The 57671-nt window shown below is 37.5% G+C and carries 52 protein-coding genes, 2 rRNA genes, 2 pseudogenes and 1 riboswitch (2 of these 57 running past the window's edge); of the genes and pseudogenes, 8 read left to right on the top strand and 48 right to left on the bottom strand.

Translation table 11 applies throughout. The features are described from left to right. Window positions 1-97 carry the start of a collagen-like domain-containing protein gene (locus HUW50_RS27070; RefSeq protein ID WP_185653909.1) on the bottom strand. 1154 nt of this gene lie to the left of the window's left edge, so 97 of the gene's 1251 nt are visible here — the first part of the coding sequence; the start codon lies at window positions 95-97; its stop codon lies beyond the left edge, outside the window. 334 nt (window positions 98-431) lie between these two features. On the opposite strand from HUW50_RS27070, the pseudogene HUW50_RS27530 reads away from it, so the two are divergent. Continuing rightward, window positions 432-845, top strand: a pseudogene (locus HUW50_RS27530) (DDE-type integrase/transposase/recombinase); the annotation flags it as partial. Between the two features lie 140 nt (window positions 846-985). On the opposite strand, the gene HUW50_RS27065 reads toward HUW50_RS27530, so the two are convergent. The 12 genes and pseudogenes from HUW50_RS27065 to HUW50_RS11150 form a co-directional block, all read right to left on the bottom strand. Continuing rightward, window positions 986-1297 (bottom strand): DUF5661 family protein, encoded by a 312-nt coding sequence (locus HUW50_RS27065; RefSeq protein WP_232329044.1) that lies wholly within the window; start codon window positions 1295-1297, stop codon window positions 986-988. A 15-nt stretch (window positions 1298-1312) separates the two neighbouring features. Further along, window positions 1313-1873 (bottom strand): annotated as a pseudogene (locus HUW50_RS27060) (cupin domain-containing protein); the annotation flags it as partial. A 104-nt stretch (window positions 1874-1977) separates the two neighbouring features. Then, window positions 1978-2433: a hydrogenase maturation protease gene (locus HUW50_RS11195; RefSeq protein ID WP_066333605.1), complete on the bottom strand. Its 456-nt coding sequence runs from the start codon at window positions 2431-2433 to the stop codon at window positions 1978-1980. Then, window positions 2433-3839, bottom strand: coding sequence for a nickel-dependent hydrogenase large subunit (locus HUW50_RS11190; protein WP_066333609.1), 1407 nt, complete (start codon window positions 3837-3839; stop codon window positions 2433-2435). Before HUW50_RS11190 ends, HUW50_RS11195 begins: the two co-directional genes overlap by 1 nt. Then, on the bottom strand, window positions 3832-4722 hold the full coding sequence (locus tag HUW50_RS11185; protein WP_066333803.1) for a hydrogenase small subunit: 891 nt from the start codon (window positions 4720-4722) through the stop codon (window positions 3832-3834). Before HUW50_RS11185 ends, HUW50_RS11190 begins: the two co-directional genes overlap by 8 nt. A gap of 14 nt (window positions 4723-4736) precedes the next feature. Next, window positions 4737-5264, bottom strand: a complete 528-nt coding sequence (locus HUW50_RS11180) for a cytochrome b5 domain-containing protein (RefSeq protein WP_066333619.1) — start codon at window positions 5262-5264, stop codon at window positions 4737-4739. 56 nt (window positions 5265-5320) lie between these two features. Continuing rightward, on the bottom strand, window positions 5321-6328 hold the full coding sequence (gene hypE, locus HUW50_RS11175; protein ID WP_066333805.1) for a hydrogenase expression/formation protein HypE: 1008 nt from the start codon (window positions 6326-6328) through the stop codon (window positions 5321-5323). 5 nt (window positions 6329-6333) lie between these two features. Next, a complete protein-coding gene (hypD, locus tag HUW50_RS11170) occupies window positions 6334-7440 on the bottom strand; it encodes a hydrogenase formation protein HypD (protein WP_066333620.1) in 1107 nt (368 codons plus the stop codon). Beyond that, window positions 7397-7648, bottom strand: coding sequence for a HypC/HybG/HupF family hydrogenase formation chaperone (locus tag HUW50_RS11165; RefSeq protein ID WP_066333622.1), 252 nt, complete (start codon window positions 7646-7648; stop codon window positions 7397-7399). The genes hypD and HUW50_RS11165 overlap by 44 nt, the downstream gene beginning before the upstream one ends. Window positions 7649-7681: 33 nt before the next feature. Beyond that, window positions 7682-9967: a carbamoyltransferase HypF gene (hypF, locus tag HUW50_RS11160; protein WP_066333624.1), complete on the bottom strand. Its 2286-nt coding sequence runs from the start codon at window positions 9965-9967 to the stop codon at window positions 7682-7684. Next, window positions 9952-10611, bottom strand: a complete 660-nt coding sequence (gene hypB / locus HUW50_RS11155) for a hydrogenase nickel incorporation protein HypB (protein WP_185653907.1) — start codon at window positions 10609-10611, stop codon at window positions 9952-9954. The genes hypF and hypB overlap by 16 nt, the downstream gene beginning before the upstream one ends. Then, entirely contained in the window at window positions 10611-10967 is a 357-nt protein-coding gene (locus HUW50_RS11150) for a hydrogenase maturation nickel metallochaperone HypA/HybF (protein WP_066333634.1), read from the bottom strand. The genes hypB and HUW50_RS11150 overlap by 1 nt, the downstream gene beginning before the upstream one ends. Before the next feature lie 137 nt (window positions 10968-11104). Here HUW50_RS11150 and HUW50_RS11145 point away from each other — a divergent pair, with 137 nt between their 5' ends. Further along, window positions 11105-11437 carry a DUF4363 family protein gene (locus HUW50_RS11145; protein ID WP_066333637.1) on the top strand — a complete coding sequence of 111 codons (333 nt, stop codon included), beginning with the start codon at window positions 11105-11107 and terminating at the stop codon, window positions 11435-11437. Window positions 11438-11601: 164 nt separating this feature from the next. On the opposite strand, the gene rlmD is transcribed toward HUW50_RS11145, so the two are convergent. Together rlmD and HUW50_RS11135 are read right to left on the bottom strand one after the other, a co-directional pair. Beyond that, the gene (rlmD, locus tag HUW50_RS11140) at window positions 11602-12987 is read right to left on the bottom strand and encodes a 23S rRNA (uracil(1939)-C(5))-methyltransferase RlmD (protein WP_066333640.1); all 1386 of its coding nucleotides are present in this window, start codon (window positions 12985-12987) and stop codon (window positions 11602-11604) included. 93 nt (window positions 12988-13080) lie between these two features. Beyond that, entirely contained in the window at window positions 13081-13992 is a 912-nt protein-coding gene (locus tag HUW50_RS11135; RefSeq protein ID WP_066333648.1) for a diacylglycerol kinase, read from the bottom strand. Window positions 13993-14579: 587 nt separating this feature from the next. On the opposite strand from HUW50_RS11135, the gene HUW50_RS11130 reads away from it, so the two are divergent. Continuing rightward, a complete protein-coding gene (locus HUW50_RS11130; protein WP_066333655.1) occupies window positions 14580-15338 on the top strand; it encodes an AAA family ATPase in 759 nt (252 codons plus the stop codon). A 152-nt stretch (window positions 15339-15490) separates the two neighbouring features. On the opposite strand, the gene HUW50_RS11125 is transcribed toward HUW50_RS11130, so the two are convergent. The 3 genes from HUW50_RS11125 to HUW50_RS11115 all read right to left on the bottom strand — a co-directional run bounded on the left by HUW50_RS11125 (window position 15491) and on the right by HUW50_RS11115 (window position 18485). Continuing rightward, entirely contained in the window at window positions 15491-16489 is a 999-nt protein-coding gene (locus HUW50_RS11125) for an inorganic phosphate transporter (protein ID WP_066333660.1), read from the bottom strand. Between the two features lie 19 nt (window positions 16490-16508). After that, window positions 16509-17129 carry a DUF47 domain-containing protein gene (locus HUW50_RS11120; RefSeq protein WP_066333663.1) on the bottom strand — a complete coding sequence of 207 codons (621 nt, stop codon included), beginning with the start codon at window positions 17127-17129 and terminating at the stop codon, window positions 16509-16511. Between the two features lie 219 nt (window positions 17130-17348). Beyond that, window positions 17349-18485 (bottom strand): AI-2E family transporter, encoded by a 1137-nt coding sequence (locus HUW50_RS11115; protein ID WP_066333666.1) that lies wholly within the window; start codon window positions 18483-18485, stop codon window positions 17349-17351. A 247-nt stretch (window positions 18486-18732) separates the two neighbouring features. On the opposite strand from HUW50_RS11115, the gene HUW50_RS11110 reads away from it, so the two are divergent. Both HUW50_RS11110 and HUW50_RS11105 read left to right on the top strand, forming a co-directional pair. After that, window positions 18733-19290, top strand: a complete 558-nt coding sequence (locus HUW50_RS11110; RefSeq protein ID WP_066333670.1) for a tyrosine-type recombinase/integrase — start codon at window positions 18733-18735, stop codon at window positions 19288-19290. A 17-nt stretch (window positions 19291-19307) separates the two neighbouring features. Next, entirely contained in the window at window positions 19308-20822 is a 1515-nt protein-coding gene (locus tag HUW50_RS11105) for a potassium/proton antiporter (RefSeq protein WP_066333672.1), read from the top strand. A 60-nt stretch (window positions 20823-20882) separates the two neighbouring features. On the opposite strand, the gene HUW50_RS11100 is transcribed toward HUW50_RS11105, so the two are convergent. From HUW50_RS11100 to putP, 6 genes are all read right to left on the bottom strand, one after another. Then, window positions 20883-22178: a hemolysin family protein gene (locus tag HUW50_RS11100; protein ID WP_066333681.1), complete on the bottom strand. Its 1296-nt coding sequence runs from the start codon at window positions 22176-22178 to the stop codon at window positions 20883-20885. A gap of 53 nt (window positions 22179-22231) precedes the next feature. Beyond that, window positions 22232-22612 (bottom strand): MerR family transcriptional regulator, encoded by a 381-nt coding sequence (locus HUW50_RS11095; protein ID WP_083964648.1) that lies wholly within the window; start codon window positions 22610-22612, stop codon window positions 22232-22234. A gap of 368 nt (window positions 22613-22980) precedes the next feature. After that, window positions 22981-24411 (bottom strand): Asp-tRNA(Asn)/Glu-tRNA(Gln) amidotransferase subunit GatB, encoded by a 1431-nt coding sequence (gene gatB, locus HUW50_RS11090; protein ID WP_066333690.1) that lies wholly within the window; start codon window positions 24409-24411, stop codon window positions 22981-22983. A 14-nt stretch (window positions 24412-24425) separates the two neighbouring features. After that, a complete protein-coding gene (gene gatA / locus HUW50_RS11085; RefSeq protein WP_066333700.1) occupies window positions 24426-25883 on the bottom strand; it encodes an Asp-tRNA(Asn)/Glu-tRNA(Gln) amidotransferase subunit GatA in 1458 nt (485 codons plus the stop codon). 13 nt (window positions 25884-25896) lie between these two features. Beyond that, the gene (gene gatC, locus HUW50_RS11080; protein WP_066333703.1) at window positions 25897-26187 is read right to left on the bottom strand and encodes an Asp-tRNA(Asn)/Glu-tRNA(Gln) amidotransferase subunit GatC; all 291 of its coding nucleotides are present in this window, start codon (window positions 26185-26187) and stop codon (window positions 25897-25899) included. 214 nt (window positions 26188-26401) lie between these two features. Then, window positions 26402-27874, bottom strand: coding sequence for a sodium/proline symporter PutP (gene putP / locus HUW50_RS11075; RefSeq protein WP_311774046.1), 1473 nt, complete (start codon window positions 27872-27874; stop codon window positions 26402-26404). A gap of 574 nt (window positions 27875-28448) precedes the next feature. On the opposite strand from putP, the gene HUW50_RS11070 reads away from it, so the two are divergent. After that, entirely contained in the window at window positions 28449-28880 is a 432-nt protein-coding gene (locus HUW50_RS11070) for a hypothetical protein (RefSeq protein WP_185653906.1), read from the top strand. Window positions 28881-29094: 214 nt separating this feature from the next. Here the strand turns inward: HUW50_RS11070 and pruA are convergent, their stop codons facing one another. The 8 genes from pruA to HUW50_RS11030 all read right to left on the bottom strand — a co-directional run bounded on the left by pruA (window position 29095) and on the right by HUW50_RS11030 (window position 40545). Continuing rightward, window positions 29095-30642, bottom strand: coding sequence for an L-glutamate gamma-semialdehyde dehydrogenase (pruA, locus tag HUW50_RS11065; RefSeq protein WP_185653905.1), 1548 nt, complete (start codon window positions 30640-30642; stop codon window positions 29095-29097). A gap of 302 nt (window positions 30643-30944) precedes the next feature. Then, the gene (locus tag HUW50_RS11060; protein ID WP_066333719.1) at window positions 30945-32129 is read right to left on the bottom strand and encodes a CamS family sex pheromone protein; all 1185 of its coding nucleotides are present in this window, start codon (window positions 32127-32129) and stop codon (window positions 30945-30947) included. Between the two features lie 15 nt (window positions 32130-32144). Next, window positions 32145-34151, bottom strand: coding sequence for an NAD-dependent DNA ligase LigA (gene ligA, locus HUW50_RS11055; protein ID WP_066333722.1), 2007 nt, complete (start codon window positions 34149-34151; stop codon window positions 32145-32147). A 37-nt stretch (window positions 34152-34188) separates the two neighbouring features. After that, window positions 34189-36417: a DNA helicase PcrA gene (gene pcrA, locus HUW50_RS11050; RefSeq protein ID WP_066333726.1), complete on the bottom strand. Its 2229-nt coding sequence runs from the start codon at window positions 36415-36417 to the stop codon at window positions 34189-34191. A 67-nt stretch (window positions 36418-36484) separates the two neighbouring features. After that, window positions 36485-37168 carry a heptaprenylglyceryl phosphate synthase gene (locus tag HUW50_RS11045; protein ID WP_066333729.1) on the bottom strand — a complete coding sequence of 228 codons (684 nt, stop codon included), beginning with the start codon at window positions 37166-37168 and terminating at the stop codon, window positions 36485-36487. 225 nt (window positions 37169-37393) lie between these two features. After that, a complete protein-coding gene (locus tag HUW50_RS11040; RefSeq protein ID WP_066333733.1) occupies window positions 37394-37702 on the bottom strand; it encodes a YerC/YecD family TrpR-related protein in 309 nt (102 codons plus the stop codon). A 19-nt stretch (window positions 37703-37721) separates the two neighbouring features. Next, the gene (locus tag HUW50_RS11035; protein ID WP_232329043.1) at window positions 37722-38765 is read right to left on the bottom strand and encodes a DUF3048 domain-containing protein; all 1044 of its coding nucleotides are present in this window, start codon (window positions 38763-38765) and stop codon (window positions 37722-37724) included. A gap of 37 nt (window positions 38766-38802) precedes the next feature. Further along, on the bottom strand, window positions 38803-40545 hold the full coding sequence (locus tag HUW50_RS11030; protein WP_066333736.1) for an adenine deaminase C-terminal domain-containing protein: 1743 nt from the start codon (window positions 40543-40545) through the stop codon (window positions 38803-38805). A 111-nt stretch (window positions 40546-40656) separates the two neighbouring features. Here HUW50_RS11030 and HUW50_RS11025 point away from each other — a divergent pair, with 111 nt between their 5' ends. Next, complete coding sequence (locus tag HUW50_RS11025; RefSeq protein ID WP_066333739.1) at window positions 40657-40923, top strand: YgaP family membrane protein; 267 nt, start codon at window positions 40657-40659, stop codon at window positions 40921-40923. 66 nt (window positions 40924-40989) lie between these two features. Next, window positions 40990-41091 (top strand): EYxxD motif small membrane protein, encoded by a 102-nt coding sequence (locus HUW50_RS27525; RefSeq protein WP_332310343.1) that lies wholly within the window; start codon window positions 40990-40992, stop codon window positions 41089-41091. Here HUW50_RS27525 and purD read toward each other — a convergent pair. From purD to HUW50_RS10945, 16 genes are all read right to left on the bottom strand, one after another. Continuing rightward, on the bottom strand, window positions 41072-42340 hold the full coding sequence (gene purD, locus HUW50_RS11020) for a phosphoribosylamine--glycine ligase (protein WP_066333743.1): 1269 nt from the start codon (window positions 42338-42340) through the stop codon (window positions 41072-41074). The two genes, HUW50_RS27525 and purD, sit on opposite strands and share 20 nt — an antisense overlap. 210 nt (window positions 42341-42550) lie before the next feature. Beyond that, window positions 42551-44089, bottom strand: coding sequence for a bifunctional phosphoribosylaminoimidazolecarboxamide formyltransferase/IMP cyclohydrolase (gene purH, locus HUW50_RS11015; protein ID WP_066333747.1), 1539 nt, complete (start codon window positions 44087-44089; stop codon window positions 42551-42553). 18 nt (window positions 44090-44107) lie between these two features. After that, a complete protein-coding gene (gene purN / locus HUW50_RS11010) occupies window positions 44108-44674 on the bottom strand; it encodes a phosphoribosylglycinamide formyltransferase (protein ID WP_066333749.1) in 567 nt (188 codons plus the stop codon). Continuing rightward, the gene (gene purM, locus HUW50_RS11005; protein ID WP_185653904.1) at window positions 44671-45711 is read right to left on the bottom strand and encodes a phosphoribosylformylglycinamidine cyclo-ligase; all 1041 of its coding nucleotides are present in this window, start codon (window positions 45709-45711) and stop codon (window positions 44671-44673) included. Before purM ends, purN begins: the two co-directional genes overlap by 4 nt. A gap of 169 nt (window positions 45712-45880) precedes the next feature. Next, complete coding sequence (gene purF, locus HUW50_RS11000; RefSeq protein ID WP_066333759.1) at window positions 45881-47293, bottom strand: amidophosphoribosyltransferase; 1413 nt, start codon at window positions 47291-47293, stop codon at window positions 45881-45883. Then, complete coding sequence (gene purL, locus HUW50_RS10995) at window positions 47269-49497, bottom strand: phosphoribosylformylglycinamidine synthase subunit PurL (RefSeq protein WP_066333763.1); 2229 nt, start codon at window positions 49495-49497, stop codon at window positions 47269-47271. Before purL ends, purF begins: the two co-directional genes overlap by 25 nt. After that, window positions 49481-50164, bottom strand: coding sequence for a phosphoribosylformylglycinamidine synthase subunit PurQ (gene purQ / locus HUW50_RS10990; RefSeq protein WP_066333766.1), 684 nt, complete (start codon window positions 50162-50164; stop codon window positions 49481-49483). The genes purL and purQ overlap by 17 nt, the downstream gene beginning before the upstream one ends. After that, on the bottom strand, window positions 50161-50415 hold the full coding sequence (gene purS / locus HUW50_RS10985) for a phosphoribosylformylglycinamidine synthase subunit PurS (RefSeq protein ID WP_066333767.1): 255 nt from the start codon (window positions 50413-50415) through the stop codon (window positions 50161-50163). The genes purQ and purS overlap by 4 nt, the downstream gene beginning before the upstream one ends. After that, a complete protein-coding gene (purC, locus tag HUW50_RS10980) occupies window positions 50415-51134 on the bottom strand; it encodes a phosphoribosylaminoimidazolesuccinocarboxamide synthase (protein WP_066333777.1) in 720 nt (239 codons plus the stop codon). The genes purS and purC overlap by 1 nt, the downstream gene beginning before the upstream one ends. A gap of 133 nt (window positions 51135-51267) precedes the next feature. Beyond that, entirely contained in the window at window positions 51268-52560 is a 1293-nt protein-coding gene (purB, locus tag HUW50_RS10975; RefSeq protein WP_066333783.1) for an adenylosuccinate lyase, read from the bottom strand. Window positions 52561-52575: 15 nt separating this feature from the next. Beyond that, on the bottom strand, window positions 52576-53706 hold the full coding sequence (purK, locus tag HUW50_RS10970; protein WP_066333786.1) for a 5-(carboxyamino)imidazole ribonucleotide synthase: 1131 nt from the start codon (window positions 53704-53706) through the stop codon (window positions 52576-52578). Continuing rightward, the gene (purE, locus tag HUW50_RS10965) at window positions 53693-54181 is read right to left on the bottom strand and encodes a 5-(carboxyamino)imidazole ribonucleotide mutase (RefSeq protein WP_066333794.1); all 489 of its coding nucleotides are present in this window, start codon (window positions 54179-54181) and stop codon (window positions 53693-53695) included. Before purE ends, purK begins: the two co-directional genes overlap by 14 nt. 143 nt (window positions 54182-54324) lie before the next feature. Then, window positions 54325-54426, bottom strand: a riboswitch (purine riboswitch). An 85-nt stretch (window positions 54427-54511) separates the two neighbouring features. After that, on the bottom strand, window positions 54512-54712 hold the full coding sequence (locus HUW50_RS10960; protein WP_066333796.1) for an NETI motif-containing protein: 201 nt from the start codon (window positions 54710-54712) through the stop codon (window positions 54512-54514). Then, entirely contained in the window at window positions 54709-55251 is a 543-nt protein-coding gene (locus HUW50_RS10955) for a DUF2179 domain-containing protein (protein WP_066333798.1), read from the bottom strand. Before HUW50_RS10955 ends, HUW50_RS10960 begins: the two co-directional genes overlap by 4 nt. Before the next feature lie 421 nt (window positions 55252-55672). After that, window positions 55673-55788 (bottom strand): 5S ribosomal RNA (gene rrf, locus HUW50_RS10950). A gap of 80 nt (window positions 55789-55868) precedes the next feature. Further along, window positions 55869-57671, bottom strand: a 23S ribosomal RNA gene (locus HUW50_RS10945); it runs 1128 nt beyond the window's last position.

The following is a 57671-nucleotide window of genomic DNA, read 5'->3' as shown; positions in this document are numbered from 1 at the left end:
TTTTTAGGGCTCTAGACTGATAATTAAAAGGCTGGTTATAGTTTGATGAACATCTACATAACTCATCGTTAAAACCACAATTCGTACAAAATTCCAATAAATATCCCTCCTAATTCAGAATCTACATTCATTCTATTAATATATTGGACATGTTGCCTGTGCTAATTATCTAGAACTATAGATATTTCTACACCTTTCTTATTAGCATCAATTATCAGATTATAAAAACCCCTCAGATTCTAGTTAGAGTGACCCAGTAAAATGAGACAAGGAAAAAACACCCCTTGAGTCGTATTAGTTATCTAAACGATTTTGGAGGTGTTTTTCTTTATGGGCACAAGAGTTCACTACCCCGAGGAAGTAAAGTGGCAAGCTGTAGAATTAAAGTTACAAGGAATGAGTAATAAAGCGATAATGAAACAGACCTTTATAATAACGAGATTGTAACCTACAAAGTGAGTGAGAGTCAGGATGTAGATCTGGTTAAAGATACACTTAGTGAAGCTGTAGAGAAAAGAAAACCAAAAGAAGGGATACTGATTCATACTGATCAAGGTTCTGTTTATACATCTTATGCTTTTCAAAATTTAGCTAAAGAAAAAGGCATCATCACAAGCATGTCCCGAAAAGGAAACTGCCATGATAATGCCGTCATAGAATCCTTTCACTCCTCGCTAAAGTCGGAAGGATTCAATACTCAAAGAAGAGCATCTATATCTAATTCTAAAGTAGTGCAAATAGTAAATCAATACATGTATTATTATAACCAAATACGTATTCAGGCAAAATTATACTACCTGTCTCAATTGAGTTTGGAGAACAGGCAGCTTAAGTGTTTTTTCTAAGTCTCATTTAGATGGGTCAGTCCATTTTCCTTCTTATTGGTTTTTGTTTTTTTAATCAATTAAGGTGGAAATAATAAATTGCAATCTTTCTTAAACTAAAGGTCAACCAGATTTCTGCTTGACCTTTTTTATCTGGTATATTATTTGTTCCAATACGCTTTTGCTTCTTCCTCAAGCACTTTTAACCTTTTATAATAATCAGGAAATTCGTTGAGATGAGCTAGTGCAATTTTCCCAGTAGTGATAGGTTCATCCGCAGTAACATTAGTCTGATTGTATTTTCTTCCATGTTCAAGTTCGGTATTTACTCCCATCCAAAACTCATTTAAATCAAATTTACTTTTGGTAAAATCAATACCTAAAAGTAAAGCTATTGCTGATGCTTCCTCTTTAGAAAAGCTAGTTTTAGAGGTGTTTGAATTTGTTGTATCAATATTTTTGGGTCTAAACATATTTGAATTTTTTATAATTGTATTTTTGTCATTACGATGACCATAAGCTTCTTCCGTAGCTACTGCATCTGATTTGGTAACATGAATAGTACCAAATGGATGGTTAGGAGGAGCATATATCGAGTAAAGTTTTAACGGAATATTTCCTGTATTGGTTAGATTATGCCATGTTCCAGCAGGTATCATTATTGCAAAATCATCATAGACATTTCTTTCAAAGTCAAAATTATCTTTACTCTTGCCCATGTGAACAATTCCCTGTCCTTGTTCAATACGTAAGAACTGATCAACGTCAGGATGCATTTCCAAACCGATATCTTCGCCAACATTGAGACTCATTAAAGTAACTTGCAAACGATTCCCTGTCCATAAAGCGGTACGATAGGTTTTGTTTCGCTTCGTAGCCTCATTGATATTAACTACAAATGGTTCTGGTCCATAATCTTTAAAACCATATTGGTTAGTACCATTAGGAATATTCCTGTAAACAGACTGTCTTTCATAGTTATGCATTGGTGCATTAACATAATAATGATATTGATTTTGATATGGATACATACTAGGGACATTGTACATTTTTTTCATTCCCTTCACAGATATACAAAAACATCATATGCCTATGCTTAGGGAATGTTCTTCTATTTATTTTAACTTATAATCTGAAGATCTATATAACACACTCAATTCTTAGCAATCAAGCTATCAATAGTCTGTGATACATCTTGTAAAATCGTTTTCCATTTTTCTCTTAAAGTTTTGCTTAATCCAATATGGAACCTGATCTCATAAGGTTCCACTCCTATGAGATACCCCTTTATTGATTCTTTCTGTTGATACAATGATTGAAACAAGTGAAAGTTATGCGCTGAGATGTCTAAAGTTTGATATTCATGTAAATTGGCAAGTGGATAAACGGTAAGCTCCCCTGGTTCGTTTCCTGAAAATACAGCATCCACAATGATTACAAATGTAGCGTTCATTATTTGATCCATGCAGTAATCAATATCTGATTCTCCAATCAAAAAAGATACATGAGGTGTACGATTCAGCTTGGATAGTTGCTCAATTAGATCAATTCCAATTCCATCATCCATCATTAATATATTGCCAATACCTAAAACGATTATGTTTTCCATTAAAACACCTTTATCGTTTTTACTTGTTTTCCTGGACTATATACATGAGTCGCACATGACATACACGGATCAAAGGAACGAAGAATTCTGCCAATTTCTGCAGGTTTATCTGGATTCTGAATATGTGTACCGACCAAGGCTTCTTCAGCCGTACCTCTAAAACCATTATCATCCCTCGTTGAAAAATCCCATGTGGAAGGAGTGATGATTTGATAGAAGGAGATTTTCTTATCTTGAATCTTTAACCAATGGCCTAGTGCTCCTCTCGTTGTATCTACTAACCCCCTTCCAGATGCCAATTCTGGAAGTTCATATTTTTTTTGCACATCTACTCCTGGAATGATTTGCTGAAGTAATATTTTCATAATTTCTGAGATTTTCTTTGCTTCTAGTGCTCTGGCAATCGTTCGGTCCATAGCGGAGATTCCGTTGCTATACGATCCACTTAATATCAACCTGGCCAACGGCCCGACCTCAAAAGGGAGACCCTTATATCTTGGTGCCTTCACCCAGGAATAGGCTTTTTCTTTGTCCATATCCGGCTCTGTCACTGCCTCATTTGGTTGATTGCTGTTATTTATTGAGTTGAAATAGGAGTAATCTATTTTTTCTTGAATTTTACTTTCATCAAATGCTTCAACAGATTCCATTGTGGATACAAGCGAATCCACATATAGTGTGCCTAACTCCTTATAATGGTTAAAAGCCCCGTAGGTTAAAAGGTTGCCATACCCTCCGCCCATGCGAAAATAGTCTGCATAGAAGCGCGCAATGTCATATACATCCGGGATCATTTTTTCATCAATAAATTTGGATATTTTATCCAAAATAGAATCGATATGAACGACTTTCTCTGCTGTTGCCTGTGTGGTTATCCCTCCAATAAAAACCCCATGATTATGGGGAGCTTTCCCGCCTAAAACAGCTAACATCTCGTGAGCTAAACGACTGAACTTGAGGGAATCAAAATAATGCTGTGTGATCCGGTCATTAATGTTTTTGGGTAATCGAAAGTCGTCATGGTCGGACTGGAAAAGAGAGTTTTGTTCAATCTTTACAAAGTCAGGAACAGTATATTGATAAAAATGGCGGATATGATTTTGTAAAAACTCACAACAATGGATGATATCTCGTAAATATTTTCCTTGTTCCATTGGTTCAATGTTTAAAGCATCTTCTAAAGCACGGGATGAAGCCATGGAGTGGGCTGCAGAGCAAATGCCGCATATTCGCTGAGTAAAATAAACGGCATCGAACGGACTTCTGCCTACTAACATTTGCTCAAAGCCGCGAAATAAATTTCCTTTTGTTTTGACATCAACGACTTGATTCTGATCGATCATCACATCAATTTCCATAAAACCGCTAATTCGTGTCAACGGATTAATCACGATTCTCTTACTCATTCTTCACCACCCTTGTCGTGTCATAGCTAATGAACGGCGCCATGGCATCTGGAAAACCAAACTGAGCACAGCCAATGCATGGCGTATTATCTCCTATCGGCCAATTCACATGACCATTCCATTGCCTTGTTGGACAATCTACTCTCGTCACGGGTCCTCGACATCCAAGCTTGAATAGACATGTTTTTTCTCCTAACTTTTCAGCAAAAATCCCACGGTCAAAAAACGGCCTTCTTGGACAACGATCATGGATAAGCGTGCTATAGAACATTAAAGGCCGGTCTAGGTTATCTGTTTCCGGCTCCCCATATAATAAAAGATGCGCTAATGTCCCTAAAAACCAGTCTGGATGAACAGGACATCCGGGAAGTTTAATCATCTTTTTGTTTGGCAGGACCTGTTGCAGCCCAACAGATTGGGATGGATTGGGTTTTGCTGCTGATACCCCTCCATGTGTGGCACAAGCCCCCACTGCAAAAATATGTGAAGCCTTTTCTCCGAGCATCTGTGCTGCTTGAAGGCCTGTAAGAGGCTTTCCTTGCCAGTTGCCGATAATATTGTATAAACCATTATTTTTTAACGCCACAGCTCCTTCAACTGCTAAAATATACTCTTCGTCCATCGCCTTTATTAGTTTCTCGATGGCCCGCTCTCCTTCAGCAGCCATTAAACTATTGCAAAACTTAAGATCAACCATCGAATTTAACGTGTACTCAAAGTCGGGATTCTGCCCGTTTAACAAGGAAATGATATTACCGGAACAACCATTTAATTCTAAATAAATCAGGTTTTTTTTCTTAATAGTCCCCTTTTTAAGGCTCTTTAGTGCCGTACTTGTTAACCTTTCCGCAATGGCTTCATTTGTTAAAGATTCTGGCGGCAAAATTTGTCCTTCCATTAAACCAACCTCCCTACAACGGGTAGTGCAGCTAAGATTGATTGTTGCCCAGCATGACAAGAAGCAAATTCCTGCGTATAATCTTTGCCTGCAATTAAGCCAAAGTGGGTAGCAGCAGCCCAGGCCCGGTTGTTAGTCACATCATAGACAATGCCATTGACCGCAACATAAGCAGGCCTCCCATTTTTCCCAGTAAATGTGGCCAATTCTCCAATAGTAAACGTACGTTGATTAGACTGTGATATAGGTGGAGTGGGTAAAGGAGTAATGGGAGGAATTTGTGACTGATATAATGCCCCTGAAAGACCTGGAATAGATGGTTGAGAAGATAAATTATGAGAACTAGTCTTAGCTTGATTTGCCAGCCAATCACTCAGAAAATGGATAGTAGATAGTGCATCCCATAACCGTTGAAGAATTTGCGGCTTCATGGAAGTGTCACTCAATGTAGATAACGTATAGATATCATGACGGGCTTGTGTAACAAGATAATTTATTTGCATTCTAATCATTTCGATGTTATTCATGATGTTCTCCCCTTTAGGCGGTTTCCTCCTATCCTATGCTTACATATCAAAATGATTTAACAAATTCTAGGCAAAAGCTGGCCAGACAGGCGATTAAGTCTTCTTGTTGTGCCAACAGCTGTTTTTAAAAGTAATTTCCCTGATTGAATATGACAGGAAGTAATTTGACCAATCACACTTGCATCCTTTCCCATCTCATGATTCTTCAAGATATCAAGCGCCTTTTGTTTATCATTTGAATCCACGATGATCACTACTTTCCCTTCATTTGCTAGATAAAGAGGATCATAACCCAAAATATCACAGGCACCTTGAACATCCTTACGTACTGGAACTGAAGCTTCATCTACTTCAACTGTAATACGAAAGTCTTCACATAGTTCTACTAGTGCTGTGGCTAAGCCACCCCTTGTCGGATCCCGCATGATCCGAATCCCTTTGATTTCCTCCAAGAGTTCATGTATCAGGTGGTTTAATGATGCACAATCACTCTTAACATCTGTTAGCAACCCAAGCTCGTTACGTGCACTCAAAATTGCGACCCCATGATCCCCGATTGTTCCACTAATGATTACGGAATCTCCTTCTCGAATCGCTTCAGGTTTCAATCGATGTTGTTTTTGCATTACACCGATCCCTGTCGTATTAATAAATAGGCCATCCACACTCCCCTTTTCGACTACTTTTGTATCACCGGCGATGATGTTTACCCCGGCTCTTTCTGCTTCCCATGCCATCGTGTTGACAATCTCTTTTAGACTTTTTATTGGAAACCCTTCTTCGATAATAAATCCGGAAGTTATCACGTGAGGAATAGCACCACTTACAGCTAAATCGTTCACTGTTCCTGTGATCGCCAGTTTCCCTATATTTCCACCTGGAAAGAAAATAGGTTTTACCACGTAACTATCTGTTGTTACAGCGATTGTTTGTGAAGGAATGGCAAGAATGGCAGAATCAAACTGTGTTTGCTCTGAATGTCCAAATGATTGAATAAAGATGTCTTGAATGAGTTGGTGTGTTAATTCTCCACCTTCTCCATGAGCAAGACTAATTCGCTGCACCAAGGTTACACCTCCCTCATGAAATGATAATGTGCCGCACAGGTTCCTTCTGTTGATACCATACAAGGACCAATAGGGTGGGTGGGAGTACAACCTTTATTAAACAGCACACACTCTTCTGGTGTAATTAATCCTCGAACGATTTCACCACAGCGGCATTTTGTTACTCTCGGTTCCCCTATCGAAATTTTAAACTTCTTTTTCGCATCGTATAGCGCGTATTGTTCTTTAAGCACTAATCCACTTTTTGGGATGGTACCTATCCCCCTCCATGCCTCGTCATGAGTTTCTAAATATTCTTCTATTAAGTTTTGAGCAACTACGTTTCCTTCATCACTTACAACATATGTATAATCATTAAGGATCTTAACCCTTTTTTCCAGCAGAAGATGTAGCAGCTTATAAATCCCACTGAGCAATTGAACGGGTTCAAAACCAGTAATGACCCCCGAAATATCAAATTCTTCCGCTAAATAACGGTAGCTCTGTTTTCCTATAACAATGGAAACCTGACCAGGTAAAAGAAATCCATCAAGTTTTACATCTCCTGAACTAAGAAGGACTCTTAAAACAGGTTCCACCAATTTTGTTGTCATCCATATCGAATAATTCTTTAACTCCTTTCTTGTTGCCTCTCTAACAGCAAGAGCGAGAATTGGAATCGTTGTTTCAAATCCAATTCCTAAAAAAATGACTTCCTTATCTGGATTTTCTTCTGCTATTTTCACACTATCTAACGGAGAGTAAACGACTCTGATATCCTTTCCATCTGTTTTCGCTTTCATTAGGGTAAATTTAGAACCAGGAACACGCATCATATCGCCAAATGTACAAAGAATCGTGTTAGACTCTTCTGATAATTGAATCATCGCATCGATCGACTTTTGATCTGTGACACATACAGGACATCCCGGCCCAGCAATAAGGTGTACATAATCTTTCAATCTAGTTTTTATTCCTGTTTTGGCTAAGGCCATCGTATGTGAACCACATACCTCCATAAATACCGGGATTCTACCTTTTTCTTTTTTAAATTTCTTCGCTAAATCGATAACAGCCTCTACTGACTCACGAGTTAAGGTCGGTTCCGAAAAAAGTTCCATGTTTACCATCTAACACATTCCTCCATTCTTCTATACTTTCCTTGGCAAATTCCTCATCCACTATGGTCATGGCCTGCCCAGCATGGAGTAAAACATAATCATCTATCCTAACCTCTGGAACAAAAAAGATCCCTACATACATCCTCGAACCCATCACATCTACTAGAGCTCTTTGCTCTTCTATTTCAATGACTTTAGCGGGTACTCCTAAGCACAATTGAATTCACCACCTTCATTTTCTTTTGTCATCTTACAACTGATGAGCAGCAATGATGATTTGTCCTAATGATAAGCCTCCATCGTGGCATGGGACATGTTTATGTGTATAGACGTTAAATCCTTCTTTCTCAAGACCTTTTTGAATCTCTCTGGCAAGAAAAACATTTTGGAAGGATCCTCCTGACAGTACGACCGTTCTATTTAGATCAGGTCTGTTTTTCACAACTTTTAAAACCATTTGTACACAGCAAGACACCAATGTGTTATGAAATTTCTGTATGATTGTAGTAATGGATTGTTGTTGAAATTTGTCTTGAATGATTTGATAAATCATAGGAGATAAGTCAAGTTGAATTTGGTTTGGAGTGTGTGTTATTAAATGATATGAATACATCTCCCCTGTACTTTCAAGTTCGGTTCTATTCATATAATCAGATAATTTGATCGCTGCCTCTCCTTCATACGTTGAAATCGAACAAATACCGAGAATGGCACTAATGGCATCAAATAAGCGGCCACATGTTCCAGCCATAGGCGTATTCATCTGATGGACTATCATTTGTTCCATAATGTTTATTTCTTTTAATCTCTCAGGAAAAAGTTTCATACATAATTCTTTTCCCTCTTGCGGCCAGTAATAAAGCAGCATCCCAACTGCATTTCTCCACGGTTCTTTCACGGCTTTTTCTCCACCTGGAAGAGGAGTGGATTTCAAGTGAGCCAGTCGTTCAAAAGATTTTGCATCTCCATATAGAAATTCAAATCCCCAAATATTTCCGTCTTCTCCGTATCCTGTACCATCTAATATAATCCCTAAACAAGGTTTGTTAAGACCGTTATCTTCCATACAAGATACATGGTGTGCATGGTGGTGTTGAATGGATATGATTTTACGGTTAAGTTTTGTTGCAATAGAAGTGGATGCGTATAATGGGTGCTTGTCGATAGCCATATATTTTTCTTTAACCCCTAGAAATTCTTTATAATGATGGAGTTGTTCTTCAAAAGAGTCAATCATTTCTTCGTTTTCTAAATTACCTACATGAGGACTCATGACAATGTTATTCTGTTTTCCAACAGAAAATGTATTCTTTTGGTTTCCACCTAATGCAATAATATGATCTACATTGGATGTTGTTTTAAGCGGCTCTGGAACAAATCCTCTAGCACGCCGTACAAATATCGCATTTTCTGCATCACATTGAACAACGGAATCATCAATGGGAAAATCAATTTTACGGTTATGAGTTAAGATGTTATCACATATGTTTTGTAGGTGTTCTAAATGATCATCACTATATAACATGGGCAGACCAGAAGGATTAGCACTCGTCATCACGATACATTCTAATTTATGATTTTCAAATAAAAGATGATGTAAAGGCGTATAAGGCAGCATCACCCCAATAGTCGATAAACCGGGAGAAATATTTGGTGGTACTACTCCCTCTCTTTTTCTTTTTAAAATAACAATCGGCATTTCAGGGCTCGTTAGGAGGTTTTCTTCTTGGCTGGAAATAAAACAAAGATTTCTTGCCACCTCTATAGATTTAACCATGATCGCCAACGGTTTCTGTGGTCGTTTCTTTCTAAGTCTTAATTGGTCAACTACCTTCTCTTGATAAGCATCACAAGCTAAATGGAAGCCACCTATTCCTTTAATGGCCACAATCTTTCCTTTTTTGATTAGATCAACCGTTTGCGTAATGGCTGATTGATTTTCAGCCAATGTTTTCCCACCTTGGTTATAAAGCGTAAGTGTTGGTCCACAATCTGAACAACAAATAGGCTGAGCATGGTGCCGCCGATTCCATGGATCTTCATACTCCACTTCACAATCAAGGCACATAGGAAATTCCTTCATTGTCGTATTTGAACGATCATATGGAAGACGACTGATAATCGTATAGCGCGGTCCGCATTGAGTGCAATTAATAAATGGATAGTGAAAACGTCGATTATATGGGTCGTTCATTTCCTCCAAACATTTTTCACAAATCGCCGCATCCGCAGGTATCCAGGGAATAGACCTTCCGTTTTTCACGCTGGGAATAATCGTAAATTCTTTATAATGAGCGAGTGGAATTTGATGAATGTTGATCTCATTAATTTTTGCCAATTTAGGCGGAGACTTTTTGATTTCGTCCACCATTTTCTTTACCAGCCTTTCTTCTCCTTCTGCAATGATGACGACCCTATCGAAATTATTTTGGACTGATCCATTGAGATGATATTTTTTTGAAAGATTGTAGATAAATGGGCGAAAACCAACTCCCTGCACCTTTCCTTTCACGATTACTTTTATCGCTTTGTACATTGACGATAAGCATCCTTTATCCAATTGATCCATTCTTCCATCCCTTCACCCGTTTTGGCGGATAATGCTTTCAATTGCGCTTGTGGATTAATTTCTTGTAAATTTCTTATCGCTTCTTCTAAATTGAAAGATACATAAGGTAGGAGGTCGATTTTATTAATGATGGTTACATCTGTACGTCTAAACATGACAGGATATTTCGGGATTTTATCATTTCCTTCAGGAACACTTAAAACCACCACTTTATAATCTTGTCCTAAATCGTAACCAGATGGGCAAACTAAATTCCCAATATTCTCGATAAAAAGAATATCGACCGATTCTAGGTCAAATTCTGGTAATGTTTTTGCAATCATCCTTGCATCAAGGTGACAGCCTCCTACCGTATTGATTTGAACCGTTTTGATTCCTAGAAGACGTAATCTTTCTGCATCCCTATCCGTTGCTAAATCACCTTCAATCACAGCCATATGAAACTCATCCCTTAACACTTTCATTGTTTCTTCAAGTAAAGTCGTTTTACCCGCTCCTGGAGAGCTCATTAAGTTAATGACAAGAGTATGGGTTTTTTTAAAGGTTTCTCTATTGAATGCAGCAGCCAAGTTTTGATCTTTTAACACATCTTCTTGCAGCTTAATTTTCACTATTCATCACTTCCTTCGTATGATTCAACCCTAAAGGTTTCACCGGAAACGAGTATACAATTTGCTAGTCCACACTTGGGACATAGTGCTATTCTATAGTCGGGGGTAAACTCTAACAGACACCTTTGACATTTTGCTTTCGCCACTTCACGTATAAAATGTAATTTCGTATTTTCATCTAGAATGCCTAATCCTTGTTTCCGAAAATGCAAAAATGCTAACTCTAGAGCATCAGGCAGTACATTTGATAAATCACCAACAATCACATCTATTTTATCCACTTTGTTAAAACCATGTAGTCTAGCATCTTCTGAAACTATGTTAATAATTTCCGACATAAGCGACATCTCATGCATCCTTAACACCCTTCTATTATTATCTCTCCTAAATGTTTATGCTTAGCTTTATTAAAAAGACCACTTTATTTCATACCGAGTTTTTGGTAAAAGAAGGCTTGGGGTACGTTAAAAGAGGAATGACTTAGGAGGCTGATATGAAAATGTATCCGATTTTATTAATAGCCATTATCTTATTAGTAAGTACAAATCAATTTGGCAAAGATGAATTCAATGAAAAAATTGCTAACTTGGAACACTCCTTAAATAAAGAGGATTGGGTTCTTGCAAAAAAACAAATGGATGATTTGAGTAGTTATTATGATAAAAATCTTTGGAAAGTACAATTAGTAGGTGGGGAAGCTGAATATAAGGATCTTTATGAGACTATTAGCAGATTAAGGATACTAATTGAGGAAGAAGATCGTACAGATTCAAGGATGGAATTGGAAACTGTAAAAACGCTAATTGAACATATTTATTCATTTTAAGAAATATGCTAAGACTTACTGAGTCTCAGGCTTAGAAAAGTCTTTTTTTATTAGGGAACAAGCAGGTGATTACTCTAAAGGTCAGGCTATTTGTCTCCGTAGTTCATGACAATTAATTAAGAGCCTCCCAACTCAGGGAAGGCTCTCTACTCACTATTACATCTTTAATTATCTTTTCTTACAAGTAGTGAACAGCACTCCACATGTGTCGTATGCGGAAACATATCCACCGGCTGCACCTCAATCGTCTCATACCCACCTTGCTCAAGTACATTCAGATCCCTCGCAAGTGTCCCAGGATTACAGGAAACATACACTACCCGATGAGGCTTCATGTCCAGTATTGTCTTAAGTAAGGTTTCATCACAGCCTTTTCGTGGCGGATCCACTACAATTACATCTGCTTTATTCCCTTGCTTATTCCACTCAGGAATAACAGCCTCAGCTTCTCCAACTGCAAACTCAGCATTTGTAATTCCATTTAGCTCTGCATTTCGCTTTGCATCTTCTATTGCTTCTGGGACAACCTCAACACCAAATACTTTTTTAGCTTTTTGGGCAAGGAATAGTGATATGGTTCCAATCCCACAGTATGCATCAATAACTGATTCTTCACCTGTAAGCCCTGCATATTCTAAAGCCTTATCGTAAAGCACTTTTGTTTGCTCAGGATTTACTTGATAAAAGGAACGAGCTGAAATGGCAAACTTCACATCACCAATTTTGTCATAGATATATTCTTCTCCCCAGAGTACCTTTGTTTCATCGCCGAAAATAACGTTCGTGCGTTTGTTGTTTATATTTTGTACAATAGATTTTACTTGAGGAAATAGTTCGGTAATTTGTGAAATGATTTCATGCTTATGCTGAAAGTCATTGGTTTTCGTTACGAATACGACCATCATTTCTTTTGTAACGAGGCCATAGCGCACCATTATGTGACGTAACCATCCTTTATGCTTTTCTTCGTTATAAGCGCGAATCCCGTACTGTTCACATATTTTCTTTACAGCCTGAACTACATTATCATTTTCAGCTTGTTGAATTAGGCATCGTTCCATGTCAATAATATCGTGGCTTCGTTTTTGATAAAAGCCTGCTACAAGTCCACCTTCCCGCTCTCCTATAGGGACTTGTGCCTTATTTCGATAATTCCATGGATCATTCATTCCGAGTGTTGGATGAACCTTTACGTTGTTAAGATCTAGCTTCCCAATTCGTACAAGCACTTGTTCTACTTGCTTTTTCTTAAAGTTAAGTTGACCTTCATAACTAAAATGCTGAAGCTGACACCCTCCACATTGAGAGTAGATTGGGCAAGGTGCTTCAATACGATTTTTGCTTGTTTCATATAGTTCAATTAAACGACCAAAAGCAAATCCCTTTTTCACCTTAATCACTTTAATTTTCCCACGTTCATCTGGGAGTGCATTTTCTACAAAAATAGGGAATCCCTCTACTTTGGCAACACCTGCACCTTCGTGAGTTAAGTCTTCAAAGGTTACTTCGTAATATTCATTTTTCATAACGGGTGCTTGTAATTTTGGCATTTTGTTCTTCCTTTTCATGCAAACTAATTTTCTTATTTAATCGTAGTATAATGCGCAATCAAGAAAAAAACCTGGCCTCATTCTGCCAAGTTTCTATTCCTCCATTTGTCTAGCTTTGTCAGATGACATCATCACATCAATATGCTGATAGAGGTTAACAAATTCTCCTGGAAGCAGGCCACCGTATTCACCATCTAAGTTCAACTGCATTTTATCATTATTTGTAACCTTTACCCGATTCGCTTTTGTATAAATAATGTGCTCATCATTTATATGTTCGCCTCTTAAAGCCAAACTAGCGACACGGATAAATTCTGCCAAGTTCGCTTTTTTCAAGATTAATAAATCAAACATTCCATCATTTAACTTGGAATCTGGAGCTAGCTTTTCAAAGCCGCCAACTGAATTCGTTAGTGACACTAGGAATAGCATAATTTCACCCTGAAAAAGCTTACCATCATATTCAATTTCCACTTCAGAAGGACGGATAGACGGTAGCATTTCCATTCCTTTTAAATAATAAGCAAGCTGCCCGACCATTGTTTTTAGCTTACTAGGCACTTCATATGTAAGCTCAGTTAAACGACCTCCACCTGCAATATTTATAAAATAATGATCGTTTACACGACCGATATCAATTTTTTGAGGCTCACCATTTAATATCACCTCAACTGCCTGAATAACATTGTTTAATGGAATCCCAATCGCTCTTGCAAAGTCATTAGTTGTTCCAACTGGAATGACTGCAAGTTGTGGCCTTTCTACAAGCTCAGCTATTCCATTAACTACCTCATTAATTGTCCCATCTCCACCTGCTGCTACGATCAAATCGAAGCCCCGCTCACCAGCAACCTTAGCAGCTTGAATTGCATCTCCTTCACAAGTTGTTGCATGGCATGACGTTTCATACCCAGCTTGTTCAAATTTTTGCAATACCTCTGGTAAATGCTTTTTAAAAAGCTCCCTACCTGAAGTTGGATTATAGATAATTCTTGCCTTTTTCATCCCCATCATCCTATTATCTAAAGAATGTATTTTGCATATTTACACTACCGAGATAGTATAAGAAAAGCGCAAGGCGCCCGCCTATCGGCGACAAGCATAAGGCGAGTAGGAATAGAAGGTGCACTATACCTTCAATTCCTACTTGACTTATGACCTCGAGCCGATGGCGCCTGGAGCTAGACACCAAAACTAAGTACAAAATTTTATACTTTCTTAACCGATAAAAAATATAAACTAATGCACTCACCATATAGACTCTGCAATAAGCCAAAATTTTATGGTGGTTAAGCAATAACTTTATTCAATATGTACAAGAATCGCAAATATTAGTTATATCAATAATGTGCCCAATTTAAGAGACAACAAAACTTCTTTTCCGTTAAATGCCCAACTATTATTATCACCATGTTTTTAAAGAAAAGTAAAGTTTTTAATTATCAATTTCACCAATTGTTCTTTTTATAATGTTTCTTATCCCCACAGAACGAAAGATTACTTTTTAATTGTTATGAATGGAGAAAAGCACAGAAGTAATCTGAAAACTTTGCTAAAATAGGAGAAAAGGTAATTTTGAGCGGAGGCTTATTATGAGTATGTTTAATCAGCAATATATTAGAGGTATAAAACTCAAAAAAGACGAGGTTCCTTCATTCAATATCTATCCTTTTACTTTACCTAGCATTAAGTCCTTAAATGAACTATCCCTTCACCCTAACGTAACCTTTATTATTGGTGAAAACGGTATGGGTAAATCTACATTATTAGAGGCTATCGCGATTTCAATTGGGTTTAATCCAGAGGGAGGATCTTTGAACTTCAATTTCACAACATATGATTCTCATTCAAACCTCGAAAATTACCTCAGTATAACGAAAGGGGTAACGAAGCCAAAAGATGGCTTTTTCCTTCGTGCGGAAAGCTTTTACAATGTTGCTTCAAATATTGAAGAATTAGACAATGACCCAGAATCGGACGGACCGCGTATTATTGACTCCTTCGGTGGAGTATCACTTCACGAGCAATCACATGGGGAAGCCTTCTTCGCAACTTTTACAAACCGTTTTCGGGGTAACGGTATCTATATTTTAGATGAACCAGAGGCAGCCCTTTCGCCATTAAGACAATTATCCATGTTAACAAGGATTAATGATTTGGTGAATGAAAACTCACAATTTATAATTGCTACACACTCGCCAATTATTATGTCCTATCCTAAAGCGAAAATTTTAGAACTAACAGAATCAGGTATCAATGAATCAAGGCTCGAGGATACAAATCATTATTCGATTATGAAGCAATTTTTTGATGATAGAGAGCGATTAATCCATCATTTACTAAAGGAATAATTATTAAAGGGTTCGTCTTCGACCAATGCTACTAGCCACTAGACTGAGCTAAGCACTTATCAAGAAAAAAAAGAACCCTACTTAAAAGAAGTAGAGTCCTTTATCATTTATATAGTAAAAATCAATGCTATAAGTACGGATTGTATTTCATCTTAAAAAAATAAATTTAATATTTGATAAGTTATTCCTGCTAAAATAGCTGAAATTGGTAAAGTGATTACCCATGTTATAACAATTTTTCGAGCTACTCCCCATTTTACGCCTTTTACACGTTGAGCAGAACCAACCCCCATAATAGCAGAAGAGATAACATGAGTTGTACTAACTGGGAGGTGAATAGTAGTTGCCCCGAAAATAATTAGTGCTGAAGCTAGATCAGCGGCCGCTCCATTTACCGGACGGATTTTCATAATTTTACCGCCAACTGTCTTAATGATTTTCCATCCACCGATGGACGTACCAATTCCCATTGCAGTCGCAGCTGAAAGACGAACCCACATCGGAATATCTGAAGATGTTTGGTAATTAGCAGCAATAAGCGCCATTGTAATAATCCCCATTGCCTTTTGAGCATCATTTGTTCCGTGTGTAAATGATTGTAGAGCAGCTGTCCCAATTTGAAATAACCTAAAACCTTTATTAGATTTGTATAAATTCGTTCTTCTGAATAGAACAGCAAACAGACTCATCATGACAAATCCAAAAGCTAGAGCTAAAAATGGTGAAATAAGTAGCGCCTGAAGGATTTTGATAAATCCATTCCAATTCAGGATACCAAAACCTGCTGCTGAAATAGCTGCACCTGCTATAGAACCAATTAACGCATGGGAGGAGCTACTCGGTATACCATAATACCATGTGATAAGATTCCAAGCGATCGCGGCAATAAGAGCCGCTAAAATGACAACTGAACCATTATCAAGTGCAAAAGGATCCACAATATCCTTTGTTATCGTTTTAGCTACACCGGTAAAAGTTAAAGCACCGACAAAGTTCATTACAGCAGCCAAAATAATCGCTTTTCTTGGTGACAGAGCACGTGTAGACACAGAAGTTGCAATAGCATTTGCTGTATCGTGAAACCCATTGATAAAATCAAATGCTAACGCACAAATAACAACTAAGATTGTTAGTAATAGAAGTGTATCCATAATTATTATTAACGCTCCCTTATGCGTTACGCATGATAATAGTTTCGATTGTATTCGCTACATCTTGGCAGCTATCTGTAACTTTCTCAAGCATTTCATATATTTCCTTATGTTGCATGATTTTAATAGGATCTTTTTGTGTAGCAAATAAGTTTTTAATTGATACCCTTAAAAGCTCATCACTTTTTGATTCGATATCCTTAATTTTGATTGCATGTGCTCTCATATCAAGCAATTTCTTGTTTGATAATAATTCCATCGCTTTAGTAACTTCGATAGTACTATCATAAATATAAGCTACAAATTTATCGATGTGCTCATCAAATTCTGTAAAAGAGAACATTTCATAATAGGCTACACATTGCTCTAAGCCATCTAATATATCGTCCATTTTCATTGCTAACTGTAAAATATCTTCGCGTTCAATTGGTGTAATAAAGGTCTTATTTAAATCAACAATCAACTCATGTATGTAAGTATCGCCTTTACTCTCATAGTTTTTCATTACTGATGCTATTTCTTTTAGATCACTAACATTTTTTACTTTTAGATCAATTAAATATTTTGCAGATTCTTCTACATTTTTAGCAACCGTTAAAATCTTCTCAAAAAACACATCTTTTTTTGATCCAAACACCATTAGAAAACCCTCCATAGATTCTATCTATTTTTTTCTTCATCCAATGTCTTATTTTATTGCATTTTGTCGAATTTACAATATATTTATATAAAATTTACAAAACCTTTACATTAGGGTTTTTGGTTTTGATTATTTTCCCAAAAATACGGTTACTCATACATGCGTTTTATAGGCAAAAAAACAGAGGCTTTTACACCTCTGCTAAAATTATCGATTCGATTAATCATTATATAATTCACTTCTAGTTTTTAACTCCTCAAACAAATGGGTAATAATAACCTTTAAAACGGCATATCCTGGGACCGCCAAAATAATCCCGATTACCCCAAATAGATTTCCTGCTGTTAGGATAACAAAGATAATCGTAATTGGATGGATATGAAGATTTCTCCCCATAATTTGTGGAGAAATAAATTTCCCCTCTATTAGTTGGACAACTGTCCAAACAATAATTAGTTTTAGTAGCATGATCGGTGAAGTAACAATCGCGATAATTAATGCTGGAGTAATCGCAATTGCAGGTCCTAAATAAGGGACAATACTTGTAAAAGCTGCTATGAGAGCTAACAAGGAAGCATACTCAAGACCTATAATTAAAAAACCGATAAATAATAAAAACCCGATACAAAAACTGACGATAATTTGTCCCCTAATATAAAGGCTAATACTATTATTGATTTCCTTCATAACATCAAATGTCTGGCTACGAAATGACACTGGCAATAAACTTAAAATATATTTAGGCAGTTTTTTTCCGTCTTTTAATAAATAAAACAAAATGAATGGCATGATAATTAATGCTAAGATGAAGTCCTTGACTGCTCCTACAAAAACTCCAATTCCCATCCATGTATTGTTTACAATTTTTGAAACCTGATTAGAAATATTATTTGCTAGATCAGGTACATTAATATTTAATGTTTTTTGGGCCTCATTAACAAACTGACTTCCAACAATCTGTTCTATCAATTCCTCTACATCTTTCGTATATTGTGGAAAGCTATGAACTAAACTCATAATTTGCTCTCGTAAAAAAGGGATAACAGATACAATTAAAATGCTGATTAAGCCAATAATAATGAGATATAACAAAAGGATTGAATAGACCCTTTTAACTTTTAATTTTTCAAGATAGTTAACAATTGGATTTAACAAATAATAAAGCACTGTTGCCATCATAATAGGTAAAAGCACTGTTTTAAACAGAACTTCTAATGGTGTAAAGATAAACGAGACCTCTCTAAAGATTAATATATTTATTCCAATTAATAATAAAATCATTAAAAAAAGCACAAAACGATTATTTAATATTAGCTTTTTAAATATCTCAGCTTTTGGATGACGTGAATTTTCCATCAACTTTCCCCTCTCAAATACTCCAAAACAATAAGAACTCCATATCGAAACATGAGCCTTCGTATTTTAAGTTACATATTAATAGTACCTTTAATTTCGCAATGTTGTAAATCACTTTGGGCACCTTAAACAATAAATACTTTATTAATTTACTTGAAATTTTCCAGACAACTCTGAGGCTTATTCATATCATGTAACATAATCCTATGTTATAATCATATTATGTAACATAAAGGGGTAATTTTGAATGAAAACTGTAGAAGCAATTAAAGATGAACAACAAATTCTTTCTATTAAGTCATATTTAGAGTGTCGCTCACCCCGTGATTACTGTTTGTTTATGCTCGGCATAAATACAGGTATTCGAATCCATGATTTATTACATTTGCACGTAAAAGATTTTATGACCGAAACTGGTGAATACTATCATTACCTCCAATCGTCGGTACACACAAATCCTCCGGTATACCTTAACTTACAAGTTCGTAACGCATTAAAATCCTGTATTTTAGATGGGTCACTAGATTTTAACGATTACCTTTTTAAATCTAGAAAATCCAACGATCCAATTACCCGCCAGCAAGCCTATCGAATTATTAATGAGGCCGCTAAACAAGCAAGAATTAACGAATCAATTGGGACACACACGCTTCGCAAAACATTCGGATACCATGCCTATCGAAAGGGAATTGCAATCTCTCTCATTCAAAAAAGACTCCAGCACTCCACCCCATCGGAAACACGACAATATATAGGAGTGACAACCCAATCCGCAGTACAAATCAAGCTTGACGTAAATCTATAGAAAGTGAGTTGATGTATATGTTTGCTGATATTTTACACACAGACACATTTATTTTACTAACAGCCATTCTATTAATAGCAGGAGTGTTAACAACAAAATTTTCCGCAAGGCTAGGCGTACCTGCCCTTGTCTTATTTATGATGGTTGGTATGGTAATGGGAAGCGACGTATTAGGTATTATTTATTTTGATAATGCAAGTACTGCCCAAATGATTGGTGTCTTTGCACTTGTTGTTATTCTATTTGAAGGTGGACTTCAAACAAAATGGAAAACTCTTCGCCCTGTCATAATTCCCTCCCTTTCCCTTGCAACAGTTGGTGTTCTTTTAACATCTGGTATTGTTGCCGTCGCAGCAAAGCTTATTCTTGATCTAGGCTGGCTTGAAGCAATTTTGTTTGGAGCCATTGTTGGTTCGACAGATGCTGCAGCGGTATTTGCTGTGTTAAAAGGACAAAATATTAATGAACGAATTGGTACGACATTAGAGGCTGAATCAGGGTCAAACGATCCTATGGCCGTATTTTTAACAGTTGCTATGATTGAAATGATTACTATTCCTGAAACTAGCATCATAACGATGATCGGTTCGTTCTTTGTCCAAATGGGTCTTGGTGTATTATTTGGTTTTATCGCAGGTAAATTAGCAGTTAAAGCATTAAATAAGATAAACCTTGATTCTAGTGGTCTTTATCCCATTTTCGCCATCGCCTTTGCCTTACTCACATACGGAATTACAGCTTTCATGAACGGAAGCGGACTTCTTGCAGTGTATGTATTAGCTATCATTATTGGAAATGCAGAAATTGCTTATAGACATTCAATTTTCCGCTTTTCAGAGGGCTTTGCATGGATGATGCAAATTTCAATGTTTGTTATATTGGGACTTCTCGTCTTCCCATCTGACCTATTCACTTGGGATATTATCTTTAAGGGCATCTTAATTTCAGCGATTCTTATGCTTATAGCTAGACCAGTCGCCGTCTATGTGTCAACGATAAAGATGAAGTTTACAAATAAAGAATTAGTCTTTCTTTCATGGGCAGGTTTAAAAGGAGCAGTACCAATTGTACTTGCGACTTTCCCATTATTAGCAGATATTGAAGGTAGCCAACTCATTTTTAATGTTGTATTTTTCGTCGTTCTTACTAGCTGTTTAATACAAGGAGCAACCGTTACGAACTTAGCTGACAAACTAGGATTAACTGGTCCTAAAAAGGCTACGCCCATGCATTCACTTGAGCTTGTATCTCTTGGAAAAGTAAATACAGAAATGATTGAATATGAAATTGATTCAGACTCAAACTTAGTAGGTAAAACACTTCTTGATATTCCATTCCCAGATGGTACGTTAGTTAACGCAATCATTCGAAATGATCAACTCATTACCCCAACCGGAAACACAAGGATTAAATTAGGAGATTTTCTCTATATCCTTGCATCCAAGAGCAGTAAACCAAAGTTAAAACAAATTCTTCAAGAGAAACAAGATCAAATAGATGAGGAAACTAGTAATTCCTATCAATCTGTATAAAGATTAAAACAATATCTAAAAAAAGACGTTCCATTAAAGGAACGTCTTTACCTACAATCTTTACACTTTTTGAACTTCTAAATATTGAATATGGTGTCCATCAATATTACTAACTTTGAATATAAAACCTTCCTTTTCGACTTCCGTTCCAGCTTTAGCATCGATATTTTCAGTCAAGAACCAACCGCCAATTGTGTCAATTTCTTTATCCGATAAGTTTGTTCCTAGTAGATTGTTTACATCTCCAATTAAAACTTTTCCATCTAAAATAAAATGATTTTCCTTCAATTTACGAATTTCAGGTATTTCATCTTCATCGAATTCATCTCTAATTTCTCCAACAATTTCCTCTAAAATATCTTCAACAGTAACTAAGCCAGAAGTACCTCCATATTCATCAATTAAAATAGCAATGTGAGTACGTTCTTTTTGCATTTTAACTAATAAATCGTGAATGGCTATCGTCTCAATAACACTGATAACTGGATTTATATAGGCTGATAGCTTTAACTCTTTTACACGATCTTGATTCATAACCTTGTCAGTTAACAATTCCTTCATATTCACAAAACCAAGTATGTTATCTTTATCTCCATCATCTACTGGGTATCTTGTATAGTTTTCTTCTCTTACAATATTCAATATTTCATCAAGAGAATCATCAATCGATATACTCACCATTTCAGTACGAGGAACCATTATTTCTTTCGCAATTCTCTCATCAAATTCAAAAATGTTGTTTACATACTTTAACTCTGTCTGATTAATTTCTCCACTCTTGTAGCTTTCTGATAATAAGATACGAAGCTCTTCCTCTGAATGAGCTAAATCATGCTCTGAGGCAGGCTTTAATCCAAAGATCCCAACAAGCAAACGAGCCGAACCATTAAGCAACCAAATAAAAGGATACATAATTCTGTAAAACCAAATAATTGGAACAGATAAATACAAGGTTAGAGCCTCAGCCTTTTGAATAGCAACCGTTTTAGGAGCTAGCTCACCAACTACTACATGCAAAAATGTTACGATCGCAAAGGCTATTCCAAATGATAAAATGCTTGCAATTGATTCATTCAAATGAAAGTATTCAAAAATAGGATGTAACAGCTCTTCAAACGTAGGTTCTCCTAACCAACCAATTCCTAAAGCAGTTACAGTGATCCCTAATTGACAGGCTGATAAATACTCATCTAAATGAGATACTACCCTTTTAGCAGAAACTGCACCTTTTTTCCCTTCAGCAATAAGTTGATCAATTCTAGACGTACGTACTTTCACAATAGCAAATTCTGTTGCTACAAAAAATGCAGTGAAAGCTATTAATAAAGCAAGTAAAAATAAGTTTATCGTGGCCAATGAGTAGTCTTACAAGAGTAAGACCTACACCTCCTATTATTGTTAAATAAGTTTTAATTGATTAATAGTAGCAATGTTTGTATTAACGAAAGGCTTTCATGAGATATTTGCTTTTTCATCTCTTCCTGACTTTTTGGATCATTCCTATCGAGATGGGTAAGAATTTCAGATACATCATTCTCTAGCCCTCTAATTCTCAATCTTAATTCGTGAACATCTATTTCCTCCGCATCTTTCTCTAACATTTCTTTTTTTATTTTGTCTAAAGACATTCCCTCTGCTTTGCACTTTTCAATATAGTGTAGACGCTCTATAGCGGATTGATCATAGTACCGATAATTCGAAGCAGAACGTTCTGCCTTCAACAAACCTATTGTTGTATAATAGTCAATTGTTCTTTTCGTCACGTTAGTAATTCCAGCTAATTCACCGATTCTTAGATTCTCTGCCCCATGTTATCACCCCAAAACCAAAACGTTATAGTTTATATTAACAGTTTAATAGAATCTAAACAAACTTTCAACTTATTAATACCTTTTAATAGGCTCTGTTAAACTTGGTTGTGATTTCCGAGACATGCGTTCACTTTCTGCCGGCCGTCAAGGAGCCTCCTTTGTGTTTTGCACCATTGGGTCTCCCTTGGACTCGCACACTCGAAGGAATTTTACGTATCCGCTACAAAAGTGCAAAAAATCAGCAGTTAGTCATTACAGGCCAGAGCCTGTTAATATATAACCCAAAATTAAAAGCAGTGGACTTTAAGTTCCACTGCTTTATCAGGCTGACAGGCTACTTTAAACTATTAACGTTTTTGAATTTCTTCCATCAACAACTTATTAACCATTGGTGGATTGGCTTGTCCTTTTGTCGCTTTCATAATTTGACCAACTAAGAAACCAATAGCCTTTTGCTTGCCATTTTTAAAATCGTCGACAGATTGTGGATTTGCATCTAAAGCGTCTGTAACAAATTTACGAAGTGTTTCATCATCAGAAATTTGAACGAGGCCTTTTTCTTTTACGATTTTTTCAGCGTCTCCGCCATTTTCAATAAGCTCCTTGAAAACCTGCTTTGCAATTTTAGAAGAAATGGTTCCGTTTTCGATGAGTTTGATCATACCAGCTAATCCTTCTGCTGTAAGAGCCACATCCTTCAGCTCTTTACCTTCAGCATTTAAGTATGCTGATACTTCACCCATGATCCAGTTAGAAGCCTGCTTTGCTTCCGCCCCAGCCTCTAGAGTTTGTTCGAAGAAGTCGGACATTTCCTTTGTCATCGTCAATACTTGTGCATCATATTCAGGTAAACCGAGCTCATCAATATAACGTTTACGACGATCGTCTGGAAGCTCGGGAATGGACGCGCGAATTCGTTCCTTCCATTCTTCATCAATATAAAGCTCAACAAGATCTGGTTCAGGGAAATAACGATAATCGTCAGAACCTTCTTTTACACGCATTAAGATCGTCTTTTTTGTGGCCTCATCATAGCGACGCGTCTCTTGGTCAATCACACCACCTGAGCGGAGAACCTTTTCTTGACGTTTTTCTTCATATTCTAAACCTTTTTGTACAAATGCAAATGAGTTTAAGTTTTTCAGCTCTGTTTTCGTACCAAATTCTTCTTGCCCTACTGGACGAAGTGAAATATTAGCATCACAGCGGAGTGAGCCTTCTTCCATTTTACAGTCAGAAACCTCTGTATATTGAATAATAGCTTTTAGTTTTTCTAAATAAGCATATGCTTCTTCAGGTGTACGAATATCTGGTTCAGATACGATTTCAATAAGTGGTGTACCTTGACGGTTGAGGTCAACTAATGAGTAGCCGTCACCAGAGTGGATTAGCTTACCAGCATCCTCTTCCATATGAATACGTGTAATCCCGATTCTTTTCGTTTCACCGTTTACTTCAATATCAATCCATCCGTTTTCACCAATCGGCTTATCAAATTGAGAAATTTGGTATGCCTTTGGATTATCCGGATAAAAGTAATTTTTACGATCAAACTTTGTTTCAGTGGCAACTTCACAATTTAGTGCCATACATGCTTTCATAGCGAAGTCGACAACCTTCTTATTCAATACTGGTAAAACACCAGGATAACCTAATTCGACAACAGTTGTATTTGTATTAGGTTCCGCTCCGAAATGGTTTGGTGCACTTGAAAAGATTTTTGATTCTGTTTTTAACTCAACATGGACTTCTAGTCCGATAACCGTTTCATAATTCATTGGTTTCTCACCCCTTACAGTTCAGGTTTTGCTTTATGATGATCTGTTGCTTGCTCAAACGCATGGGCAACTCGGTAAATTGTACTCTCGTCGAAATGCTTACCAATAATTTGTAACCCAAGTGGTAAACCATTGGATAAACCACAAGGAACTGAAATACCAGGTACACCTGCTAGGTTCACTGGGATCGTTAAAATGTCATTTGCATACATTGTTAACGGATCTTTTACATTTTCACCAATTTTAAATGCTGGTGTCGGTGTTGTTGGCCCTATAATAACATCGTATTTTTCAAAAACATCTTCAAAATCTTTTTTAATTAATGTTCGAACCTTTTGAGCCTTTTTGTAGTATGCGTCATAGTAACCAGAGCTTAACGCAAATGTGCCAAGCATAATCCGGCGTTTTACTTCATCACCAAATCCTTCTGCACGACTTTGCTTGTACAACTCAATTAAGCTTTCTGCATTATCAGAACGGTGACCGTAGCGCACACCATCAAAGCGAGAAAGATTTGCAGATGCTTCTGATGAAGATAATAAATAGTAAGTAGCAAGAGCATATTTAGAGTGTGGTAATGATACCTCTTCCCATGTTGCTCCTTGTCCTTCTAACACTTTAAGTGCATCTAGAACAGATTGCTTTACTTCTTCCTTAACACCTTCACCAAGATACTCTTTTGGCACGGCAATTTTCAATCCCTTTACATCACCAGTTAATGATGAAAGAAAGTCTGGCACTTCAACATCTGCCGATGTAGAGTCCATTTCATCAACACCAGAAATTGCTTGTAAAAGGAATGCATTATCTTCAACATTTCGTGTAATTGGTCCAATTTGATCTAAAGAAGATGCAAATGCTACCAATCCAAAGCGTGAAACACGACCATATGTAGGCTTTAACCCAACAACTCCACAAAAAGCTGCTGGCTGACGAATCGACCCACCTGTATCAGAGCCTAATGAAAAAGGAACTTCACCTGCTGCAACCGCTGCTGCTGATCCACCACTTGAACCACCTGGTACTGTTTCAAGATTCCAAGGATTTCTCGTTGGTTTGTAGCCTGAGTTTTCTGTAGAAGAACCCATCGCAAACTCATCCATATTTAATTTACCGATTGTAACAGCTTCAGCATTTTGAAGATGTTTAACAACGGTAGCATCATAAATAGGATCAAAGTTTTCTAGAATTTTACTTGCACATGTAGTCCGCAAACCCTTTGTAACAATATTATCTTTTATTCCAATTGGCATACCAACTAATAAGCCAAACTCGTCACGACTACCTAATGCTTCATCTAATTCCTTCGCATATGTACGTGCGTTTTCCTCATTTAAAGTTAAAAACGCGCCAACTTTGTCGTCTACCTCTTGAATACGATTATAAGATTCATCAACTAGTTCAGAAACTTTGATTTCTTTTTTATGTAAAAGTTCTTTTAATTCTGATATTTTATGATCAAAAAGCGCCATGCTTGTCCCTCCCTTATTCTAGAATTGATGGTACACGAATATACCCATCAGCATGATCTGGAGCATTTTTAACAACCTCTTCGTTATCTAATCCCTTTTTCGGAATATCCTCGCGCATAATATTTTTCATATCTAATACATGTGACGTTGGTTTAACATTTTCAGTATCTACTTCATTTAGTTGCTCAGCAAACGTGATGATTGCATCTAACTGACTAGCAAAAAGCTCCGCATCCTCTTCATTAATTGATAAGCGTGCTAAATTAGCTACGTGTTTAACTTGATCAGTTGAAATTCTTGACATATCCTTTCACCTCCACAAAATCGTTCATTCACAATACTCTGATGATACCAAACTAAGGACTATTTAATCAACAATTCCTAAGAAAAGCATATAACAAGCCAACTTAAAGCTATTGTCCTCCTTCAACTAACTATATAATTTCCAACTTTTACTTTAGATACAAAAAAAACATCCTTCCTCTAAATAAATAGAAGAAGGATGTTTTAATTCTATATTAGGATTTTTTCAATTCTTCTTTAAACATATCAAACTCATTTTGGACTTCTTCTGAAGGCGCCTTTCCTATTAAACTTACAATCATAATTGCAATCCATGCAAATATGAATCCTGGTGCTAGCTCATACAGATCAAAAATTCCACCTGTAAGATTTGACCAAATAATTACTGTTACAGCACCAACAATAATTCCTGCCAATGCACCATTTCTCGTCATACGCTTCCAGAACAAGCTCAAGATTATTACTGGACCAAATGCAGCACCAAAACCAGCCCAAGCATAGCTTACTAGTTCCAGAACTTTACTATCACGATCATATCCTAGTAGGATAGCAATAACCGCGATAACAAGTACTGCAATTCTACCTACGAGCATTTCTTCCTTTTGTGTTGCCTCTTTTCTAAAAATTGCTTTATAAAAATCCTGTGTTAAAGCACTTGAAGAAACTAGTAACTGAGAATCCACAGTACTCATAATTGCCGAAAGAATGGCTGCAAGTAAGAAACCAGCTACCCATGGGTTAAATAACACTTGTGAAAACATGATAAAGACAGTTTCTGAGTTCTCAAGAGGAGTTTCAGCAAAGTAAGCAATTCCCGAAAAGCCGATAAAAATTGCTCCAAATAGTGAAATAATCATCCATGTCATCCCAATTAAACGCGCTTTTGGAATTTCTTTTGTCGATTTGATTCCCATAAAGCGAACTATGATATGAGGCTGACCAAAATACCCTAGGCCCCAAGCTAGTAGTGAAACGACTCCTATAAACGTTGCACCTGTTGTTATATCTAGATAAGATGGATCAATATTTCCGACCTTTTGTATTGTTTCACCCCAACCACCAAGTTCATATATAACAGTAATTGGTATAATAATTAGGGCTAATAACATTAAAATCCCTTGAATAAAGTCAGTCCAGCTTGCAGCTAAAAACCCTCCAAAAAACGTATATGAAAGAATAACGGCTGCTCCAACCCATAAAGCTAACGTGTAATCCATTCCAAATGAACTTTCTAAAAGAACCGCACCACCTACAAGACTTGACGATGTGTAGAATGTAAAGAATACAAGAATAACAATAGCAGAAACTACTCGAAGAATCTTTGAACCGTCACGAAAGCGATTTTCAAAAAAGTCTGGTACAGTTATAGAATCATTTGCAACTTCAGTATATACCCTAAAGGGTTTAGCGATAAATTGCCAATTCAAGTATGCACCAACTGCTAAACCAATTGCTAGCCATGCTTCTCCCATTCCACCAAGATACATAGCACCTGGTAAACCTAGCATTAGCCATCCACTCATATCGGATGAACCCGCACTTAAAGCAGCAACTCCTGCACTTAGACGTCTTCCACCTAATACATAATCAGATAAATTACTTGTCATTTTTGCTGCAATTATCCCGATTACTAACATTCCTATTAAATAAATGATAATTGCTGTTAATGTTGGCAAATTAATTTCCATTATTAATTATCTCTCCTTTCAGTAAAGTATGTTACAAGTGACAATAAAATAAGCAATGGCATTGGTACAAATAACCAAAATATAGTTGCTCCTGTTAATGCATGTTCCATCGATGCTTCACCTCCTAAATATGCTATCAACAAATCCTTATGCAAGCTTATGCAATTTCATGATGATTAACCATAATAGTTTAGTAGGTTGACGATGCCCACAAGACGTTTACAATCGTAACACAATATGACAGACCTCACAAATTTACTCGTTCATAAATTATTCTCAAATGTATATTTATTCATAAAAACGTATCGATTAGACACTATATCCTATTATTCATTATATCTATTCATTTAAATTCATAAAATTAAGTTTGCATTCTCCTAAAAAATCAGCTTGTTTTTTTGCAGAAGTTTGTCTTTTACAAGAAAAAAATCCAAAGTAATTTCGCTATAAAACTTTTTTTATTTTCTTCATTTATTTTTCTCGTAAACTTAATTGGAGATGATTTGAATTTCTAGAAGATTCTTCTGAAACATGATAAGATGTACAAAATGAATCATTGTCAGGAGTGGACTTTGTGAAGAAATTTTTGTTCGGCTTTGGAGGCTTTTTAATCCTTCTAGGTGCAGCCGGAATTATAAATCATATTTCAATGGCCATAAAGGCGGTACAAGAAGAACAGGAAATCTATGGGGGATCCATTCCCTTCATGATTCTTCAAATGACTGGTTCAACCATTGGACCTTACATATCATGCATAATTGGCGGAGGAATGATCATCGCCATTACACTCTTCCTTAATGAGTATCAAAAGCGTAGCGAGCTAACATCCCAATTAATTCAAGCACTCACTGAACAACGGTCGATTCAAAGTGAGAAAAAAACAGATAATCACAATTCAACTCGCGAGGATTACAAAGATACAAACACTAAGGTCATCAGTACTACAAAAACCGATGTTGAACTCTCTGTAGATCAGGATGATGAACGGTATTTTTGGAAGGGTTAATAAGAAAAGCGCAAGCGCCTTGTTCAGACCCGACAAGCATAAGACGCAAATGAATAGAAGAGTTCTTTGTCTTCAATTCATTTGTGGCTTAGACCCAAGAGGGTCTAAGCGCTGGAGCTAGACCACCAAAACTAAGTACAAAATTTTATACTTTCTTACCTTTAAAAAAAGGAATAAAGGGACTGACTCAAAATTTAGTCAGTCCCTTTACTGTTTATAGCATTTCAGACGTTGTTTTTGCCTGCATATGCAGCAGTAGATAATCAGGTCCCCCTGCTTTTGAATCAGTCCCAGACATATTAAAACCACCAAATGGTTGATAACCTACAATAGCTCCTGTACAGCCACGGTTAAAATAGAGATTTCCTACATGAAAGTCTTCTCGAGCCTTTTCTATATGTGAACGATTATTTGTTAAAACAGCACCTGTGAGTCCAAATTCTGTATTGTTGGCAATATCAATTGCATGATCAAAATCTCTCGCCTTACAAAAGGCAACGACTGGGCCAAAAATTTCTTCTTTCATAATTCTGGCATTTTCACTAACATCTGCAAAAATGGTCGGCTCGATGAAGAAGCCTTGTGAGTTATCACCATTCCCTCCAGCGACTAATCTCCCTTCCACTTTACCGATTTCAATATAGCTTAGTATTTTTTCATAGGCAGCCTGATCAATGACAGGACCCATATAAATCGTTGATTCCTTTGTATTACCAACTGTTAGATTCTTTGTGATTTCCACAACTCGAGTTAACACTCGATCATATACGTCTTCAAGAATAACAGCGCGAGAGCATGCAGAACATTTTTGACCTGAAAATCCAAAAGCAGATGCGACAATTGATTGTGCTGCTAATTCTAAATCAGCAGATGAATCAACAACAATCGTGTCTTTTCCACCCATCTCTGCTATAACACGCTTTAACCAAATTTGCCCTTCATGAACCTTTGCAGCCCGCTCATATATCCTTACACCAACCTCACGCGAGCCAGTAAAACTAATAAACCTGGTTCGATGGTGATCAACTAAATAATCTCCTACCTCAGCACCGCTTCCCGGTACATAATTAACGACACCTGGCGGTAATCCTGCTTCCTCTAATACTTCAATAAATTTTGCTGCAACAACCGGTGTTGTACTAGCTGGCTTTAATAAAACTGTATTCCCAGAAACGAATGCAGCTGAAGTCATCCCAGCCATAATCGCAAATGCGAAATTCCATGGAGAAATAACGATACCTACTCCAAGCGGTATGTAGTTAAAACGGTTATATTCAATTTGTCGACTCTCAACAGGAATCCCATCCTTTAAGCTCAACATTTGTCGACCGTAATACTCCATAAAGTCAATTGCCTCAGCAGTATCAGCGTCTGCCTCATTCCAAGGCTTCCCTGCTTCTTTTACAAGAAGTGCCGAAAACTCATGTTTACGTCTCCGAACAATAGCAGCGGCCCGAAACAAAATATCTGCTCTCATTTCCGGCTTAGACTTTCGCCAAGATTTGAACGTTTCATCTGCAATCTGCATCGCTTTTTCCGCATGCTCCCTAGTTGCCTTAGATACGGAACCAATAATTTCTTCCTTATTTGCAGGGTTTATAGAGATGATTTTATCCTTTGTTGCCACACGCTCTCCACCGATAACCAAGTCATAATCGTGATTTAAATAGGAGTGAACAACTTTAAGACCTGCTTCAAACGCATGTTTATTCTCTTCTACTAAAAAGTCTGTAAATGGTTCGTGCTTATAAGGTACTACCATTTTCGAACGCCTCCTTTAAATTTTAAGATAGAGCGTTAAGATCATGACATTTCCTTCATTCAAACTCACACATAAAACTGATCTTGTGTTTGAGCTCTTATGCTTCATTCGTATGCATACCTATTGATAGAAATGAGTATCTTTTCTTTCTAGTTCCTTTAGCGTTCGGTGTTGACTTTAAAAAATTAGCACTGAGGTAAATGTCAAAGCGCTTTTCCAAAGTAAAAGCATATTATTATTTTCTTACAAACATAAAAATGCAAGCTAAGATTTTGTCCTTAGCTTGCATCCTCACCTTACATTTACTTATAAATATGAACAGTTGGCTCTTCTTGGTTTGGCTCTTTCAGTATTAGCGCTTCCTGTCCTGTAGTAGACATAACATTAACTTCAAGTGTTACATAGTCAGGGAAATATTCCATAACCTTACCTGTTACAAACTGTGTAAAGGCGATCACTTCCGCTTTTCCGTAAAATTGCATCGGAATTTCTATATCTAAATAATTTAATTCTCCGTTTTTATAAAAGGCTTTTCCAATTACACCTGTGTAATTAGGGAAAAATTCCTCAACATCAGATTTAAAACGATTGAACATTTGTGCATCATCTCGATAATCACTTGTCGCTTCATCTGATGGAAAGAAATAATAATCCTCATCAATTCCTTCCCACTTACCAAGACTATTACTTCCCGCCTTCACAACCGTTTTCGTTACGAAATTACCAGGAACAATCGAAGATTTTTTTTCTTGTTCATATATCGCAATAACAATTGGAACATTTCCCAATCCTTTTGTGTTTCTTACACGATTAATCACTTGTTGAGCATATTCTTTCCCTTTTGCTAAAAGCTCACTTGTACTTATTCGCTTCTCACGAGCATACCCGTCTTCCTGTTGAAAATAATGAACAGAGTTCATCGCTAGACCAATGACAACTCCACCTAATTCAACTGTATCATCCTCTCGGATTAAATAATTATGTTCAAGAATGTGGGATAAGTAGATCGGATTTTCCGAATGTAATTCCTCAAGATTCCCCTCCTCAGGCAATGCTGGATTTAGCCCGATCTCAGTATATTCTTTCTTTGCCTCTTTCGCTTTTTCTTGTTCATTTTTTAACTTTTCACCGGTTAGCTTTCGATTTAGCCAACCTTGAATGACTTCTCCAGTTAAATATTGACCTTCTTGATATAAATATTTATCAGGAGAAAATGTGTCTTGGGCAACCCTCATTAAACCTGTTTCAAATTCATCAATATCTAAGCGGGTATTTAATTGTTCTGAAACAAGTCCTCTTGCTTCCCCTGGTTTAAATGGCAAAATCATCTTGTAATACGAATCTGAAATATTGTATTTTGGGATAATCGCCTGTTCCTTTGACTCGTCCTCTATTTCCTGCACGATTTCTTCTTGCTCTCCAAAGTTTGGTGCACAAGCTGTTAATACAAAAAAGCTTGTTAACACCATAATTAGTTTCTTTTTCAAGTGATTCCACACCTCTTATTTATTTAGTTCATCAAAGAGCCGAGCTTCGTCCCATATTTCTATATTTAATTCTTGGGCTTTCTTTAACTTGCTTCCTGCTGATTCACCAGCTACCACAAGATCTGTACTTTTACTTACGCTACCGGTTACTTTACCACCAAGTGCTTCAATACCTTCTTTTGCTTCATTTCTTGATAGCTGTTCAAGCTTCCCTGTTAATACAACAGTCTTTCCAGCTAGGTATGAATCACTGTCTTCAACCCTAATCAGCTTTGGTCCCTTGTATGTCGTATTTACACCTAAAGATTTAAGCTCATTTACTAAATACTGCACATCTGGGTTATCAAAATAAGTGACAACTGCATCAGCCATTTTGTCTCCTATTTCATTTATCGCAATAAGCTCATCCTTTGTGGCTTGCTGAAGAATTTCAATTGTTTCAAATTCTTGAGCTAATGTTTTTGCGGCTTTAGCACCAACATGGCGAATCCCTAAACCAAACAATAGTCTTTCAAGTGAGTTTTCTTTTGATTGTACAATTGCATTTAATAAATTATCGGTAGATTTTTCTCCCATTCTCTCAAGCTCGAGAAGCTGATCTCTCGTTAATCTGTATAAATCTGCAACATCCTTAATTAATCCTTCTTGAAACAATTGTGCTACAACTCTTTCACCAAGACCATCAATGTTCATTGCATTCCTTGATACAAAATGAATAAGACCTTCTTTAATTTGAGCCGGACATTGTGGATTAATACAACGAAGGGCAACCTCACCTTCAATACGAACTAGCTCACTTTCACAAGCAGGGCAATGTGTAGGCATCGAAAAGGTTTGTTCTTCACCAGTGCGCAGATCTATTAGCACATTGACAACCTCAGGTATGATATCACCTGCTTTTTTGACAACAACCGTATCACCAATTTTAATATCCTTTTCTCTAATTAAATCTTCATTATGAAGTGAGGCACGTTGAACAGTTGTCCCCGCAACCCGAACTGGCTCTAATAAAGCTGTTGGAGTAATGACACCAGTCCGACCTACACTTAATTCAATATCCACTAGCTTTGTCATAACTTCTTCTGCTGGAAATTTGTAAGCAATGGCCCAACGTGGACTCTTAGCAGTAAACCCAAGCTCTTCCTGTTGAGCGAGAGAATCCACCTTAATAACGATACCATCAATATCGTAAGATAAATTTGCTCTTTTTTCTTGAAGATCTTCTATGATGGTGAGGACTTCTTCAATCGTTTCACATTTTCTTCGTTCTTGATTTGTTTTAAATCCTACTTCTTCTAGTAGATCTAGTGCTTCACTATGTTTTTCAACACCTGTTCCACCTAAATCTGCAATACTGTATACAAAGATATCTAAATTACGCTTTGCAGCTATTTTAGGGTCTAGCTGTCTAATGGAACCAGCTGCAGCATTACGTGGGTTTGCGAATGGCTCTTCTTCAAGTTGTAATCGTAATTCATTCAACTTCTCAAAGGACTTTTTCGGCATAAATGCCTCACCACGTACTTCAAAGGACAATTCCTTCTTCAATCTAAGTGGAATGGAGCGTATCGTTTTGAGGTTTTCCGTAATATCCTCACCTGTTGTACCGTCTCCTCGCGTAGCACCTTGTACAAACAGTCCATTTTCATATCTTAGAGAAACCGCTAAACCATCAATTTTCAATTCAACAACATATTGAACATCGTCACCTACAGACTGTTTTACTCGACGGTCAAAATCACGTAAATCAGCCTCATTAAAAGCGTTACCTAAGCTTAGCATTGGTGTTTTGTGAACAACCTTTTGAAAAGCAGCTAACACAGTACCCCCGACTCTTTGTGTCGGGGAATCTGAGGTTTTCAATTCAGGAAATGCTTCTTCAAGCTTTAATAGTTCCTGCATAAGGCGGTCATATTCAGAATCAGGCACGCTTGGTTTATCTAAAACATTGTATTCATAATTATAAGTGTTAATTAGCTCATGGAGCTCGCGAGCTAGTTTATTTGCTGATTGTTTATCCATTCAGATGTCCAATCCTTTCTACCGAACTATCTTCTCTTTAAACACGATTAATTGGTGCAAATTTTGCAAGCAGACGCTTTATTCCAACAGGACTTGGGAACGCAATATCTAATTCCTTTCCTTCCCCTGTACCTTTTACACTTACGACAGTACCAATTCCCCACTTTTTATGTTCAGCTTTATCTCCAACAGCCCAAGAAATTCCGTCCCCGCCAGTTGAAGCGGCAATAGGTTTTGCAACTGGTGGGCGCTTTTCAAGACGACGACCTGAATTAAAAGCAGAGGTAAGGGTAGAAGGAGAAGTAGATTTCTTTACTTCATTTAGATTCTCAATCAACTCACTTGGAATTTCAGAAATAAATCGTGACTCAGGATTCATACTTGTCCGCCCAAACAACGTACGCATTTGTGCATTTGTAATGAACAGGTCTTTTTCAGCCCGAGTAATCCCTACGTAAGCAAGACGACGTTCTTCCTCCATCTCATCCTCTTCCATTAATGAACGGCTATGAGGGAAAACCCCTTCCTCAAGTCCAATTAAGAACACAACAGGAAACTCTAATCCCTTTGCTGAGTGAAGGGTCATTAACACAAGTGCATCACTTTGTTCCTGCTCATCTTCTTCAAGTTTATCAATGTCAGATACAAGTGCTAAATCTGTTAAAAAGGCCACAAGACTTTTATCTTCGTTTTGCTTTTCAAAGGTTTGAGTGACCGATAAAAACTCATCGATATTCTCTAAACGACTTTGTGCTTCAATTGTTTTTTCTAGTTTAAGCATTTCTCGATAACCAGATTTCTCAATGATCTCTTCGGCGAGCTCCGTAACAGATAAATAATCCTGCATATTACCAAGGTTTCGAATCAATTCACGAAATTCAACTAAAGCGTTTATAACTCTTGCACTAACACCTATTTGTTCAATTTCATCTAATGCTTGAAATAAAGATAAATCATTGTCTATTGCATAATTAGCTATTTTATCAACAGATGTCGAACCAACACCACGTTTTGGTACATTGATGATACGAGCTAAGCTAATATCATCATCTGGGTTTGCAATTAATCGTAAGTAAGCGAGTAAGTCCTTAATCTCTTTACGATCATAGAACTTAATGCCTCCGACGATTGTGTAATTTAGATTTGATTTAAGTAATACTTCCTCAATAATCCTTGATTGTGCATTTGTTCTATAAAGAATTGCAATTTCTGAAAGCTTTCTTTGTCCTGAATCTACCAGCTGTTTGATTCTCCCTGCAACAAATTGCCCTTCTGCTGCTTCACTATCTGCACGATAGTACGTAATCTTTGCCCCTTGTTGATTTTCAGTCCAAAGCTTCTTCGGCTTACGATTTGAATTCCTTTTAATAACCTCATTTGCAGCCTCTAAAATTAACTTCGTTGAACGGTAGTTTTGTTCTAGCAAAATTACATTCGCTTGAGGATAATCCTTTTCAAAGGAAAGGATATTCGCAATATCTGCACCACGCCAGCGATAAATTGATTGATCTGAATCACCTACAACACAAAGGTTTTTAAACCGTGAGGCCAAAAGCTTTACTAACATATATTGAGCTCTGTTCGTATCCTGGTACTCATCAACATGAATATATTGAAATTTACGTTGATAAGATTCAAGCACTTCAGGTACACGTTGAAACAATTGAATGGTTGTCATAATCAAATCATCAAAATCAAGAGATTGATTTTTGCGTAGTTTCTTCTGGTATTCCCTGTATACATCACTAACCATTTGTTCATAGTGACTGTTAGCTGATTTATCATATTCCTCTGGTGTTATCAGTTCATTTTTCGCACTGCTGATTGAACCTAATAAGCTTCTTGGCTCATATTTTTTAGGATCAAGGTTCTTTTCTTTAAGCACCGTTTTAATAACCGACAATTGATCTGTCGTATCAAGAATAGAAAAGTTACGATTAATTCCCATTCTGTCACTATCTCTACGCAAAATTCGAACGCACATAGAGTGAAAGGTTGAAATCCAAATTTCATCAGCACCAGGTCCTAAAATCCGTTGAATTCTCTCTTTCATTTCACGTGCTGCTTTATTTGTAAATGTAATCGCCAAAATATTCCATGGAGCAATTTGTTTTTCAGTCATTAAATATGCAATCCGATGGGTTAACACACGGGTTTTACCACTACCCGCACCCGCCATGATTAATAACGGACCATCCGTTGTTTTTACTGCCTCTTGTTGCATGTCATTCAAACCTGAAAGTAATTGATTTGATAAGAATTGCAACTTCTTCACCACCTTAACAAACATATGTTCTATTTTATCAAAAGATTGAGGTTGAGTTCAAAAAAATTTATTTTACAGCTTCTACTGTTGTTAGAGCTGCCTTTAAATCAGTGTAGATAACATTTCCTACTACTACAACATCAGCAAATTGAGCAAAACGATTAGCTTCTTCTGCTGAAGTAATGCCTCCACCATAGAATAACTTTGTTTTTGTTAATACCTTCTTAGTTTGTTCAACTACTGCTAGATCTCCAAGCATTCCGCTATATTCTAGATAAAAAATAGGGAGCTGGTACATTTTCTCAGCAACTCTTGCGTATGCTGTTACATCATCAAGTGAGAGATTAGTATTTGCATCTGTTAGTGCCGCAGCTTTGCAATCGGGATTTAAAATACAATACCCTTCAACAATTAGCTCGTCCCAATTCATAATTTCTCCATATTCCTTCACTGCTTCATGATGTAAATCAATCATCCATTTTGTGCTTCTGCTATTTAATACTGTAGGGATAAAATATAGGTCAAAGCCAGGAATAATTGATTCAGCTGTTGATACTTCTAAAACACAGGGAATAAGATAGCGACGGATCCTAGACATTAAGTTCAAAACATTTTCTTCCGTAATATTATCGCTTCCCCCAACAATAATACCATCTGTTCCAGATTCACAAATTTTCTCTAAGTCCTCATCACTTATTACTTTATCTGGATCGAGTTTAAACACATGTTTCCACTCGTTAATATCATACATGTAGGATTCCTCCATTCAAAAACATCCATTTCATTATTATAGCAAATAACATGGAGGCAAAAAACTTAAATACGGATGATCCATTTCGCTTTCATCAAAATGAAATAAAAAGGCGTAGACAAACGCTGTTTTTTACTAAGGAGGTTTTCCTTATAAAGTGCATATCCTTTTATTATTTACTTTTACACAAAGAAAAAGCACCGATATCCTCGGTGCTTTCCAAATTTATTCGGTTGGTTCCTTCTGATCGTGCACTCGTTCTAATGCCATTGTATAGGCATCATTCCCATAATTTAAACAACGTTTTACACGAGAAATGGTTGCAGTACTCGCTCCCGTTTCGGTTTCTATCTTATGATAAGTATATCCTTCTCGCAGCATTCTCGCTACTTCAAGTCTTTGTGCAAGCGATTGGATTTCATTTACTGTACAAAGATCATCGAAGAATCGATAACATTCTTCTAAATCTTTTAATGACAAAATAGATTCAAAAAGCTGATCAAGTTCTTTTCCACGTAGCTTCTCTATTTGCATATACATTCTCCTTTTACTATTACGATTGAATTAGAAATGCTTTCTCAATGTCTGGAACTACATTTATCCACGTTCTTCCTGGTACAAACTTTATAAGTTCTCCATCTTTTACAGGGAGAATTCTACCATCACGGTTTTCCCATTCTACTTCTTGCATAAGTCCATTTTGGAAAAGTAAAGCTTTTCCTCCAGAAGTTAAATTAATTCCCCGTCTTCCATAATTATCGATAGCATTATGTTCCATTTCAACAACAAACACATTTGATAGTTGGATCGGCTCTTCACTTTCTAAATCAACCGTTTGTTCATTATTACTAAATCTGCTATAACTTTGTTTAGTTTGATTATACTCATATGTCGCATGCCATGTTTGAGAGTTGTCATATTTAATAACAAAATTGTTTACAGGTTCACCTTTTAAATTTACCACTTCTTCCTCAGAAAGAAACTCAAAAGGCTCAACTTCAGCGGTTATTTCATAATGATTGTCCTCTGCACCCTTCGCTATATTTTCGCTTGAAATATAGGAATTATGGGGAGGCTTTCGATGATCAGTTCTCCAAAATAAAGTACCATCATAAAATAATCCATTTAAATAATCCGCTTCGCCTGCTTCAAGCTTTTCTTTAGCAGTAGGACTCCAACCATGACTAATATAAAGTGCATCAAAGCCTTTACTTAAATCAACATAATATTCTCTTGCACTTCTTACAGGTCCGATTATGTCAGGTACTTCGCTTTGAAAGATTGCTAAAAATCTTGTAATACTTCCTTCTGAAAGAACTTCGTACACAACATCAGCTTTATGAAGGCCTGATTGTGGTCTTGCACTTGGATGATTATTTATCATAACAGCTATCGGACGTTGGTTTAGTTCAGTTTCTTCTGCTTCTACTCCAGTGAGCGGGTAAGTCACTTTTTCTTCAACTTCAGCAGCAACTGGCTTTTCTTCTTTCTGATTAGAATCTATATTTTCAACTGAACGTTGTTCTTCCTTATTACTGCAAGCGCTTATTATTATAAGCATTGAAAATATAGCAATTGAAAATTTTCCTTTAAACACAAAAACACAACCTTATCTACTTTTCCACTTTTATATTTTAACGCATTATCGATGGAAAGAGTACCGTTTTTTTCATTACGTCAAAAATACCTCTAGGTGTTATTCTAATATATGGTAAATGCGTTGAAGACAAGAATAACAAGGAATAAACAGGATCATCGAAGCCATACCCTCTTTCTTTTAATAGAGTGTTCAACTGATTCTGTTTTCTCATAACCTCTTCAAGCTCCTCTATTGAAGCGCTTCCATTTATCTCTAACGGCATTTCAAATGTAACATTTCCATTCTCAGTCAACACAATTCCTCCGCCGATCTCCTTCATTCGAGTAAAGGCAGCAAGCATTTCAGTTTTATTTTTACCAATGATAATGATATCTCCAGTTGTGGAATAGGAACTTGCAAAGCCCTGTACCTGTTTGGAGAAACCTTTTATCACTGTATTTACTCTCCATTTTCCATTACGGTCAATTAAAGCTAGAAAGCTTTCGTCATGTATTTCGGATAGCTCATTAACAGAGCTATCGATTGTAATCGAGTACGGCTCCATAATAACAGCATTCCTCATCTTCATCCCAAGAGGCATTGAAAATTGTAAATCATCTATTGTTAGATCCCATTTTATATCTGCTGATTGAATACCATATTCAGCCCATTCAACAACTTCTTTATCCTCCTGACAATGACCCTCTTTTAGAACCCATGTTCCTTTTGCCATAACAGAAGATGGGTCAGGTTTGTCAATACTATCTAAAATATTTAGAGTAGCAATTCTTCCTGGAGCAATAACACCTATTTGCTCTTCCAATTGGTAATATTTCGCTACATTGAATGCTGCCATATTATATGCATCAATTGAAGGAACATTGCAATCTAAAGCTATATCTATACAACGATTAATCATTCCATTTTCATAAAAAGTAGGGGTTGCCCCATCAGTAGTATAATATAAATGATCATATGTTGTTAGTCCCTCATCCTGTATCTCCTTAAGAAGGATTGCGAGATCTGGACGAATTGATGAATGTCTTAAGGCAGCAGTATACCCCATTTTCAGACGGTTTATCACATCTTTACCTGTCATAGATTCATGATCACTGTCAACACCAAATAGTTTCATTTTCATTAAAGTATTATCTGAAGCTCCTGGAAAATGTCCTTCTATCCGTTTTCCTCTTCGCTTAGTTTCTCTTAGCCAATATAAAATCCAGTCATCACCATCTAGTAGCTTTGGCCAACTCGTTAATTCTCCTCCTTGAACAACAGATTTATGCTCTAACCACGTTTTAAGAAAATCATGGGAGAAAATTTTATCCTCACCATGTACCTCTGTTTGCAAATCAAATCTAGCCCACCAATAAAAGTGATATGGTAATTTCCCCATATCATCCAAAAACGTAAGCGCTTTCTTTTTCTCGTATTGTAAAAGAAAAAAAAGATTATCACCTATAAATGATGTTGTACCTGTTTGCGATACATACTTTGCTAACGTATGGGGATTATATAATTGAAATGGATGAGCATGTGGTTCAATGTATCCTGGCACTACCACTTTGTTTGTACAATCAATCATTTCGGTTTGATTTGTATACTCTGGTAAATTGTCTCCCACATAGACAATTCGATCCTCGACTATCCAAATATGAGCTTTAACCCATTGACGCAAGTAAGAATTAAGATAAGTTGCATTTTTTAAGACAATAGTTGGTGCACATTTGTTTGATAAAACATCTATTTGTTTTCGGATTTGACTAATTTTCCATTGAAATTTTCTCTCGGGCATAAAAAACCCTCCAATTTTAGTTACTAACTTAATACTATGTTAACATATGGAATTTATTAACGCATTAAAGTTTTATTGCATTTTTATGACAATTTTAGGGAGGTAAATTTGATGCGACCAAATATAGGCATCGTCAATTCTTTAATACGTATTACATGTGGCCTGTCCATACTAGCTTGGGCTACATCTAGATATTGTAAAAAACCTTGGAGAGATTCATATTTAATTGTTATCGTACTTGGGGCAATGAAGGTCGGAGAGGGAATTCTACGTTTCTGTCCAATCACTTATATGTTTGAAAATTCTAATGGATATTTCTTTGACGACGAAGAGGGCTATGAAGAAGATGATGAAAAGATTGTATTTAATCCATCGTAATTATTAATCAAAATGGGACTGGCTTAAAAAGCCAGCCCCTTATTTATTCATCTTGGAGGTGTTCCCATGTTTTTTGAATATTTAACCGATATGTCGTTTATATTGATAGCATTAGTTGGCGGGATTATTGCGTTATTATTCGTTTATATTAAGAAACGCCGTGCTTAATAGCTTTATTACCGATATCTTTACGATAGAAAAGAGCTGGTACTGCTATTTTTTCTACTAGCTCATACGCATTTTCTTGAGCTTCGCTAATCGTATCACCATATCCTGAAACAACAAGTACACGACCACCGTTATTTACGAATTGATCCTCAACCTTTTTTGTTCCAGCATGGAAAATAACTGCTTCATCGTGTTTTTCTGTCAGTTGGCCAATAGCTTGTCCTTTTTCGTACTCGTTTGGATAGCCCTTCGAAGCGAGTACGACTCCTAACACAGCTTTAGAAGTCCAAACAAGTTCAACAGGTTTGTCGTCAAGGATTGCTAAAAGTGATTCCACCAAATCAGATTCTAATCTTGGAAGAACAACCTGTGTTTCTGGATCACCAAAACGTGCATTAAATTCAATTACCTTTGGACCATCTGTTGTAAGGATAAGTCCAGCATATAAAATCCCTGTAAAAGAACGTCCTTCGCTCACAAGTGCTTTTGCTGCTGGCTTTAAAATTGTCTCAACAGCTGTATTAACAACTTGTTCAGAAATTTGTGGTACTGGTGAATAAGCCCCCATACCACCAGTATTAGGACCCTCATCATTGTCATAAGCACGCTTATGATCTTGAGCGATCACCATCGGATACACCTTCTCACCTTTAACAAACGCCATTAAAGAAAATTCTTCTCCTGCAAGAAATTCCTCAACAACAACTGATGAAGAAGCGTCTCCAAATTTTCCATCCTCAAGCATTTCAGTTAGACTGTCAATCGCTAAGTCAATTGTTTCAGCAACAGTTACTCCTTTTCCAGCAGCTAATCCATCTGCTTTTATAACAATCGGAGCACCCTTTTCTTTTACATATGCTTTTGCTTCTTCTAAATCTGTAAATGTTTGATAGTCTGCTGTTGGAATGTTGTATTTAAACATGATCTCCTTAGCAAAGTTTTTGCTACCCTCGATAAGAGCTGCCTCTTTTCTTGGCCCAAACACCTTTAAGCCTGCAGCTTCAAAGTCATTTACAACTCCATTTAATAACGGTACTTCAGGACCAACAATTGTTAAGTCGATGTTTTTTTCCTTCGCAAATTCCAATAAGCCGTGATTATCTGACTCACTTATTGATACCCTTGTTGCAAGTTCATCCATACCATCATTACCTGGTGCAACAAAGACTTCTTCTACAAGGTTACTTTGTGCAGCTTTCCATACAAGTGCATGCTCACGCCCGCCTTGTCCAATTATTAGAACTTTCATGTTAACACCTCTTTATATGTTTAAAAAATTATAATTCTTGTACTTTGGATAAGCGCTTTGACATCCAGCTCCAGCGCCTAGCGCCTAGTGAACTTCACACTCCTTATACGCTAAGTCAACATCGAATCGCTTACGCTCTTCGTGTTTCCTTTATCTCATACGGAGTGCTCTTGTTTCTCGTCGCTGATCAAGGCGCTTGCGCTTTTGTTCTTAATGTTTAAAATGACGTACTCCTGTGAATACCATTGTGATTCCATATTCATCAGCCATGCGGATTGAATCTTCATCACGAATTGATCCACCAGGTTGGATGATAGCTGTTACACCAGCTTTTGCTGCTGCTTCAACTGTGTCAGACATTGGGAAGAATGCATCAGAGCCAAGTGCACTACCTTGTGCTTTTTCACCAGCTTGCTCGATAGCAATTTTCGCTGATCCTACTCGGTTCATTTGACCTGCTCCAACTCCAACTGTCATTTCATCCTTAGCAAGAACAATTGCATTTGATTTTACATGTTTTACTACTTTCCAAGCTAGTTTTAGATCCTTCCACTCTTCAGGAGAAGGCTCGCGCTTCGTAGGGATTGTCACCTCAACATCATCAAGAGACAGTATATCCTCATCCTGTACTAATAATCCACCATGGACAGATTGAAGCTGTTTTTCTGGTTTTGAAAGTGCTGAAACATCAATTGTTAAAATACGAAGATTCTTCTTTCCTGTTAATACGTTTAAAGCTTCCTGACTGTAAGAAGGTGCAATCACAATTTCAAGGAAGATTTCATGAAGCTTTTCAGCTGTTGCTAAATCAACCTCATGGTTCAAAGCAACAATGCCACCGAAAATCGATGTTTTATCAGCTTCATAACAACGTGTAAATGCCTCAAATGTCGAAGTTCCAACACCAACACCACATGGATTCATATGCTTAACGGCAACTGCAGCTGGTTCTGTAAATTCACGGACAATTTGCAATGCTGCATCAGCATCTTTAATGTTATTAAATGAAAGCTCTTTACCATGCAACTGTTTCGCATTTGCGATTGACGCAACTGGTACGAAAGGCTTCTGATAGAAAGTTGCTTTTTGATGAGGATTTTCTCCATAACGAAGAGATTGCTTTTTCTCGAATGTATATGTGACTGATTCTGGGTCTTCTTCACCAATCGTGTTTGTTAAAAATTCTGCAATTAATGCATCATATGCTGCTGTATGTCTAAATACCTTTGCAGCAAGACGTTGCTTTTGTGCTAATGAAACCGCTCCAGATGCTTTTAATTCCTCTAAAACAACACTGTAATCTTGTGGATCAACTAAAACAGTTACATCTTCATGGTTTTTAGCTGCAGAACGTAGCATTGAAGGACCACCGATATCAATATTTTCAATTGCATCTTGGAATTTAACATCCGGTTTTGAAATTGTTTCTTTAAAAGGATAAAGATTCACAACAACCATATCGATTGTTTCAATGTTATTTTCCTTAAGTTGATTCATATGACTTTCATTGTTACGGACAGCTAGTAAACCACCGTGGATATTAGGATGAAGCGTCTTTACACGTCCGTCCATAATTTCTGGAAATCCAGTAACCTCAGAAATACCAATTACATTCAAACCGTTTTCTTCTAGTAATGATTTCGTTCCACCTGTTGAGATGACTTCAACACCTAACTCTATTAACTCTTTAACAAAAGGAACGAGATTTTCTTTATTTGACACACTAATAAGCGCGCGTTTGACTGTCATTTCATTCACCTCTTAGCTTTATTTTGACACTAACTCCCCGATCACCTTTGGATACAAGGCATGTTCAACTTTATGAATTTTATCCGCGATTGTTAGGGCAGTATCTTCATTTGTAATTTCAATTGCTTGCTGAGCAATAATTGGTCCAGTATCCATACCAGCATCAACAAAATGAACTGTAACACCGGTTACTTTAACACCTGCATGAAAAGCTTGGCCAATAGCATCTTTCCCTGGAAAAGCCGGCAATAAGGAAGGGTGAATATTCACGATTTTATTTGTATACGCACCTAGCAATGTAGAACCAATTAACCTCATATAACCAGCTAGAATAACAAAATCAATTTGATGTTTTTGTAAAGCAGCTAAAATTTCACTTTCAAATTCATCTTTTGTTTTAAATTCCTTTGGGACAAAACAAAAGACTGGTATACCAGCTGATTTCGCACGGTCTACTACGCCTGCTTGAGGTTTATCACAAACAACAAGACCAATTTCCGCTTTCACTGCACCGAGCTGTATTTGATCAAGTATCGCTTGAAAATTGCTGCCATTTCCTGATGCAAAAACGGCTATTTTCTTCATCGAAGCGCGCCTCCACCGAACGAAACGCCAGATCCTTTTGTCACTCGGCCAATGATATATGCCTTTTCACCATTTCCTTCTAACTGCTGAATGACGTCATGTAATAGCTCTTCTTTAACAGCTAAAACAAACCCAATTCCCATGTTAAAGACATTGAACATATCTTCACGGCTAAGCTCGCCTTTTTCTTTGAGGAAATCAAAAATTTCTGGGAATGGCCATGAACCATAATCAATTTCAGCACCTGTTCCTTCAGGAAGCATCCGTGGGATATTTTCAATAAATCCGCCACCTGTAATATGTGCCATACCGTCTATTTGGGATTTTTTAACAACATCAAGTACCGGTTTAACATATATTCTTGTTGGTGTTAATAAAACTTCACCTAAGTCTTTAGTAAATGGTTCATATACAGTTTTTAAATCAAGTTGTTGATCCTCTAGAAGAATTTTACGAACTAATGAAAATCCGTTGCTGTGTAAGCCACTAGATGAAAGACCTATTAAAACGTGTCCTGGCTTAATATTTTCTCCAGTTACAATCTGATCTTTTTCAACTACTCCAACTGAAAAACCAGCTACATCATATTCGTCCTCTTCATATAATCCAGGCATTTCAGCAGTCTCTCCACCGACTAATGCACAACCAGATTCTTCACAACCATCGGCGATTCCTTTTACAATTTGCTCAATCTTTTCTGGAACAGCCTTTCCTAATGCTAAATAATCCAAGAAAAATAATGGCTCAGCACCTTGAGCTAAAATATCATTTACACACATTGCTACGGCGTCAATCCCAATAGAATCATGCTTATCAGCCATAAATGCAAGTTTTAATTTTGTTCCTACGCCATCCGTACCTGAAACGAGAACAGGCTTTTTATAATCTAATTCACTTAAATCAAACATTCCACCAAAGCCACCAAGTCCACCCATTACTCCCGCACGCATTGTCTTGGCAACATGCTTTTTCATTCTTGAAACAGCTTCATAGCCTGCTTCGATATCCACACCGGCTTGTTTATAAACGTCGGACATGTCTGATTCCTCCTCAGCAATCTCTTAAAATGATAAATTTATGTTAAAGTAAGACAGGAATCGAAATGTCGATTCCTATCTGGTTTTGCTTATTATCCAGCTCTAGCACTAAAGCAGAAGTGAACTTGTAACTCCCATACGCTAAACGTGTGCTTTTGCTTTTTCTTATTTACGCCTTCTCATGTGGAAGCACAGTATCTTGATATATTTCTGTAGGGTAACGACCTGTGAAGCATGCTAGGCATTGCCCTTTGGTTTCACCTTCATATGTGCGACCAATGCCCTCAAGTAAACCTTCTACACTTAAAAAGGCTAAGCTGTCTGCCCCAATCATTTGACGAATTTCTTCTACTGAATTGCTTGATGCAATCAGTTCCTCGTGTGTGGAAGTATCAATTCCATAGAAACAAGGATTCGCAATTGGCGGTGAACTGATTCGAACATGAACCTCTTTTGCACCAGCTTCACGAAGCATTGTTACAATTCGTTTACTAGTTGTTCCACGTACAATAGAGTCATCTACCATAACAACTCGTTTTCCCTCAACAACACCACGTACAGCCGATAACTTCATTTTTACACCTTGCTCACGTAATTCTTGTGAAGGTTGTATAAAAGTACGTCCTACATAACGATTCTTAATCAGGCCTAGCTCATATGGGATACCAGTTAACTCAGCAAATCCAATCGCAGCAGAAATACTAGAATCCGGTACACCCGTTACAACATCAGCATCAATTTCAGACTCGACAGCTAAACGTTTACCGAGGTTTTTACGAGCTGTGTGAACATTAATTCCATCAATATTGCTATCTGGACGAGAGAAATAAATATACTCCATACTACAAATTGAACGATTAATATTCATTGAGAAACGCTCAGAGCGAATTCCTTCATCATTAATTATTAACAGCTCTCCTGGTTGAACATCTCTTTCGTATTTTGCTCCAACAACATCAAAGGCACATGTTTCTGAAGCAACGACATAAGCATCTCCCATTACACCGATTGACAAAGGACGCAAACCATTAGGATCTAGCGCAACCATCATTTCTGTTTCAGTCATAATTAAGAAAGCATATGCTCCCTTAATCACTGATAACGCACTTTTGACAGCTTCCTTCATATCCTTATAGCCGCTTCTTCTTATTAGATGTGCAAGCACCTCTGTATCCGAAGTTGTTTGAAAAATACTACCTTGGCTCTCAAGCTGATGTTTAAGCTGATTAGCATTAACAAGGTTTCCGTTATGTGCGAGTGCTAAACTTCCGCTATGTGATTTAAAAAGTAAAGGCTGGACATTTTCATATCCGCCTCCACCTGCAGTCGCATAACGAACATGTCCTATAGCCCCTTTACCAGATAACTGGTTCAATTTACCATTTCCGAAAACCTCGGAAATTAGGCCTAACCCCTTCATGCCTGTTAGCTTCTCACCATCAGTTGTAACAATCCCTGCACCTTCTTGACCTCTGTGCTGAAGACTGTGTAAACCATAGTACGTAATTTGAGCCGCTTCTTTATGCCCCCAAATTCCAAAAACGCCACACTCTTCATTTAATCCCTTGATTTCAGCAAGCATGGGATAGCTCCTTTCCATGCATCCTTCAATTCTTCAACAGATGCATCGACAAGTGATTCATCGTTTTCGTTATTTATGATAAGTTTTCCTGTATCAGTTACTTCGCCAATACAAACCGCATTAACCAGTTGTTCAAACGCTTGTTGACTTTCCTTTTTCACTGAAACAACAAATCTTGTTTGTGATTCACTAAATAATGCAGTTGTTGCATCACCATTAAGTGTTACAGTTGCTCCAAGCCCGTTACCACCAAATAGAGGCTCTGCTAGGGCAACAGCAACTCCACCTTCTGATACATCATGAGCAGATGCTACTGTATTTGCACGGATCGCTTTTGAAAGCTGTCCTAATGTATTTCTTTCCTTCTCTAAATCAAGCTCTGGTGATTTACCAAAGATTTTTCCGTAAGTTAGCTTTTGAAGCTCACTTCCACCGAATTCAGGCTTAGTTTCCCCAATTAAGTAAATAAGATCTCCAGCAGCTTTGAAATCTTGAGTCGTAATATAGTCTGTATCTTCAATTAACCCAACCATACCAATAACAGGTGTAGGATAGATTGCCGTTCCGTTCGTTTCATTGTATAACGATACATTTCCACCAATTACAGGTGTATCTAACACACGACATGCTTCACTAATACCGTCTGCCGCTTTTTCAATTTGCCAGAAAATCTCAGGCTTTTCAGGATTACCGAAGTTTAAGTTATCTGTAATAGCTAATGGTGTTGCACCTGAACAAACAATATTACGTGCAGCTTCAGCTACTGCAATTTGTCCGCCAACTTCAGGATCTAAATAAAGGTAACGAGAATTACAGTCAGTTGTCATTGCTAATGCCTTTTTCGTATCACGAATACGAACAACTGCAGCGTCAGAGCCTGGTGCTACAACTGTATTTGTACGTACCATATAATCATATTGATCATATACCCATTCTTTACTTGCAATTGTCGGTTGGCTTAATAAATTAATAAGCGTCTCTTTATAGTTATCCACTTGAATTGGCGCTACGTCCATTTGTTGGAACTCTTCAAAGTACGCAGGTACTGCTGAAGGTTTATGATAAACTGGTGCTTCTTCAGCTAGTGCATCAACTGGAAGCTCACAAACTACTTCTCCTTTATGGAAAAGACGAAGCATTTTATCGTCTGTAACTTTACCTACTGTTACAGCTTCTAAATCATATTTTTCAAACAGGTCAATGATCTCCTGCTCTCTTCCCTTTTCAATAACAAGTAGCATTCTTTCTTGTGATTCAGAAAGCATCATTTCATATGGCGTCATGCCTGTTTCACGTTGTGGGATAAGGTCTAGATTCATTTCGATACCAGATCCAGCTTTACTAGCCATTTCAGCTGATGAGCTTGTTAATCCGGCAGCACCCATATCTTGAATACCTACTAGAGCATCATTTTTTACGACTTCAAGACAAGCTTCTAGTAATAGTTTCTCCATGAATGGATCCCCAACTTGAACAGCTGGACGATTTTCGCCAGAATCCTCAGTCAATTCCTCAGATGCAAATGTCGCACCATGAATTCCATCACGACCAGTTTTAGCTCCAACATACATAACCGTGTTGCCAACGCCTTTTGCCAGACCTTTTTTAATATCTTCATGATTAATTAACCCAACACACATTGCATTAACAAGCGGATTTCCTTCGTATGAGCTGTCAAATTGGATTTCCCCACCTACTGTTGGAATCCCAATACAGTTACCGTAGCCAGCAATACCAGCAACAACCTCTTCAAACAAATATTTAACACGTGGCGTTTGTAATTCACCGAAGCGTAAAGAGTTTAAGATTGCAATTGGTCTTGCTCCCATAGAGAATACGTCACGAATGATACCACCCACACCAGTTGCTGCACCTTGGTATGGCTCAATTGCTGAAGGGTGGTTATGACTTTCAATTTTAAACACAACCGCTTGATTGTCACCGATATCGACAATCCCCGCTCCTTCACCAGGACCTTGTAATACTTTTTCTCCTGTTATAGGGAATTTCTTCAAAATAGGCTTAGAATTTTTATAGCTGCAGTGTTCAGACCACATAACTGAGAAAATTCCGATTTCAGTGTAATTTGGAAGACGACCGATTATCTTTTCAATAAGGGCAAACTCATCATCACTTACACCCATTTGTCTGTAGACTTTTTCATCTTTTATCATCTGGTTAGTTGGTTCAAGCAGTAGTGACATGAGATTCCCTCCAGTTTTTCACAATTGATTGAAATAATTTTAATCCATCTGCACTTCCTAGTAACTCGTCAACCGCACGTTCAGGATGTGGCATCATTCCTAAAACATTTCCACGTTCATTAGTAATACCAGCGATATCCACTAAGCTCCCATTTGGATTCGTTTCGTACGTAAACACAATTTGATTGTTTGCTTTAAGCGTTTGAAGTGTTTCTTCATCACAATAATAATTCCCTTCTCCATGTGCAATCGGAACGGAGATAATCTCATCTTGTTTATATGTAGACGTAAAAGCTGTCTCATTATTGGCAACCTTTAGATTTACTGGTCGACACATAAACTTTAAGTTCTCGTTTCTTTTCATCGCTCCTGGAAGTAATCCTACTTCTAATAAAATCTGGAATCCATTACATACGCCAAGGACAGGCTTACCTGCTTCAGCTGCTTTTACAACTTCTTTCATAACATTAGAAAAACCAGCAATAGCACCTGAACGTAAGTAATCTCCATAAGAGAAACCACCTGGTAATAAAATTCCATCAAAACCACTTAAATCTGTTTCGTCATGCCATACATACTCTACTTCTTCACCAAGCTCATCTTTAATAGCATGATACATATCAACATCACAGTTAGATCCTGGGAAAACGATCACAGCGAATTTCACTTTGTGACAACCTCCTGTACCTCATAGCTAAAGTCTTCAATCACTGTATTAGCAAGTAATTTTTCACACATTTCACGAACGGCTACATCAAGGTCACGATCTGACTTTTCAATTGTTAGTTCCATATATTTTCCGATACGAACATCTTGAACCTCATTATAAGACATACTGTGTAATGCACTCTTAACTGCGCTTCCTTGTGGATCTAATACACTTTCTCTTAACGTGATATAAACTTTTACTTTGTACATTATGATTGGCCTCCAAGTCTAGTTAAAATCTCTTCATATGCATCAGTTAAGCTACCTATACCTCGACGGAATACATCTTTATCAAATTTTTCATTTGTTTTAATATCCCATAAACGACAAGTATCTGGTGAAACTTCATCAGCTAAAATGATGTTTCCTTCTTCAGTGACTCCAAATTCTAGTTTAAAATCAATTAATCGTACATCACATGATAAAAAGTGAGCCTTTAATACTTCATTTACTTGCTTAGCAAGTGTTTTTAACGTTTCAACTTGCTCCTTCGTTGCAAGGTTTAATAGTGCAATGTGATCCTCAGTAATTAGTGGGTCACCTAATTCATCATCTTTATAGTAGAACTCAACAAGTGTTTCTTTGATTTCTGTTCCTTCTTCAATACCAAGTCGTTTAGAAAGACTTCCAGCAACAACATTCCTAACAACAACTTCAAGTGGGATAATTGTCACTTTTTTCACAAGTTGCTCTGTCTCAGATAGGCGCTTCACAAAATGATTTTCAATATTATTAGCTGTAAGCTTTTCAAATATCAATGTTGAAATCTCATTGTTTAAGCGGCCCTTACCAGTAATCTCTTCCTTTTTCACACCGTTAAAGGCTGTTGCAGAATCTTTATAAGATACTAGTAAGATGTTTGGTTCATTCGTTTTATAAATGCGTTTGGCTTTACCTTCGTAAAGTAACTCAAGTTTATCAGTAATCATGGTAGCCCTCCTAAACAGAATATTGGGAACTTTTAGGCTAGTACGTATTATTTGTAAGATAATCTAACCCTGTAAAGTAATCAAAGTTATAGCAAGGGGCTTTTTAGTAGACCCTTGCTATTTTTTATTGTTTTTATAGACCTAAACGTTCAAAAATTGCATCTACACCTTTTAAGTGATAGTTATAATCAAAGCAATCTTCAATCTTTTCAGCAGAAAGGCGTGATGTAATCTTTTCCTCAGCTTCAACTAGCCCACGGAATGGTACTTGTTTCTCCCAAGCTTCCATTGCTTTAGGTTGAACAAGGTCATAAGCCTCTTCTCTTGTCATACCTGTATCAATTAAAGCTAGTAATACACGTTGAGAATAGATTAAGCCTTGTGTGCGGTCCATATTACGCTTCATATTTTCAGGGAAAACAGTTAAGTTCTTCACAATGTTTCCGAAACGATTTAACATGTAGTTTAATGCAATTGTTGCGTCTGGTAAGATAATACGTTCTGCAGATGAGTGAGAAATATCTCTTTCATGCCATAACGGCACATTTTCATAAGCTGTTAACATATAGCCTCTAATCACACGTGCAAGACCTGTCATGTTTTCTGATCCGATTGGATTTCGTTTATGTGGCATTGCAGAAGATCCCTTTTGACCCTTTGCAAAGGATTCTTCAACTTCACGTGTTTCACTCTTTTGTAATCCACGGATTTCGATCGCGAATTTTTCAATTGAAGTTGCTACTAAAGCTAATGCTGCCATGTAATCTGCGTGACGATCACGTTGTAGCGTTTGAGTTGAGATTGGCGCAGGTTGTGTTCCTAATTTCTCACACACATACTTTTCTACAAATGGATCAATATTTGCGTATGTTCCAACCGCTCCAGATATCTTGCCGAATTCAACACCTGATGCCGCACGTTTAAAGCGATCTAGGTTACGCTTCATTTCTTCGTACCAAAGACCAAGCTTTAAGCCAAATGTTGTAGGTTCAGCATGAACACCATGTGTACGCCCCATCATAACTGTATATTTATGCTCTTGTGCTTTATCTTTTAAAATTTGAATAAAGTTCTCAATATCTTTTAAAAGAATATCATTTGCTTGTTTAAGCAAGTAAGAAAGCGCTGTGTCTACTACATCAGTTGAAGTTAAGCCATAATGAACCCACTTGCGCTCTTCACCTAACGTCTCAGATACAGCTCTAGTGAATGCTACTACATCATGTCTGGTTTCTAGTTCGATTTCATTGATACGATTAACATCAAATGAAGCGTTTTTGCGAAGAAGAGCAACGTCCTCTTTAGGAATAACACCTAATTCAGCCCAAGCTTCACAAGCAAGAATTTCAACCTCTAGCCATGCTTTAAATTTGTTTTCTTCCGTCCAAATAGATCCCATTTCTTCTCTTGTATAACGTTCAATCATCTTTTTGCCTCCGTTCTATTTTTGGCCCCATATATGGTTAATGTTTTCTATGTCTTTTTCTATTGATTCACTTATAAGAGTAACATGTCCCATCTTACGTTTAGCAACTGGTTCCTTCTTACCGTAAAGATGGAGCTTAGCAGTTTCGAGTAACGAGATATGGTCATTGATAATACTTAAATCTTCCCCTAAAAGGTTAATCATCATTCCACTTTGAAGTAATGTAGTACGCCCTAAAGGAAGGTTACACACTGCTCGAATATGTTGTTCAAATTGATCTGTTTCACATAAGTCAATTGTATAATGACCAGAATTATGTGGGCGTGGAGCTAATTCATTAATGAAAATGTCTCCATCTATTGTTAAAAACATTTCTACCGCAAGTGTTCCAACAAGTTCGAAGCTATTTGAAAGCTTTATTGCTAACTTTTGTGCTTTAGTTATGATCTCTTCTGTAACTCTTGCAGGTACAATGCTTTGATATAAAATATTATCTTTATGGATATTTTCAGCTACTGGGAATGTCTTTGTTTCTCCATTGACAGATCTCGTGACGATAACTGAAATTTCTTTATCAAAAGGAACCCATTTCTCTAAAATGCATGTTCCAAGTAATAAAAGTTTTTTTGCTTCAGCTAAATCTTGTTCTGTACGAAGTACAACCTGACCCTTTCCATCGTAACCGCCTCTACACGTTTTTAAGACACTAGGATATTGAAGTAGCTTAATTGCATCTGTTAGCTCTACTTCATTGTGAATGATCTGATACGGAGCTACTACACATCCTGCTTTTTCAATTGCTGCCTTTTCTGTTTCACGATCTTGTGTAAGCAGCAATAATGAACTTTTCTGAGGCAAATATGCATTTTCCTCTAACCAAGTCAAAGCAGTATAATCTATATTTTCAAATTCATAAGTAATAACATCACTAATTTCAGCAAGTTTTTTTATTGCATCCAAATCATCATAACTTGCTGTAATCTCTATATCAGCAAGTTGGCCACATGGGCAATTTTCTGTTGGATCTAATACTGCGATACGATAGCCAAGTTGTCTTGCAGCGATCGCCATCATTCGCCCAAGCTGTCCACCACCGATAATTCCTATAGTCTGACCTGGAAGGATTCTTTTACTATTCAAGTTCATCACTGCTCTCTAGGACCTTTATACGAAGCTCTTCTCTTCTAGTATCAAGTTTGTCAGCTAAACTTTGATCTCCTGTTGAAAGAATTTCAACTGCAAGCAATCCAGCATTCGTTGCCCCGGCTTTACCAATAGCAACTGTTGCTACTGGGACTCCTCCTGGCATCTGGACTATTGATAGTAATGAATCAAGACCATTTAATGCCTTTGATTGAACTGGAATACCAATAACAGGTAGTGTTGTTTTCGCTGCAACCATTCCCGGTAGATGTGCTGCACCACCTGCACCAGCAACAATTACCTTTAAACCTCTATTTCTAGCATTTTCCGCATATTCAAACATGTAATCAGGAGTACGATGTGCAGAAACTACCTTCTTTTCATATGGTACGTTTAGCTCATCTAATATCTCACATGCATGCTTCATTGTTTCCCAGTCAGATGTACTTCCCATAATAACCCCAACAAGCGGCTTCATCTTTTCCCCACCTTTAGATTACTTACTTTGATACAAATGGTTATTCTATACAAACACAAAAGGCTCGATACCTGTACTTTCTCCTTTTATAGAGAAAGTACAGTATATCGAGCCCGGATTAATCATTTTTCATCCGAATCGTATATACGTACACTTTCCCTCATAGTCCGATGATTTACGGTCAACGGGTAGAAACTTCTGGGCCATATTCCCAATTTTATATGAGGTTATCGTTATCGCTTATTTACATGTATTATCTTAACAATGAAGACTATCAATGTCAACGTAAAATCGAACGATTTATTTTATTAGTATGTTAATGTTCGTCTTTTACAGCAATTTCCCTTCAAATACGATCATCCTACCACAAGGTACATGTTCAACGATATTATCTCGAATCTCTTCCTTGAAGATAGGCTGCTCCATTCTTCTAACTGGAAAATAGCCCTCTTGACGCATTCTATCTAAACAGTCATCAATGGTTTCGTTATCTTCAACAATAAACTTTTGCTTTTTAGGCTTAGTAGTCATGCCTTAATTCTCCCTTTCCGTACAGCTTTCACCCAGAAGCCACCGTGAATCGTTTTTGGTTCATAGGCAATAATAAACGCCTTAGGATCTAGCTCTTTTATTGTTTGATAAAGCTTAAGCTCATATTTTCGTGGAGTAAGAATTTGCATCGATAAACGATCACCTTCTAATCCATTTGCCATCCAATTTGTAACTCCATATCCTTTTTCCCGCAATTGCTTTGGCAAGTCCTTATCATGTTCTGTTGTAATAACATTAACCGTAATATAACCCAGAGCTAGTTTCTCTTCTATTTTCATCCCTACTATAACACCAATCCCATATCCTACTGCATATGCAATTAAGTTTTGAATCTCATTTAAGTTATCAAGCACCAAGCCAAGACCAACAACATAAATAACAACCTCAAACATACTTATGAATGCAGCTAAATAACGCTGACCTTTTAACGTTAAAATCATTCTGATCGTAAAAAATGAGACATAAACGATATTAATGACCAAAATGATTATAACCATAGTAATGCTGTTGTGAAGCAACACAACTCCTCCTCAGATAACAATAAAGTAGGCTATATTTTACTAAAATATTTTCACTGATACAATGGGTCAAAGTTAATCTTTTGAAAAAAGTTACGATGCTTAAGAATACTAATATGATTTCCTAATAATTACTGAATATTCAGATATGTAAAGTGAAGAAAAGATATTTTAAAATAACTAAATGCACATAAACTTATTAAACTCTATAAAAGGTATTAAATAAAGACCTGTAAAAATGTCACTGTTCCTAATCATATTTTTAAGGCTTTACAACCAATAACCCAGTTCTTTATAATCTTCCACCCAATGATTATCTTTACACATCAAACCTTTAACTTAATTAGAAAGGAGGATATTTTCTAAATTTTTTCAACGTAATAAAAAAAGACCAGTATCTCTACTGATCTTTTTCTCTCTTACCTGGCAACGTCCTACTCTCACAGGGGGAAACCCCCAACTACCATCGGCGCTGAAGAGCTTAACTTCCGTGTTCGGCATGGGAACGGGTGTGGCCTCTTCGCCATCATTACCAGATAATTTATGAAATTGAAAGGATATTCCTTCAAAACTAGATAACGATTCACAATTCAATTCACTTCATTTAACGCTTTTATTAGGTTAAGTCCTCGATCGATTAGTATCTGTCAGCTCCACACGTCACCGCGCTTCCACCTCAGACCTATCAACCTGATCATCTTTCAGGGATCTTACTAGCTTACGCTATGGGAAATCTCATCTTGAGGGGGGCTTCATGCTTAGATGCTTTCAGCACTTATCCCTTCCGCACATAGCTACCCAGCTATGCCTTTGGCAAGACAACTGGTACACCAGCGGTGCGTCCATCCCGGTCCTCTCGTACTAAGGACAGCTCCTCTCAAATTTCCTACGCCCACGACGGATAGGGACCGAACTGTCTCACGACGTTCTGAACCCAGCTCGCGTACCGCTTTAATGGGCGAACAGCCCAACCCTTGGGACCGACTACAGCCCCAGGATGCGATGAGCCGACATCGAGGTGCCAAACCTCCCCGTCGATGTGGACTCTTGGGGGAGATAAGCCTGTTATCCCCGGGGTAGCTTTTATCCGTTGAGCGATGGCCCTTCCATGCGGAACCACCGGATCACTAAGCCCGACTTTCGTCCCTGCTCGACTTGTAGGTCTCGCAGTCAAGCTCCCTTGTGCCTTTACACTCTACGAATGATTTCCAACCATTCTGAGGGAACCTTTGGGCGCCTCCGTTACATTTTAGGAGGCGACCGCCCCAGTCAAACTGCCCACCTGACACTGTCTCCCAGCCCGATAAGGGCTGTGGGTTAGAATTTCAATACAGCCAGGGTAGTATCCCACCGACGCCTCCACCGAAGCTAGCGCTCCGGCTTCTCAGGCTCCTACCTATCCTGTACAAGCTGTACCAAAATTCAATATCAGGCTACAGTAAAGCTCCACGGGGTCTTTCCGTCCTGTCGCGGGTAACCTGCATCTTCACAGGTACTATAATTTCACCGAGTCTCTCGTTGAGACAGTGCCCAGATCGTTACGCCTTTCGTGCGGGTCGGAACTTACCCGACAAGGAATTTCGCTACCTTAGGACCGTTATAGTTACGGCCGCCGTTTACTGGGGCTTCGGTTCAAAGCTTCGCTTACGCTAACCTCTCCCCTTAACCTTCCAGCACCGGGCAGGCGTCAGCCCCTATACTTCGCCTTGCGGCTTCGCAGAGACCTGTGTTTTTGCTAAACAGTCGCCTGGGCCTATTCACTGCGGCTTTTCCGGGCTATTCACCCTAAAAAGCACCCCTTCTCCCGAAGTTACGGGGTCATTTTGCCGAGTTCCTTAACGAGAGTTCTCTCGCTCACCTTAGGATTCTCTCCTCGCCTACCTGTGTCGGTTTGCGGTACGGGCACCTCTCACCTCGCTAGAGGCTTTTCTTGGCAGTGTGGAATCAGGAACTTCGGTACTATAGTTCCCTCGCCATCACAGCTCAGCCTTATGTGACAACGGGATTTGCCTCGTTGTCAGCCTAACTGCTTGGACGCGCATATCCAACAGCGCGCTTACCCTATCCTTCTGCGTCCCCCCATTGCTCAAATGGTGAGGAGGTGGTACAGGAATTTCAACCTGTTGTCCATCGCCTACGCCTTTCGGCCTCGGCTTAGGTCCCGACTTACCCTGAGCGGACGAGCCTTCCTCAGGAAACCTTAGGCATTCGGTGGAGGGGATTCTCACCCCTCTTTCGCTACTCATACCGGCATTCTCACTTCTAAGCGCTCCACTAGTCCTTACGGTCTAGCTTCACAGCCCTTAGAACGCTCTCCTACCACTGTTCTAAAAGAACAGTCCACAGCTTCGGTGATACGTTTAGCCCCGGTACATTTTCGGCGCAGAGTCACTCGACCAGTGAGCTATTACGCACTCTTT

The organism is Metabacillus sp. KUDC1714 (assembly GCF_014217835.1).
In the GTDB taxonomy this organism is placed as follows: domain Bacteria; phylum Bacillota; class Bacilli; order Bacillales; family Bacillaceae; genus Metabacillus; species Metabacillus rhizosphaerae.
The sequence above is the reverse complement of the archived record's forward strand: the minus strand, read 5'-3'. Positions and strand labels throughout refer to the sequence as shown.

Excerpts from the sequence above, each read along its gene's own strand:
- HUW50_RS27065 (WP_232329044.1), bottom strand. The coding sequence starts at position 1,297 with ATGTTTAGACCCAAAAATATTGATACAACAAATTCAAACACCTCTAAA.
- HUW50_RS11195 (WP_066333605.1), bottom strand. The coding sequence starts at position 2,433 with ATGGAAAACATAATCGTTTTAGGTATTGGCAATATATTAATGATGGAT.
- HUW50_RS11190 (WP_066333609.1), bottom strand. The coding sequence starts at position 3,839 with ATGAGTAAGAGAATCGTGATTAATCCGTTGACACGAATTAGCGGTTTT.
- HUW50_RS11180 (WP_066333619.1), bottom strand. The coding sequence starts at position 5,264 with ATGAATAACATCGAAATGATTAGAATGCAAATAAATTATCTTGTTACA.
- hypD (WP_066333620.1), bottom strand. The coding sequence starts at position 7,440 with ATGGTAAACATGGAACTTTTTTCGGAACCGACCTTAACTCGTGAGTCA.
- hypF (WP_066333624.1), bottom strand. The coding sequence starts at position 9,967 with ATGTACAAAGCGATAAAAGTAATCGTGAAAGGAAAGGTGCAGGGAGTT.
- HUW50_RS11150 (WP_066333634.1), bottom strand. The coding sequence starts at position 10,967 with ATGCATGAGATGTCGCTTATGTCGGAAATTATTAACATAGTTTCAGAA.
- HUW50_RS11145 (WP_066333637.1), top strand. The coding sequence starts at position 11,105 with ATGAAAATGTATCCGATTTTATTAATAGCCATTATCTTATTAGTAAGT.
- rlmD (WP_066333640.1), bottom strand. The coding sequence starts at position 12,987 with ATGCCAAAATTACAAGCACCCGTTATGAAAAATGAATATTACGAAGTA.
- HUW50_RS11135 (WP_066333648.1), bottom strand. The coding sequence starts at position 13,992 with ATGAAAAAGGCAAGAATTATCTATAATCCAACTTCAGGTAGGGAGCTT.
- HUW50_RS11130 (WP_066333655.1), top strand. The coding sequence starts at position 14,580 with ATGAGTATGTTTAATCAGCAATATATTAGAGGTATAAAACTCAAAAAA.
- HUW50_RS11125 (WP_066333660.1), bottom strand. The coding sequence starts at position 16,489 with ATGGATACACTTCTATTACTAACAATCTTAGTTGTTATTTGTGCGTTA.
- HUW50_RS11120 (WP_066333663.1), bottom strand. The coding sequence starts at position 17,129 with ATGGTGTTTGGATCAAAAAAAGATGTGTTTTTTGAGAAGATTTTAACG.
- HUW50_RS11115 (WP_066333666.1), bottom strand. The coding sequence starts at position 18,485 with ATGGAAAATTCACGTCATCCAAAAGCTGAGATATTTAAAAAGCTAATA.
- HUW50_RS11110 (WP_066333670.1), top strand. The coding sequence starts at position 18,733 with ATGAAAACTGTAGAAGCAATTAAAGATGAACAACAAATTCTTTCTATT.
- HUW50_RS11105 (WP_066333672.1), top strand. The coding sequence starts at position 19,308 with ATGTTTGCTGATATTTTACACACAGACACATTTATTTTACTAACAGCC.
- gatB (WP_066333690.1), bottom strand. The coding sequence starts at position 24,411 with ATGAATTATGAAACGGTTATCGGACTAGAAGTCCATGTTGAGTTAAAA.
- gatA (WP_066333700.1), bottom strand. The coding sequence starts at position 25,883 with ATGGCGCTTTTTGATCATAAAATATCAGAATTAAAAGAACTTTTACAT.
- gatC (WP_066333703.1), bottom strand. The coding sequence starts at position 26,187 with ATGTCAAGAATTTCAACTGATCAAGTTAAACACGTAGCTAATTTAGCA.
- putP (WP_311774046.1), bottom strand. The coding sequence starts at position 27,874 with ATGGAAATTAATTTGCCAACATTAACAGCAATTATCATTTATTTAATA.
- pruA (WP_185653905.1), bottom strand. The coding sequence starts at position 30,642 with ATGGTAGTACCTTATAAGCACGAACCATTTACAGACTTTTTAGTAGAA.
- ligA (WP_066333722.1), bottom strand. The coding sequence starts at position 34,151 with ATGGATAAACAATCAGCAAATAAACTAGCTCGCGAGCTCCATGAGCTA.
- HUW50_RS11045 (WP_066333729.1), bottom strand. The coding sequence starts at position 37,168 with ATGTATGATATTAACGAGTGGAAACATGTGTTTAAACTCGATCCAGAT.
- HUW50_RS11040 (WP_066333733.1), bottom strand. The coding sequence starts at position 37,702 with ATGCAAATAGAGAAGCTACGTGGAAAAGAACTTGATCAGCTTTTTGAA.
- HUW50_RS11030 (WP_066333736.1), bottom strand. The coding sequence starts at position 40,545 with ATGCCCGAGAGAAAATTTCAATGGAAAATTAGTCAAATCCGAAAACAA.
- HUW50_RS11025 (WP_066333739.1), top strand. The coding sequence starts at position 40,657 with ATGCGACCAAATATAGGCATCGTCAATTCTTTAATACGTATTACATGT.
- HUW50_RS27525 (WP_332310343.1), top strand. The coding sequence starts at position 40,990 with ATGTTTTTTGAATATTTAACCGATATGTCGTTTATATTGATAGCATTA.
- purD (WP_066333743.1), bottom strand. The coding sequence starts at position 42,340 with ATGAAAGTTCTAATAATTGGACAAGGCGGGCGTGAGCATGCACTTGTA.
- purH (WP_066333747.1), bottom strand. The coding sequence starts at position 44,089 with ATGACAGTCAAACGCGCGCTTATTAGTGTGTCAAATAAAGAAAATCTC.
- purN (WP_066333749.1), bottom strand. The coding sequence starts at position 44,674 with ATGAAGAAAATAGCCGTTTTTGCATCAGGAAATGGCAGCAATTTTCAA.
- purM (WP_185653904.1), bottom strand. The coding sequence starts at position 45,711 with ATGTCCGACGTTTATAAACAAGCCGGTGTGGATATCGAAGCAGGCTAT.
- purF (WP_066333759.1), bottom strand. The coding sequence starts at position 47,293 with ATGCTTGCTGAAATCAAGGGATTAAATGAAGAGTGTGGCGTTTTTGGA.
- purL (WP_066333763.1), bottom strand. The coding sequence starts at position 49,497 with ATGTCACTACTGCTTGAACCAACTAACCAGATGATAAAAGATGAAAAA.
- purS (WP_066333767.1), bottom strand. The coding sequence starts at position 50,415 with ATGTACAAAGTAAAAGTTTATATCACGTTAAGAGAAAGTGTATTAGAT.
- purC (WP_066333777.1), bottom strand. The coding sequence starts at position 51,134 with ATGATTACTGATAAACTTGAGTTACTTTACGAAGGTAAAGCCAAACGC.
- purB (WP_066333783.1), bottom strand. The coding sequence starts at position 52,560 with ATGATTGAACGTTATACAAGAGAAGAAATGGGATCTATTTGGACGGAA.
- purK (WP_066333786.1), bottom strand. The coding sequence starts at position 53,706 with ATGAACTTGAATAGTAAAAGAATCCTTCCAGGTCAGACTATAGGAATT.
- purE (WP_066333794.1), bottom strand. The coding sequence starts at position 54,181 with ATGAAGCCGCTTGTTGGGGTTATTATGGGAAGTACATCTGACTGGGAA.
- HUW50_RS10960 (WP_066333796.1), bottom strand. The coding sequence starts at position 54,712 with ATGACTACTAAGCCTAAAAAGCAAAAGTTTATTGTTGAAGATAACGAA.